Origin of the sequence: Tistrella sp. (assembly GCF_002684955.1) — a bacterium.
Classification (GTDB): Bacteria; Pseudomonadota; Alphaproteobacteria; order Tistrellales; family Tistrellaceae; genus Tistrella; species Tistrella mobilis.
In genome coordinates, this window is the sequence record NZ_NYWI01000047.1 from 1 (window position 1) to 54,886 (window position 54,886).

At 67.9% G+C, this 54,886-nt stretch carries 46 protein-coding genes and 1 pseudogene; 33 read left to right on the top strand and 14 right to left on the bottom strand.

Annotated elements, in window-relative coordinates; translation table 11 throughout:
* Positions 1-628: 628 nt before the first annotated feature.
* The 4 genes from CMO28_RS16055 to CMO28_RS16070 all read right to left on the bottom strand — a co-directional run bounded on the left by CMO28_RS16055 (position 629) and on the right by CMO28_RS16070 (position 7,838).
* Positions 629-1,408, bottom strand: coding sequence for a TetR/AcrR family transcriptional regulator (locus tag CMO28_RS16055; protein WP_296715172.1), 780 nt, complete (start codon positions 1,406-1,408; stop codon positions 629-631).
* Between the two features lie 106 nt (positions 1,409-1,514).
* Positions 1,515-2,729, bottom strand: a complete 1,215-nt coding sequence (locus tag CMO28_RS16060) for an ABC transporter substrate-binding protein (protein ID WP_296715174.1) — start codon at positions 2,727-2,729, stop codon at positions 1,515-1,517.
* A gap of 105 nt (positions 2,730-2,834) precedes the next feature.
* Positions 2,835-6,167 (bottom strand): acetyl-CoA carboxylase family protein, encoded by a 3,333-nt coding sequence (locus tag CMO28_RS16065; protein WP_296715175.1) that lies wholly within the window; start codon positions 6,165-6,167, stop codon positions 2,835-2,837.
* Between the two features lie 3 nt (positions 6,168-6,170).
* Positions 6,171-7,838, bottom strand: a complete 1,668-nt coding sequence (locus tag CMO28_RS16070; RefSeq protein ID WP_296715177.1) for an AMP-binding protein — start codon at positions 7,836-7,838, stop codon at positions 6,171-6,173.
* Between the two features lie 304 nt (positions 7,839-8,142).
* Between CMO28_RS16070 and CMO28_RS16075 the strand changes: the two genes are divergently transcribed.
* Both CMO28_RS16075 and CMO28_RS16080 read left to right on the top strand, forming a co-directional pair.
* Positions 8,143-9,744 carry a sensor domain-containing diguanylate cyclase gene (locus CMO28_RS16075; protein ID WP_296715178.1) on the top strand — a complete coding sequence of 534 codons (1,602 nt, stop codon included), beginning with the start codon at positions 8,143-8,145 and terminating at the stop codon, positions 9,742-9,744.
* 134 nt (positions 9,745-9,878) lie between these two features.
* Complete coding sequence (locus CMO28_RS16080; RefSeq protein WP_322111369.1) at positions 9,879-11,015, top strand: CaiB/BaiF CoA-transferase family protein; 1,137 nt, start codon at positions 9,879-9,881, stop codon at positions 11,013-11,015.
* A gap of 33 nt (positions 11,016-11,048) precedes the next feature.
* On the opposite strand, the gene CMO28_RS16085 is transcribed toward CMO28_RS16080, so the two are convergent.
* The gene (locus CMO28_RS16085) at positions 11,049-11,834 is read right to left on the bottom strand and encodes an acetoacetate decarboxylase family protein (protein WP_296715182.1); all 786 of its coding nucleotides are present in this window, start codon (positions 11,832-11,834) and stop codon (positions 11,049-11,051) included.
* A gap of 151 nt (positions 11,835-11,985) precedes the next feature.
* On the opposite strand from CMO28_RS16085, the gene CMO28_RS16090 reads away from it, so the two are divergent.
* The 8 genes from CMO28_RS16090 (at position 11,986) to CMO28_RS16125 (ending at position 16,831) form a co-directional block, all read left to right on the top strand.
* A complete protein-coding gene (locus CMO28_RS16090; RefSeq protein ID WP_062762051.1) occupies positions 11,986-12,465 on the top strand; it encodes an Lrp/AsnC family transcriptional regulator in 480 nt (159 codons plus the stop codon).
* Between the two features lie 274 nt (positions 12,466-12,739).
* Entirely contained in the window at positions 12,740-12,895 is a 156-nt protein-coding gene (locus CMO28_RS16095) for a hypothetical protein (protein ID WP_296715184.1), read from the top strand.
* Between the two features lie 12 nt (positions 12,896-12,907).
* On the top strand, positions 12,908-14,848 hold the full coding sequence (locus tag CMO28_RS16100; RefSeq protein ID WP_296715186.1) for an asparagine synthetase B family protein: 1,941 nt from the start codon (positions 12,908-12,910) through the stop codon (positions 14,846-14,848).
* A complete protein-coding gene (locus CMO28_RS16105; protein WP_296715187.1) occupies positions 14,841-15,875 on the top strand; it encodes an aspartyl/asparaginyl beta-hydroxylase in 1,035 nt (344 codons plus the stop codon). The genes CMO28_RS16100 and CMO28_RS16105 overlap by 8 nt, the downstream gene beginning before the upstream one ends.
* Positions 15,872-16,156, top strand: coding sequence for a PqqD family protein (locus tag CMO28_RS16110; protein ID WP_296715189.1), 285 nt, complete (start codon positions 15,872-15,874; stop codon positions 16,154-16,156). Before CMO28_RS16105 ends, CMO28_RS16110 begins: the two co-directional genes overlap by 4 nt.
* Positions 16,153-16,347: a hypothetical protein gene (locus tag CMO28_RS16115; protein WP_296715191.1), complete on the top strand. Its 195-nt coding sequence runs from the start codon at positions 16,153-16,155 to the stop codon at positions 16,345-16,347. The genes CMO28_RS16110 and CMO28_RS16115 overlap by 4 nt, the downstream gene beginning before the upstream one ends.
* Before the next feature lie 68 nt (positions 16,348-16,415).
* Positions 16,416-16,718, top strand: coding sequence for a hypothetical protein (locus tag CMO28_RS16120; RefSeq protein ID WP_296715193.1), 303 nt, complete (start codon positions 16,416-16,418; stop codon positions 16,716-16,718).
* Positions 16,718-16,831: a hypothetical protein gene (locus CMO28_RS16125; protein WP_296715246.1), complete on the top strand. Its 114-nt coding sequence runs from the start codon at positions 16,718-16,720 to the stop codon at positions 16,829-16,831. Before CMO28_RS16120 ends, CMO28_RS16125 begins: the two co-directional genes overlap by 1 nt.
* A 66-nt stretch (positions 16,832-16,897) precedes the next feature.
* Here the strand turns inward: CMO28_RS16125 and CMO28_RS16130 are convergent, their stop codons facing one another.
* Entirely contained in the window at positions 16,898-17,314 is a 417-nt protein-coding gene (locus tag CMO28_RS16130; protein WP_296715195.1) for a 4-oxalocrotonate tautomerase, read from the bottom strand.
* Positions 17,315-17,458: 144 nt separating this feature from the next.
* Between CMO28_RS16130 and CMO28_RS16135 the strand changes: the two genes are divergently transcribed.
* On the top strand, positions 17,459-18,040 hold the full coding sequence (locus CMO28_RS16135; protein ID WP_296715197.1) for a TetR/AcrR family transcriptional regulator: 582 nt from the start codon (positions 17,459-17,461) through the stop codon (positions 18,038-18,040).
* A 79-nt stretch (positions 18,041-18,119) separates the two neighbouring features.
* Positions 18,120-18,521 carry a VOC family protein gene (locus CMO28_RS16140; protein ID WP_322111370.1) on the top strand — a complete coding sequence of 134 codons (402 nt, stop codon included), beginning with the start codon at positions 18,120-18,122 and terminating at the stop codon, positions 18,519-18,521.
* A gap of 90 nt (positions 18,522-18,611) precedes the next feature.
* Here the strand turns inward: CMO28_RS16140 and CMO28_RS16145 are convergent, their stop codons facing one another.
* Entirely contained in the window at positions 18,612-19,415 is an 804-nt protein-coding gene (locus CMO28_RS16145) for an AraC family transcriptional regulator (protein WP_296715200.1), read from the bottom strand.
* Positions 19,416-19,492: 77 nt separating this feature from the next.
* Between CMO28_RS16145 and CMO28_RS16150 the strand changes: the two genes are divergently transcribed.
* The 5 genes from CMO28_RS16150 to CMO28_RS16170 all read left to right on the top strand — a co-directional run bounded on the left by CMO28_RS16150 (position 19,493) and on the right by CMO28_RS16170 (position 24,892).
* Positions 19,493-21,598, top strand: a complete 2,106-nt coding sequence (locus CMO28_RS16150) for an FUSC family protein (protein WP_296715202.1) — start codon at positions 19,493-19,495, stop codon at positions 21,596-21,598.
* Positions 21,595-21,810 carry a DUF1656 domain-containing protein gene (locus CMO28_RS16155; protein ID WP_014752810.1) on the top strand — a complete coding sequence of 72 codons (216 nt, stop codon included), beginning with the start codon at positions 21,595-21,597 and terminating at the stop codon, positions 21,808-21,810. Before CMO28_RS16150 ends, CMO28_RS16155 begins: the two co-directional genes overlap by 4 nt.
* A complete protein-coding gene (locus tag CMO28_RS16160; RefSeq protein WP_296715204.1) occupies positions 21,807-22,703 on the top strand; it encodes an HlyD family secretion protein in 897 nt (298 codons plus the stop codon). The genes CMO28_RS16155 and CMO28_RS16160 overlap by 4 nt, the downstream gene beginning before the upstream one ends.
* A gap of 84 nt (positions 22,704-22,787) precedes the next feature.
* Entirely contained in the window at positions 22,788-24,242 is a 1,455-nt protein-coding gene (locus tag CMO28_RS16165; protein ID WP_296715206.1) for an amidase, read from the top strand.
* A 14-nt stretch (positions 24,243-24,256) separates the two neighbouring features.
* Entirely contained in the window at positions 24,257-24,892 is a 636-nt protein-coding gene (locus CMO28_RS16170; RefSeq protein WP_296715208.1) for an FMN-binding negative transcriptional regulator, read from the top strand.
* A gap of 87 nt (positions 24,893-24,979) precedes the next feature.
* Here CMO28_RS16170 and CMO28_RS16175 read toward each other — a convergent pair whose 3' ends face one another.
* Positions 24,980-25,930, bottom strand: a complete 951-nt coding sequence (locus tag CMO28_RS16175) for a GntR family transcriptional regulator (RefSeq protein ID WP_296715209.1) — start codon at positions 25,928-25,930, stop codon at positions 24,980-24,982.
* A gap of 203 nt (positions 25,931-26,133) precedes the next feature.
* Between CMO28_RS16175 and CMO28_RS16180 the strand changes: the two genes are divergently transcribed.
* The 6 genes from CMO28_RS16180 (at position 26,134) to CMO28_RS16205 (ending at position 33,624) form a co-directional block, all read left to right on the top strand.
* Positions 26,134-27,312, top strand: a complete 1,179-nt coding sequence (locus CMO28_RS16180) for a C45 family autoproteolytic acyltransferase/hydolase (protein ID WP_296715211.1) — start codon at positions 26,134-26,136, stop codon at positions 27,310-27,312.
* Positions 27,313-27,437: 125 nt separating this feature from the next.
* Positions 27,438-28,379 (top strand): ABC transporter permease, encoded by a 942-nt coding sequence (locus tag CMO28_RS16185; protein ID WP_014752803.1) that lies wholly within the window; start codon positions 27,438-27,440, stop codon positions 28,377-28,379.
* The gene (locus CMO28_RS16190; protein WP_156503158.1) at positions 28,376-29,242 is read left to right on the top strand and encodes an ABC transporter permease; all 867 of its coding nucleotides are present in this window, start codon (positions 28,376-28,378) and stop codon (positions 29,240-29,242) included. Before CMO28_RS16185 ends, CMO28_RS16190 begins: the two co-directional genes overlap by 4 nt.
* Complete coding sequence (locus CMO28_RS16195) at positions 29,239-30,888, top strand: ABC transporter ATP-binding protein (protein WP_296715214.1); 1,650 nt, start codon at positions 29,239-29,241, stop codon at positions 30,886-30,888. Before CMO28_RS16190 ends, CMO28_RS16195 begins: the two co-directional genes overlap by 4 nt.
* A gap of 131 nt (positions 30,889-31,019) precedes the next feature.
* Positions 31,020-31,880 (top strand): hypothetical protein, encoded by an 861-nt coding sequence (locus CMO28_RS16200; protein WP_062763382.1) that lies wholly within the window; start codon positions 31,020-31,022, stop codon positions 31,878-31,880.
* A 166-nt stretch (positions 31,881-32,046) separates the two neighbouring features.
* Positions 32,047-33,624, top strand: a complete 1,578-nt coding sequence (locus tag CMO28_RS16205) for an ABC transporter substrate-binding protein (protein WP_296715217.1) — start codon at positions 32,047-32,049, stop codon at positions 33,622-33,624.
* A gap of 138 nt (positions 33,625-33,762) precedes the next feature.
* Here the strand turns inward: CMO28_RS16205 and CMO28_RS16210 are convergent, their stop codons facing one another.
* The 5 genes from CMO28_RS16210 to CMO28_RS16230 form a co-directional block, all read right to left on the bottom strand.
* Complete coding sequence (locus CMO28_RS16210; protein WP_296715219.1) at positions 33,763-36,513, bottom strand: NAD-binding protein; 2,751 nt, start codon at positions 36,511-36,513, stop codon at positions 33,763-33,765.
* Between the two features lie 37 nt (positions 36,514-36,550).
* Entirely contained in the window at positions 36,551-39,883 is a 3,333-nt protein-coding gene (locus CMO28_RS16215) for a tetratricopeptide repeat protein (RefSeq protein WP_296715221.1), read from the bottom strand.
* A 256-nt stretch (positions 39,884-40,139) separates the two neighbouring features.
* Positions 40,140-40,280 carry a hypothetical protein gene (locus CMO28_RS16220; protein WP_296715223.1) on the bottom strand — a complete coding sequence of 47 codons (141 nt, stop codon included), beginning with the start codon at positions 40,278-40,280 and terminating at the stop codon, positions 40,140-40,142.
* Between the two features lie 98 nt (positions 40,281-40,378).
* On the bottom strand, positions 40,379-41,155 hold the full coding sequence (locus CMO28_RS16225; RefSeq protein WP_296715225.1) for an aldolase: 777 nt from the start codon (positions 41,153-41,155) through the stop codon (positions 40,379-40,381).
* A 119-nt stretch (positions 41,156-41,274) separates the two neighbouring features.
* Entirely contained in the window at positions 41,275-42,159 is an 885-nt protein-coding gene (locus CMO28_RS16230; protein WP_296715226.1) for a LysR family transcriptional regulator, read from the bottom strand.
* 149 nt (positions 42,160-42,308) lie between these two features.
* Between CMO28_RS16230 and CMO28_RS16235 the strand changes: the two genes are divergently transcribed.
* The 10 genes from CMO28_RS16235 to CMO28_RS16280 all read left to right on the top strand — a co-directional run bounded on the left by CMO28_RS16235 (position 42,309) and on the right by CMO28_RS16280 (position 54,087).
* Positions 42,309-43,385, top strand: a complete 1,077-nt coding sequence (locus CMO28_RS16235; protein WP_296715228.1) for an ABC transporter ATP-binding protein — start codon at positions 42,309-42,311, stop codon at positions 43,383-43,385.
* Between the two features lie 3 nt (positions 43,386-43,388).
* A complete protein-coding gene (locus CMO28_RS16240; protein WP_296715229.1) occupies positions 43,389-45,032 on the top strand; it encodes an ABC transporter permease in 1,644 nt (547 codons plus the stop codon).
* Positions 45,033-45,089: 57 nt separating this feature from the next.
* Positions 45,090-46,088, top strand: coding sequence for an extracellular solute-binding protein (locus CMO28_RS16245; protein WP_296715231.1), 999 nt, complete (start codon positions 45,090-45,092; stop codon positions 46,086-46,088).
* 92 nt (positions 46,089-46,180) lie between these two features.
* Positions 46,181-47,383 carry a pyridoxal phosphate-dependent aminotransferase gene (locus CMO28_RS16250; RefSeq protein WP_296715233.1) on the top strand — a complete coding sequence of 401 codons (1,203 nt, stop codon included), beginning with the start codon at positions 46,181-46,183 and terminating at the stop codon, positions 47,381-47,383.
* A 37-nt stretch (positions 47,384-47,420) separates the two neighbouring features.
* Positions 47,421-48,311, top strand: coding sequence for an isocitrate lyase/phosphoenolpyruvate mutase family protein (locus CMO28_RS16255; RefSeq protein WP_296715235.1), 891 nt, complete (start codon positions 47,421-47,423; stop codon positions 48,309-48,311).
* A 394-nt stretch (positions 48,312-48,705) separates the two neighbouring features.
* Positions 48,706-49,710: a phosphate ABC transporter substrate-binding protein PstS gene (gene pstS / locus CMO28_RS16260; RefSeq protein WP_296715238.1), complete on the top strand. Its 1,005-nt coding sequence runs from the start codon at positions 48,706-48,708 to the stop codon at positions 49,708-49,710.
* Positions 49,711-49,797: 87 nt separating this feature from the next.
* Entirely contained in the window at positions 49,798-50,808 is a 1,011-nt protein-coding gene (pstC, locus tag CMO28_RS16265; protein WP_296715240.1) for a phosphate ABC transporter permease subunit PstC, read from the top strand.
* Between the two features lie 14 nt (positions 50,809-50,822).
* A complete protein-coding gene (gene pstA, locus CMO28_RS16270; RefSeq protein WP_296715242.1) occupies positions 50,823-51,686 on the top strand; it encodes a phosphate ABC transporter permease PstA in 864 nt (287 codons plus the stop codon).
* Positions 51,683-52,486 carry a phosphate ABC transporter ATP-binding protein PstB gene (gene pstB / locus CMO28_RS16275; protein ID WP_296715244.1) on the top strand — a complete coding sequence of 268 codons (804 nt, stop codon included), beginning with the start codon at positions 51,683-51,685 and terminating at the stop codon, positions 52,484-52,486. Before pstA ends, pstB begins: the two co-directional genes overlap by 4 nt.
* Positions 52,487-53,070: 584 nt before the next feature.
* A complete protein-coding gene (locus CMO28_RS16280) occupies positions 53,071-54,087 on the top strand; it encodes a hypothetical protein (RefSeq protein WP_296715245.1) in 1,017 nt (338 codons plus the stop codon).
* 218 nt (positions 54,088-54,305) lie between these two features.
* Here CMO28_RS16280 and CMO28_RS16285 read toward each other — a convergent pair.
* Positions 54,306-54,707 (bottom strand): annotated as a pseudogene (locus CMO28_RS16285) (Lrp/AsnC family transcriptional regulator); the annotation flags it as partial.
* Between the last annotated feature and the right edge of the window lie 179 nt (positions 54,708-54,886).

Consider the following 54,886-nt stretch of genomic DNA (forward strand, 5'->3'; position numbering starts at 1 on the left):
CCGGGCCCGGGGGGTGGCCACCCCCCGGGCCCGCTTTCATTATGCACGGCTTCGTCCAACAGGCGGGGATCCAGGTCCGTCCCCCCCACAAAGAACGTCGCACACCCGGGTCCGCGGTCGATGGCCGACATGACCGTCCACACCTCGGGCCGCCCGTCCATTCCCGTGGACGCCAACCTGGATCCCCGCCTTCGCGGGGATGACGGTGGTGGGGGCAGGGCGGAGCTGGGCAGAGGTGGCGCCTGACATGACCGCCCCATCGCACCCGGCACCCCTGTCCGTTCCCCCTTTCGCCCACCTCCACACACCCTCTCTACCGTCATCCCCGCGAAGGCGGGGATGACGGTGCTTCTTTTGTGCGGACATGGTCGATGGTGGAGTCGGACAGGGGCGGTGGCGGTTGGACGGTGCGGGCGTGATCGACGGCGGTGCGGGACAGCAGCGGGCCGGCGGACGACGCCGACCGTTCCCGCAGAACCCGCCGCCCATGTCCGACGCCACCCTCACCCGCCTGCGCACACCCCCTCCACCGTCATCCCCGCGGAGGCGGGGATCCACCTTTGCCACCCTGCGGAGAACGGCGACACAAACGGGCTCAGGCCGGAATGACGGGGCCCGCAGACGGCCGTCAGCCCTGTGCCGGCTGCCCCGGCAGCCTGAAGGGCAGCGGTGCCGCCCCCGGTGCGCCATCCGGTTTCAGCCCGTTGAACACGATGTCGATGAAGCTGTCGGCATAAGAGGTCGCGGCCTCGGGGTCGGTCAGCGGGGTGCCGTACATGCGCTCGATCATGCCCGAGAAGGTGAAGATCAGCGAGGCGCCGAAGACGATGATCAGGGTCACGTCGCGCAGTGGCATCTCGCGGATGGCGCCGGCCGCCATGGCGTCGCGGATTGCGCCTTCGAACTTGTCGAAGGCGGTTTTCATATAGCTTTCCACCAGCCAGTGCATGCGGTCGCCCGGCACCGAGCCTTCATGCACCGTCACCCGGGCGAAATCGGGGTTGTGGGCGTTGGCATAGACCAGGCCCTTGGTCAGCAGTTTCAGCCGGGTCAGCGGGTCCATGCCGCCGGGTTTTTCGGCGAGGTTTTCATAGAAGGCGATGCGTTCGGCCATCAGCCGGTCGATCGCCGCCTCCCAGATCTTCTGCTTCGAGCCGAAATGGTAATGCACGATCGACTGCGTCACCCCCGCCTCGGCCGCGATCGCGCCGGTGGTCACCGGTTCGTAGCCCAGCCGCGCGAACAGTTTCGTGGCGGCATCGAGCAGGGCGTTGCGGGTGGCATCGGGCCCGGCATCGCCCAGCGGCGGCCGGCCCTGGCGGCGGCGGCGCGGGGCGGCGGTGCTCGTCTTGCGGGTGCGCGCAGGTTTTGGCGCCGATGTTCGGTTGTCGTTCTCCTGGCTCGCCATCACCCTCTTACCATGTTTCGAACATCGTTCAGCGCCTGGACCATAGCCCCGTCCGGCGCGCCGGCCCAGCCCGAAATCACCGGGCCGGACCGGGACGCCGGTCCGGTCACGGCTTCAGCAGCGGGCAGTCGCTTTCCGCCGCCGGGCGGTAGGCCTCGGCACCGGGGATGGTGGTCTTCTGGGCCAGATAGTCGAGCGGGTATTTGGACTCCGCCGGGCTCTTGACCTCGAAGTAATACATGTCGCGCATCAGCCGCCCGTCGGCGCGGATGGTGGCGCCGTCGGTCATGAAGTCGTTGACCGGCATCGCCTTCATCTTCGCCAGCACCGCCTGGGTCCGGGTGGTGCCTGCGGCCTCCACCGCCTTCAGATAGTGCAGGACCGAGCTGTAGACGGTCGCCTGCACATCCGTCGGCACCTTGCCGTGGCGGGCCTTGAAGCGTTCGGCGAAGGCGCGGGTGCCGTCGGTCTGGTCCCAATAGAAATCGGCCACCACCGGCATGCCCCGGGTGGCATCCAGACCCAGACCCTGGATGTCGTTGACGGTGAAGAACAAGGGCGCGATCCGCTGGCCGGCCTGGGCGATGCCGAATTCATCCGCCTGTTTGATCATGTTGCGGACATCCGACCCGCCGGCCACCAGCGCGATCACATCTGCGCCCGAGCCCTGCGCCTGAAGCAGGAAAGAGCTGAAATCATTGGTGCCGAGCGGAAAGCGCACCGCACCCTTCACCGTGCCGCCCAGCTTCTCGATCACACTGATCGTGTCGCCTTCAAGCCCATGGCCCGAGGCATAGTCGACGGTCAGGAAGAACCAGGAGCTGCCGGGATTGCTCTTGAAGATGCCCTCGACATTGCCCTTGGCCAGGGCATAGCCGTCATAGCCCCAGATCAGGCCGTTGGTGGTGCATTTGTCGCCGGTCAGGCTCTTGTTGTTGGCGCCCGAGAACACCGCGATTTTGTCGCGCTTCATGATCACGTCCTGAAGCGCCAGCGAGATGCCCGAATTCGACACGTCGAACAGCGCCTGCACGCCCTCGTCGTCGAACCATTTCAGCGCCGCGGTGACGCCGATATCGGCCTTGTTCTGATGATCGGCCGAAACCAGCCCGACCGGCTGGCCCAGCACCTTGCCGCCGGCATCCTCGATCGCGAGTTCGGCCGCGATCACCGATCCCTTGCCGCCGAAATCCGAATAGACCGAGGACATGTCGGTCAGCACGCCGATCTTGACGGCATCCGCCGCCTGGGCACCGGCCATCTGGCACAGCACCGCCAGTGCCGCCGCGAGCCCCGCGGCGGGTTTCACTATCCTGCGCATGTGATTTTTCCTCCCGATCCCGGTCTTTGCGCCGGGGATGGTCGTTGGGGGGGGAGGGCCGGTGTGCCCGTCTTTGCGGGCATCGCCGGCCGGGAGTCTTTCGGCTCAGCGCGTGGCGATGAAGGGCCGTCGCTTGCCGCCTGCCGCCGGTGCCGGCGGCACCGGGAAGCCGTCGAGGCCGCGCCGCACCCAGTCGCGGCTGGCCGCAGGGTCGATCACGCCGTCGATTTCAAGGAAGGCCGCCATGTTCGACGCCTTGCCCTTGGCATAGAGCGCATCGACCAGCCTGCGGTAGAGCGCATCGCGCTCGGCCGGGTCGGCGATGGCTTCAAGATCGCGGCGATAGCCCAGGCGCACGGCCCCTTCCAGGCCCATGCCGCCGAACTCGCCGGTCGGCCACGACACGGTGAAGGCGGGGGACAGCATGTTGCCGCCGGCCATCGCCTGGGCGCCCAGGCCATAGCCCTTGCGCAGTACGATGGTGAACATCGGCACGGTCATGTTGGCGCCGCCCACGAACATCCGCGACACCCGCCGGACCAGCGCGGTCTTCTCGGCATCGGGGCCGACCATGAAGCCCGGCGTGTCGCAGAGCGACAGCACCGGCAGGCCGTGCGCCTCGCAGAGATCCAGGAAGCGTGCGGCCTTCTCGGCCGCCTCGCCATCGATCGCGCCGCCCAGATGGCGAGGATTGTTGGCGAACAGCCCCATCGGCCGGCCCTCGATCCGGATCAGGGCGGTGATGATGCCGATGCCGTAATCGGGCCGGAGTTCGAGCACCGAACCCGTGTCCGCGACCAGCTCGATCACCTTGCGCACGTCATAGGCGCGCAGCCGGTTTTCGGGGATGGCATTGCGCAGCAACCGCTGATCGGCGACCGCCCAGTCGGCCACCGGCCCCTGGAAATAGGACAGGTATTTCTTCGCGGCCGCCACCGCCTCGGCCTCGTCCTCGACCAGGATGTCGACCACGCCGTTCGGCACCTGAACATCCATCGGCCCGACCTCTTCGGGTTTATAGACGCCAAGGCCGCCGCCTTCGATCATGGCCGGGCCGCCCATGCCGAGATTGGCGTTGCGGGTGGCGATGATCACGTCGCAGACGCCCGCGATCGCGGCATTGCCGGCAAAGCAGCGGCCTGAGACCACGGCCACCGTCGGGGCCTTGCCGCTCATCTGCGCCAGCAGCTTGAAGGTCGGCACGTCCAGCCCCGCCACGCCGACATGGTCGGTATCGCCCGGCCGGCCGCCGCCGCCCTCGGCAAACACCACCAGCGGCATGGCCCAGTCATTGGCCAGATGGAACATGCGGTCCATCTTCTTGTGGTTCATGAAGCCCTGGGTGCCGGCCAGCACGGTGTAGTCGTAAGAGAGCAGCATGCAGCGCGCCCGCTCCGCCCCGAACAGCCCGGCATTCACCGAACCCACACCCGCCACCAGCCCGTCGGCGGGGCTCATCTTCTTCAGCGTCTCGTAATCATGTCGGCTGCGCTGGGCGGCGAGCGCCAGCGCGCCGTATTCCATGAAGCTGCCGGGATCGGCCAGATCCTCGATATTCTCGCGCGCGGTGCGCTGGCCGGTCTTGCGCCGCCGTGCCACCGCATCGGGCCGGCGGGCATCGGTCAGCTCGTCATGCAGTTCCAGGATCGCGGCCAGATCGGGGCGGATATGGTCCAGATCGACCTCGACCGTCTCCTCTTCCGCGGCCCCTTCGAAGTCACCCGGTTCGATGAACAGCACCGGCTGGTCGCCATAGACGGTTTCGTCCACCGCCACCGCCAGCGCCCGCACGACGCCCGCCCGGCCCGCGGTGATGGTGTGTTCCATCTTCATCGCCTCGATGATCGCCACCACCGTGCCGGGGCGGACGACATCGCCGGGGGTCACCTCGATCGCGACCACCCGGCCGGTCATCGGGGCGGCCACCGCCTCGGTGCCCTCGGGGGCGACCGGCCCGCTCGCCGCTTTCAGGGCCCCGCCACCGCTGCTTTCCACCCAGAGCTTCGGATGGCTGTCGGCGGTTTCGGCCAGCCGCGCGGCATGGGTGCCGATATAGCCGGTATCGACATGCCCGGCGCGCACCGCCTCGTCGGCGATCAGGCTTTGCAGGAAACCGATATTGGTCGCCACGCCTTCGATGCGGAATTCGGCCAGCGCCCGGCGGGCCCGGTCCAGCGCCAGATCCAGCCGGTTGCCCGGCACATGCACGATCAGCTTGGCCAGCAGCGAGTCGTAATGGGGCGAGGTCGCATAGCCGGCATAGCCGAAGGTCTCGACCCGGACACCGCGTCCGCCCGGCACCTCGAAGGCCGAAATCACCCCGCCCGCGGGCACGGCGACGGCATCGGCGCCGATCTTCTCCATATTGATCCGCAGCTGCACCGCCACGCCCTCGGGCTCGGGCAGGCGGCCGTCGCGCAGGCCCAGCTCGGCCAGGCTCAACCCGGCTGCCAGGCCGATCTGGGTCTGGACCAGATCGACGCCGGTCACCTCTTCGGTGACGGTGTGTTCCACCTGCAGCCGCGGATTGGCCTCCATGAACACGAAGCGCTGCCCGGCCGGGTCGCGGCCGTCGATCAGGAATTCGAAGGTGCACAGCGTGTGGATGCCGCCGGCCCTGGCCAGCGCCACCGCGGTCTCGGCGATCCGCGCCTTCAAGGCCGGGTCGAGCCCCGGCAGCGGCGCGATCTCGACCAGTTTCTGATGCCGGCGCTGCAGGCTGCATTCGCGTTCATGCAGATGGATCACCCGACCGTCCCGATCGCCCAGCACCTGGATTTCCAGATGCCGCGCCGGCTGGATCAGCTCTTCCACATAAAGCGCATCCGAGCCGAAGGCGCCCAGCGCCTCGGCGCCCGCCCGGGTCCAGGCCTCGGCCAGCTCCGATGCCGCACGCACCACCCGCATGCCGCGGCCGCCGCCACCGGCCACGGCTTTGATCATGATCGCGCCGCCGTCGCCCAGGCTCTCCAGGAAGCGCCGGGCTTCGTCTTCGGTGGTGGCATGGGCCGTGCCGCGGGCCAGCGGCGCGCCGGTCTCTGCCGCCAGCCGCCGGGCGGCACCCTTGTCGCCGAACAGGTCCAGCGCTTCGGGCTTCGGGCCGATGAAGGTCAGCCCCGCTTCGGCGCAGGCGCGGGCGAAGCCGGCATTCTCGGCCAGGAAGCCATAGCCCGGATGGATCGCATCGGCGCCGGTTTCCAGCGCCGCGCGGATCACGGCCTGGCCGTCCAGATAGGCGGCGGCACCGACGCCCGGCAGTTCCACCACCTGATCGGCGCGGCGCGTGTGCAGCGACCGGGCATCATCCTTCGGGGCCACGGCCACGGTCGGAATGCCCAGCTCGGCGGCAGCGCGCGCGATCCGGATCGCGATCTCGCCGCGATTGGCGATCAGAATGCGGCGGAAGAGGGGAGAAGAGGGGGAGGAGGGGGAGGTCATCTGTCAGAGCTGCCCGATCTTGTCGCGTTTCACCACGATGCCGGCGGCCTCGCGGTCCCAGGTGTCTGCCGTGACGCCCGCCTTGCGGATCAGGTACTTTTCGACCTTGTTCGTGGGCGTCTTGGGCAGGTCCGCAAGCATACGGACATAACGGGGGATCATGAAGTGCGCCATCCGCGGGCGCAGATGATCGATCAGCGCCGCCGGCTCCAGGCTGGCACCCTCGGCCAGCGACAGCGCGACCAGGATCTCGTCCTCGCTGTCGGCGGCCGGCACGGCGACCACGGCCGCCTCGCGCACGGCGGGATGGGCGCAGATTTCGGCCTCGACCTCGAAAGACGAGACGTTCTCGCCGCGGCGGCGGATCGAATCCTTGAAGCGGTCGACGAAGAACCAGTTGCCCTGATCATCCACCCGGAAGGCATCGCCGGTGTGGAACCAGCCATTGCGCCAGGCGGTGGCCGTCGCCTCAGGATTGCCGGAATAGCCGTGGTTCATCTGCCAGGGCAGGTCGGTGCGGATCACCAGCTCGCCCACCTCGCCCGGTGCCACCGCCCGGTCATGGGCATCGACCAGCCGCACCTCCACCCCGTCGCGCGGTCGGCCGCAGCTCGCCACCACCTCGGGGTTCTCTTCCGCGATCAGCGGGCAGGAGACCTCGCTCATATTGAACAGCGTATGCAGCGTCACGCCGAAGCGCCTGCGGAAGGCGATGGCCTCTTCGGTCAGTGGAATGGCGATGACATGGGCAAGGGGGCTGCCCCGGGCCGCGCCCTCGCCCTGATCCTTCAGCAGGAAGGCAGCCATCACTCCCAGCAGGATGACGCAGGTGGTGCCGCTCTGCCGGATCGCGGGCCAGAAGCCACTGGTGTCGAAGCCCTCGACCAGCGCGATGGAGCCGCCCAGCGCCAGCATGGCATAGACCGGGGCCGTGCCGCCGACATGAAACAGCGGCAGATTGACCATGAACCGGTCGCCGGCGCCCAGGAACGGCACCCGCCGCGGATCCGAGACCAGTGCCGTGCCCATGGCATGCAGATGGGCATAGCTCGACAGTACGCCCTTGGATGGCCCGGTGGTGCCCGAGGTGTAGATGATCGACTGGGTGTCCCAGGGCTCGACCGGTTCGGAGAGCGGGGCAGGGGAGGCCGTGCTCTCCAGCGCGTCGGCCCCCAGCCAGGTGATCCCCCGGGCGGCGGGCAGCCGCGCCGCGGCGGCAGATGCATCGGCGGCATCGGCCACGACCACCCGGTTGACGGCGCTGGTGTCGATCCCGACCAGGCGATCCGCCAGCGCCGCGATGGTGATCACCAGCCGCGCCTCCGACACCCGGATCACATGCTCCAGAATGCCGCCCTTATAGGCGGTGTTGATCGGCACATAGATCGCGCCGGCATAGTTGATCGCGAACCAGGCGGTGAGGCACAGGCCGCCATTGGGCAGCCAGACCACCACCCGGTCGCGGGGCTTCACCCCCAGGGACTGGAGGGCGGCGGCCATGGCGCGGACACGGGCGCGCATCTCCGCATAGCTCCAGCCTTCGCGCTCCGGCCGACCCTGGCCATCGGCAAAGACGACGAAGGCGGCATCGGGCGTGTCCGCGGTGCGGCGATCCAAGAGATCGGGCAGCACACAATCTGCGCGGCCCTGAAGGCGCGTGTGGTCCGGCATGTTTCCTCCCGTGCGGCAGCTCTTGAACGGTGCCGTCGGGATGATGGTGCATAAATCAATAGATCTATTCAATAACTGAATCGACCGCCGTGCCGCTTTGGTGCCCGCGGCCGCCAGTCGGCGGGATCGTCGCGCATAGCGCGTTGAAATCGTTTTCAGACTCAACCGCTTCCCGTGGTGCAATCGGGGCCATGCGAAATTTGCGAAACCGTCGCCGACATGTCTGGGGTAGAGTGCCCCACGGCGGTTCCTCCCCCCTTGGATCACGCCTGACGATGCGTGACGACAACGAGGTCCGGCCGCCATGCCCCAGATCCATCCGCTTCCCCGACGGCGCAGCCTGGCCCGGCTGCTGTTCCGCGTCGATCTGCAGCGGATGATCGTCGCCCTGGCGGTGGCGGCGGCAGGGGTGCTGTTGGCCAACGGCTTCTATTCCAGCTATCTGGTCCAGCGCCAGGTGTTGATCGACACGACGCTGAAGGCCAACCACGCCTATGCCGCCAAGCTGGCCGAAGCCGCGCAGAATTTCATCGAGGAAACCCAGCAGCAGCTGGCCTACAGCGCGGGCATCGTCGCCCGCGATTTCGACAATGAAAACCTGCTGCTCGACGAGGCCGAGCGTCTGCGGCTGCAGACCCACAGCTTCAACTCGGTCGCCATCGTCGATGCCGGGGCGATCGTGCGCGCCACCTCGCCCGAGGCCCTGCAGATCAAGGGGCGCTATCTGCGCTCGCTGGCGGCGCGCGAGGCGCTGGAACAGCGCCGGCCGCTGGTCAGCCAGCCCTATATGGCGATCACCGGCAATATGCTGGTGGTGATCTCGCAGCCGGTCTTCGCGGCCGACGGCCGCTATCTGGGCTATATCGGCGGCACGATCTATCTGCGTGAGCGCAACATCCTGAACGTGCTGCTGGGCACGCATCACTATGACGACGGCTCGTATCTCTATGTCGTCGATCAGGGGGGTACGCTGCTCTATCACCCCGAGGCCGCGCGGATCGGCGAGGCCGTCTCGGGCAATCCGGTGATCGAGGCCGCGATCGCCGGTGCCAGCGGCAGCCGCGAAGTGGTCAACAGCCGCGGCGTCGAGATGCTGGCGGGCTATGCCTCGGTGCCGGCTGCCGGCTGGGGGGTGGTCGCGCAGCGGCCGCTTGCGGTAACGCTGGCGCCGCTCGAAGGGCTGATGTGGCGGGTGGCCGCCAACAGCGCGCCGGCGGCGCTCGTCACCCTGGTCGCGATCTGGTGGTTCGCCCGGGCGATTTCCCGGCCCCTGGGCCAGCTGGCCGACGGCGCCCGCCAGATGGACGCCCCCGGCACCGCCGACCGTATCCAGCGGGTGCGGTCGTGGTATGTGGAGGCGCGGCAGATCAAGCGGGCGATGCTGATCGGCATCGGCCTGCTCCAGGCCCGGATCGGCCGGTTGGATCGCGACGTCCGCACCGATCCGCTCACCGGGCTGATCAACCGCCGCGGCCTGGACGAGGTTCTGGAGCTGTGGCGGGCCGAGGCCCGGCCCTTCGCGGCGATCGCGGTCGATATCGACCATTTCAAGCACGTCAACGACAGCTGGGGGCACGAGGTGGGGGATGCCGTGCTGCGCCGGTTGGGGCTGATTCTGCGGCAGGCCGCGCGCGACACCGATGTCGTCTGCCGCACCGGCGGCGAGGAATTTCTGCTGCTGCTGCCGGGTCTGTCATCCACAGCGGCGGTCGCCGTGGCTGAACGCCTGCGCAAGGCGGTGGCGCGGGAGCGGATCGAACCGGCGGGCCATGTGACGGTCTCGGCCGGTGTGGCCGTGCTGCCCGAAGACGCGACCGATATCGGCACCGCCCTGCGCCTTGCCGACGAGATGCTCTACGAGGCCAAGCGCGCCGGCCGCAACCGGGTGGTGGCGGCCCGAGCCTGACCCGTGGGATCCGAGCCTGACCCGTGGGACAGGAAGAAACCCGTGGGTCGATAAAAGGGGTTGCGGATCCGGGCCGATCGCCTCAATCATACGCCGCAAACATCCAGGGCGACGCGCCGCAACCGACAGGGAGGCTGGGAATGGGTCCGCTTCAGGGGATCAGGGTCATCGAGATCGCGGGCCTGGGCCCGGGACCCTTCTGCGCCATGCTGCTGGCCGATCTGGGCGCCGATGTGCTGCGGATCGAGCGGGCGACCGGCAGCGGGTTGTTCGATCCGAAATTCGATCTCTCCAACCGCGGCAAGCGCTCGGTGGTGCTGGACCTGAAGAAGCCCGAAGGCGTCGCTGCGGTGCTGAAGCTGGTGGAAAGCGCCGACATCCTGACCGAGGGCTTCCGTCCCGGCGTGATGGAACGGCTCGGCCTCGGCCCCGATATCTGCCTGGCGCGCAACCCGAAGCTCGTCTATGGCCGCATGACCGGTTTCGGCCAGACCGGGCCGCTGGCGAAGGTGGCCGGCCACGACATCAACTACATCGCCATGTCGGGTGCGCTGCATGCGATCGGCGGGCCCGACAAGCCGGTGCCGCCGCTCAACCTGGTCGGCGATTTCGGCGGCGGGGCGCTCTATCTGGCCTTCGGGCTGATGGCGGCGCTGATCGATGCCGGGCGCAGCGGCAAGGGCCAGGTGGTCGACGCCACCATGATCGACGGTGCCGCCAGCCTGATGACCATGATGTACGGCATGGCCGCCGCCGGCAGCTGGGATGATCGCCGCTACACCAATCTGGTCGATGGCGGCGCCCATTTCTACGACACCTATGAAACCGCCGACGGCAGGCATGTCTCGATCGGCTCGATCGAGCCGCAGTTTTATGCCGAGCTGATCCGCCTGGCCGGGCTCGACCCGGCCGAATTCGCCGCCCAGAACGACAAGGCGGAATGGCCGCGGATGAAGGCCCGGCTGGTCGAGGTGTTCAAGACGAAGACCCGCGACGAGTGGTGCAGCCTGATGGAAGGCAGCGATGTCTGCTTCGCCCCGGTGCTGTCGATGTTCGAGGCGCCGGAGCACCCGCATAATCGCGAACGCGGCACCTTCATCGAGGTGGACGGCGTGGTTCAGCCGGGCCCGGCGCCGCGCTTCAGCCGCACGGCACCCGGCCGGCCGACCCCGCCGCCGGCCCCCGGCGCCCATACCGATCAGGGCCTGGCCGATTGGGGCTTTTCGGCCGACGAGATCGCGACGCTGAAGGCCTCCGGTGCGGCCGCCTGAGGATGATCCGGTGCCGGGGGATCGTGTGGCGGCTCAGCCCGCCACCACGCCCACCCCGGTCGCCCCGGTCACGGTGATCGCGACATTGCCGATCGCCGCCACCGCCGGCCCGGTGGGGCGGAGGGCGGCCAGTTCGTCGCGCGGCGCGTCGAAGAAGCGCAGCTCCGCCGTGCCCGATGCCATCGGCCCGGCGACGCGGCCGGTGATGCCCGGCAACACCAGGCGGAGCGTGCCGGCTGTCGGTTCGCCGATGATCGACGGCGCCCCCACCAGCCCGTAGGTCGGCCCGGCCAGAAAGCCCAGCGCCTGGCCCTCGCCGCCATCCAGCGTTACCGCCGCCTCGGCCAGCCGCCGGTCCTTGACCGCCAGGCTCGCCCCCATCCGGGTACCGGCGCGGAGCGGGGCGGCGGCCGGATGGTCCAGCCCGTATGAGCGGGTCATCCACACCTGGCCCAGTTTCTTGGGCCAGCCCTGCAGCCAGCCGCGGATCAGCGAGATGTCCTGATCGACCCAGATCATCGGGCAGAAATTGACCGCAGCACCATCGCGCTCCGCCTCGACCAGCAGGATGAATTCCCGGTACTGGGCATTGACCGGGTCGAGCAGTTCCCAGCCGTCGGTGGTCGCCTGCCATTCGCAGACATGGGCGATGATCCGCCCGGTCGCGCGGCCGAACCCCTGGGGCAGGAAGCGCGCGGCGGCCGCCGGATCGGTCGGGCAGGCCATGGACAGCACCGTGCCGGCATAATGCCAGGGCGGCGCCGGCACCAGAGAGGAACGGCCGTCGGGAGTATACGGGGGCGTGAAGCCACGGAGCATGGCAGGCAACTTTCAGGCAATGATCCCCGGCAACAATCACCGGATGCGCACAGTGTAGCGCGTTTTGCCGGAAAGCTGTGTGCCAGGCTTGCCCCTGAAGTCGTCAATCCCGCAAGATCCTGCCGCCATCTCCTTATTCTGTGGACGGATCATGCCCGAGATCAGCTTCGATGCCGCCGACATCCGGATCATGCGCACCCTTCAGGGCGATGGCCGGATGAGCAATCAGGATCTGGCCCAGGCGGTCGGCCTCTCGCCCTCGCCCTGCTGGCGCCGGGTGCGGCGGCTGGAGGAGCTGGGCGTGATCCGCGGCTATGGCGTGCAGCTCGATCGCCGAAGGCTGGGCCTCGGCGTGCAGGCCTTCGTCCGCGCCCGCATCGGCGTGCATTCCGAAGCCGAGGCCCGGCTGTTCGAGGCCGAAGTGATGCGCCTGGACGAGGTGACGGCCTGCTGGGCAATCACGGGCGAAGCCGATTTCCTGCTCCAGGTCGTCGCCGCCGATCTGGATGCCTTCGGCAGCTTCGCCATGACCGTGGTCCGCCGCCTGCCCGGCATCCGCGAAATGCATTCCAGCCTGGTCCTGCGCGAAATCAAGGCACCCGGCACCCTGCCGCTGCCGCGGGCGGGGTGACCGGCCCCGGACCGTTGGCGCCGGTTCCGTGCCGGCGGCACGCATAATCTTTACGCGAAAGTAAACAACGTTGGAACGACTTTGCCAGGCGACGCCTGAAGCCACCGCCCCAAGAGTTCGTTCAGAAAATACGTTTGAAAGTCCCCACGTTTTCCTGCAGAGTGCTCCGATCGCAAGGTTGACCGGGTGCCGGAGCCGCCCTGTGCAAATTGAACCGCCCTGGGTCACTTGAATCGTCCTGGGCAACTTGAACCCGTTATATGCTGGTGTGGATATGAACGAGCCTGAAACGACTGCCTCTCCCGCCCCGGCGCGGAATGTGAACCTGCTGCCCTGGGCTGCGCCGGTGCTGGGCGTCTACAACGCCGCGCCCCTGACCCAGGGGATCAGCGATCAGTCGTCAGACGGCTTTATCAATACCCATTCCTGACCCGCCGTCAGTATGGTTCAGAGCAGCGCCGGGTTTCTGGCCGGTACCGGTGGCTTGGTTCGTGATCTGGCCCGCCGCTGCCCTTCGGAATTCCGCATCGACCGGATTCACCAGGGTGACGGCGGTATCATCGTCGGCCTGGGCCGCGACAACCCGATCCGCCGGCTACGGCGCTCCGCGCCCCGATCGATCGGGCCGGGTCCGTCAGGCGCGGTGACGCTGGTCAACGGCGAGATCTACAATCTCACCGATCTGGCCCGAGAGCTGGGGCTGGACCGGACGATGCCGCTGACGCCGGTGCGGCTGGTCGACGCCCTTCTCGACCGGCAGGGCGTCGACGGGCTTGCCCGGCTGGATGGCGACTACACCCTGGTGCGCTGGTCGCCCGCCGATCGCTCGCTGCTGCTCGCCGCCTGCCCGATGGGGCGGGACAGCCTGTGCCATGCCGCCACGCCCGACGGCATCGTTGCGGCCAGCCGGCCCAGCTGGCTGCTGGCCGTTCCGGAGGTCGATCCGGAACCGGATCCCGAGGTGCTTGCCTACCGGCTGGTCAAGATGGAAAGCCGGATCGGCGACCGCACCCCCTGGCGCCATATCCGGCGCCTGCAACCGGGCTGGTATCTGAAATGGCAGGACGGATCCACGCGGACGGCCCCCTTCTGGTCGCCGGTGCCCCGGCGCACATTGCGTCTGCGCCGGGATGGCGAGTATGTGGAGGCCGCGCGCGAACATCTGGACCGTGCGGTCGCCGCGCGCTGCCCTGCCGGCAAACCCGTCCTGTGCCTGCTGTCGGCAGGGCTGGATTCGCCCGGCGTCGCCGCGACGGCCTCTCGCAGCCATGACGCGCCCGTCCATACCCTCACCATCCGCGCCGATCCCGATGTTCCCCAGCTGCCCCCGGATGCCGGGCATTTCGCCGACGAGTGGGAGCGGCTGCAGCCTTTCCTGGCCCGCTATCCCGGGTTGACGCCACATCTGGTCGATGCCTGGCAACCCGATCTCTCGATGGAATATGCCGGCGGGCCGCTGCGGAGCCGCGACTGGCCGGAGAAGAGCCCCTATCAGATATCCTGGATGCTGCTGCCCGTGGAGCGCACTGTGCGGGAACAGGACATCGGCGTGGTCCTGAGCGGCGATGCGGGCAATGTCACGCTCAGCTATACCGGCGGCCGGGTGGTCGCCGATCAGTTCCGGCGTGGGCGGGCGCTGGCGGCCTGGCGCAACCTCGTTCCCTATCGCCCGGAATTGCGGGGCCGGCCAAGGCTGTTCTGGGGGCCCCGGGCGCTTTGGGGCCAGGCGGTGGCGCCCCTGGCCGGCCCCGGCATTCGCCGCCTGACGCGGCGGTTGCGCGGCGGCCGGGACTATTGGTGGCAGGAATGGAGCAGCATCCGGCCAGAAGTTGCGGAACGGTTGCGGCTGGCGGAACACGATCAGCCGACCGTGCGCACGGGCTCGCCCGATCTCGACAATCATATCCAGCTGCTGGAATATTTCCGCCAGAACAACGCCCAGTATGCTCATCTCTTTCAGGGCATGGCCTGGTCCTGGCGCGATCCGTATTGCGATCTGGGCCTGGTGGAGTTCTGCCTGTCGCTGCCGCGCGACCAGTTCCGCCGCAACGGGGTGCCGCGCCTGCTGGCCCGCCGCACCCTGGCAGACCGCGTGCCGCAGCCCATTCTGGATGAGCGTCGGATCGGCCTGCAGCATGCCGACTGGTTCGGCTGGATGGGGCGGCGGCGCGACTGGATGGCGGCAGAGATCGACCGGATCGAACAATCACCCCTGGCCTGCTCCATTCTGGATACGCAGCATATGCGCGCGATCCTGGACGCCTGGCCGGCCACCCCCGAAGAGGCCGGGCGCTTCCCCACCTCTCACCGTCTGCGCAAGGGGCTGGGCGAGGCGCTGCGGGTGGGGCAGTTCATCCTGATGCAGGAAGGCCGCAATGGCTGAAGGTCTCGCCGGAACCGGCCCGATCTGGATGCCCGTCCGCGCCGTGCCCTCGGCCGCCGGCGGCAGCTTCCTGCTGCGGCCGATGGCGGCCGATGCCCCGGTCGAGGAGGTGCTGTTCGGCCTGCATGGCCGCCCGCCCGCCGATCATCCGGCCGCGGCGGGGCTGCGCTCTGCGTTGATCCGCGACCACGCGCCGACGGCGCCGGTGTTGCCGCCGCTGCTTGCGATCTGGCATCTGACGCGCTGCGGTTCCACGCTCACCGCCCGCATGCTGTCCTGCATCGACGCCCTGCAGGTGATGGACGAGCCGGGGGCCGTGGTCGATATCTGCGGCGCCTTCTGGGCGCTGGTGCCCATCGCCGACCGGCTGGCGGCGCTGGATGCGGCGCTGCGGTCGCTGGGCCAGCGGGTCAGGCCCGGGGCACGGCATCTGGTTGTAAAGCAGTCGCTGCGCAGCTGGCGGGATCAGGATCTGTTCGCGCAGATCCACCCCGACATGCACCGGGTGCTGATCATCCGCGATCCGCTGGAAATCCTGGTATCGAACCTGACCGGGCCGCCGGGCTGGTTGAAGCTGCGTGATGCGGTCTGGTCGCCGCTGCTCTCGGGGGTGGCGCTCGCCCGGCAGCGGGAGTTGAACGACGCCGAATTCATCGCCCGCTGCCTGGGCCGCGCCTTCACCGCCATGGCGGCGATGGTGGAGGCGGATCCGGCGGGCTGGCTGATCCTGGACTATGCCGAACTGCCCGGGGCGGTGACGACCCGGCTTCTGCCGCGCCTGGGCATTACGCCCACACCGGACGAGGCGGCGGCAATGGCCGATGCGACCCGGCTTCAGGCCTGGAGCCGCCGGGGTCGCCGGCCCTTCAGCGACGACCGGGCGCAGAAGCAGGCGGCCGCCACCCCGGAGATGCACGATCTCTGCGACCGCTTCCTGCGCGCACCCTGGCAGCGGATGGCGGCCGTCGCCCATGGCGGTTCCGGCATACTCAACCTCGATCAGGCAGCAAGGCAGTCCGCGTCATGATCTTCCCCCCTGAGACCGTCTTCACCCGTTCTCCCGACCCGCTCACCACCGAGATCGACGGCGAGGTGGTGATGATGGACCTCACGAGCAGCGCCTATTTCAACCTGGACAGCATCGGCGCCGCCATCTGGGGACAGCTGGAGACCCCGACGCGGTTCGAGGATCTGTGCGGTGCGCTGCATGCCCGTTATGACGCGCCGCTCGACATCATCCGGCGCGATGTCGCGGCGCTGCTCGCAGACATGCTGACCCACGGGCTGGTGCGGAAGGAGGCAGCGTGAGCGACGCCCCGGACGTCGCCGCCGCGCCGGATCTGGCCTCCATGGCCCGTCAGGCGGCCTTCCTGCTTCTGCAGGGCCGGGCCGATGCTGCCGCGGCGCTCTGCGGCTGCATCCAGGCGATCGACCCCAATCTGGACGGCTTCGGGGCCTTCACCGACCTGCTGATCTGGGCCCGCCTGCCCGGGAGCTGACCAGCCCCGAGCGGTTTCTGTCGATCACCCGCCTGCACGGGCCCGACGATCCCGATCTGGCGCCGCTGGTGGCCGAGCTGGCGAGCGGGCTGGAGCATTATGACCGGCCCGGCGACCGCTCCATCCGTATGGGATCGCGCCGCAATCATCTGGAACAATCGGACAGCCCGGTGCTGCGCCGCCTGCTCGACCGGCTGTGGCGGGTGGCCTGCGACTGCCTGCCGGCGGATCCGGCCAATCCCTTCCTGCGCGCCCGGGCTGGCTGCGCGTCGGCCCTGCGACCGACCGCGGCTTCACGGCAGCCGCCGGCGGCGGGGAGGGAGGCTGGGACGAGCGCTGGATCCGCCCCGAGCCCGGCCTCGTGGTGCTGATGCCCAGCCATTTCACCCATGAAACCGTGCCGCTCGGCTGCGATCAGCGGCGGATCTGTGTTGCCTTCGAACTTCATCCGGCTGCGGCCGATCAGGCCGGCCACCGGCCCTGAGACCGCCGCGGTGGCCGGATGGTCCAGCCCGTCACGGGTGCGCAAGCCCCCGCCGTTGCATCTTGCTTATCCGGCGGCGGCGGCTTCGCCGAGTTCCGCGTTGCTGCGCGCCGTGCCGCACAGATTCCAGGTGCCATCGACGGCATGGAGTCCTTCCGACCAGATGCGGTCCTTGGGCAGCATTCCCCCCGAAAGCTCATGCAATATCTCGGTCGCTTCGCCGAAGAAGGCGATCTGGACCGCACGTTCGGCCAGCGCGAAGGACGGCGTCCTGGTCTCGATCCAGGCGCCCTCGACAGGCGTCCCGCCCGCATAGGTTTTGCCTTTTGGCAGGACGTTCACATGCGAGGTGACGTTGGGCGTCATGACGCTGTTTCCGGTGAGGCCGTGATGACGCAGGAACGACCGGACGATGCGTTCGATGGCGATGGCCTCCTTGTCTTCAGGGAGCACGCCTTCGGTAAGGGTGAGGACGATGGGCATGGGCTGTCTCCAGGTCATGGTGGGGTCGCATCTGGCGATTGCCAGCGGGAACGAGGTATTGTATATAGATCGTTATCCAATGATTATGTGACCCGGCTGGTCCCGTCAATCATAAAATAACGATCGTGATATAAAAGGACTTAGATGCGCTACCCTCCCGAACACAAGCAGCAGGCGCGCGCTCGCATCGTTGAGGCGTCCGGCAAGGCGTTCCGGCGGCACGGCTATGGCGGCGTCGGGATCGATGGCCTCTCGAAGGAAGCGGGGGTCACCTCCGGGGCCTTCTATGGCCACTTCAAGTCCAAAGACCTCGCCTTCCGTGAGATCGCCATCCGGGGGATGGAGGAGTTGCGCGATGGGATCGCCGCCCTGCAGGCCGCATATGGGGAGGACTGGGGCGCGGCGTTCGTCGATTTCTACCTCGGCGAACGGCGGACCTGCGAACTCGGCGAAAGCTGCGCGTTGCAGAGTCTGACGCCGGACGTCATGCGCGCCGACGCCGAAACCCGTGCGGCCTATGAGGTGGTGTTCGGGCAGATCGTCGAACAGATCGCGAAGGGCCTGCCTCACCTGCCGCCGGAGATCGCGCGCCATCGCGCCATCGTGCTGCTGTCATTGCTCTCGGGCGGCGTCACCGTGGCGCGGAGCATGGCATCAACCGAGCAATCCGCTGCGATTGGCAACGCCTTGCGTTCAACAGCGATCGCGCTCGTCAGCGGGAAATAGCGCGTCGTCACCCGCGCCCAAGAACCCGCGCCCAAGAACCCGCGCCCAAGAACCCGCGCCCAGGAAGCGGAGAGAGATGATGCGTCTCGCCAATTTTCTGTTCTTCACCACGCGCTGCGAGGAGGCGCTCGCCTTTTACAGCCGATGTGGCCTGGGCCGGATCATCGAGCTCAAACGCTATGGCGCGGATGGCGTACCGGTGGGCGACGAGGCGTTCCGGGGGAAGATCGCCTATGCGCGCTTCGCTGGACCGGATATCGAATTCTACGCGTCCGACAATCATGACGCCGAGCCGATGCGCGGATCGGCGCATTATCTGACGACTGACGATCGCGAGGAAACCGACCGGATCTTCGGCTGCCTCAGCGAAGGCGGCACAGTGACAACGCAGCTCGCTGTCCAGCCCTGGGGCGGATATTACGGCAAGCTCACCGACCGCTTCGGTGTGCAATGGATGATCGAATGCCGGTCTGTTGGTTGAAATCTGACGCTTGTCCTGAAATATCGAAGACAATCGACTGGAACTCAGGCTTCAGCCTCAATCACACTCAGAAGGCGATGATGGCCGCCCTCACCCCCGCCGTCGCTGGGCGAAATACTGTGCCGGCGTGCTGCCCAGGGCCTTTTTGAACATGGCGATGAAGGCATTGACCGACTCATAACCCAGTTCCGCCGCGACGTTCTGAACCGCGGTGCCGGCGGCCAGTGTGCGCAGGGCGACGATCAGGTGCAGCTGCTGTCGCCAGCGGCCGAAGGTCAGGCCGGTTTCCCGGATCATCAGGCGGGCGAGGGAGCGTTCGCTCATCGCCACCCGCTTTGCCCAGTCGCCGAGCGTGCTGCGGTCGGCCGGGTCGAGGGTCAGGGCGTCGGCGATCATGCGGATCTTGGGATGGCCCGAGATCGGCAGGTTGAAGCGCTCCCGCGGCATCCCCGCCAGTTCGTCGAGCGTGACGCGCGCCAGCCGCGCGGCATGGCTGTCGGCCGGGTAGTCGGCCGGCTCCTGCGCCAGCCGGTCGACCATTTCCCGCACCAGCGGCGAGAGCGACAGGGTGCAGCAGCTGTCGGGCAGCAGGGCGGCCGCCGGTTCCACGAACAGATAACTCAGCCGGGCATTCGTCGTCGCCCGGGCGCTGTGCGGCATGCCGCCCGGAATCCAGACCCCGCAATTGGGCGGCACGATCCAGATGTCGTTATCCGCCGTGCAGGTCACCGCCCCGCGCCGCGCCAGGATCAGCTGCCCCTTGCGATGCCGGTGGACCGGCACCTCTTCGGCATGGTCTGCGAAATCCAGCTGGCTGGCGACTGCCGGCCGGTCGGTGAGGTCCGGATCGAAGACCGAGACGGCGGAAACGGCAGATCTTGGGGAGGGGCGCATCGCTTTGGCAGTTTTCAGTGATTTTATGACTGGATATCGAATTTAACCGGTTTGGCGCCGCGGCGATACTCCGCAGCATGAGCACCGATCATCGCCCCGAGCGCCCCTTTGCCGCAGCCGGCCGTCACCTCCGGCGCCTGTTCCTTTCGCCCCTGCTGCGGGCGGATGCAGATGCGCTGCTGTTCTCGGCAAAAAGCTTCATGGCCGCGATGCTGGCCTGTTATCTCGCGCTGCGGATCGGGCTGCCGCGGCCCTATTGGGCGGTTCTGACGGTCTATATCGTCTCGCAAGGCTCGGCGGGCGCCTCGCTCGGCCGCGGCGTCTATCGCTTCGCCGGCACCCTGGTCGGTGCGGCGGCGACGGTGGTGATCATTCCGGCCTTCGTGAACGACCCGATCCTGTGCAGCATCGTGCTCGCCTGCTGGATCGGCCTGTGCCTCGGCCTGTCCCTGCTCGATCGCACGCCCCGCGCCTATGCCTTCGTTCTGGCCGGCTACACCGCCAGCCTGATCGGCTTTCCGGGCGTGCTCGATCCGGGCCAGATCTTCACCACCGCCCTGGTGCGGGTTCAGGAAATCTCGGTCGGCATCCTCTGCGCGGTTCTGGTTCATCGCATCGTTCTGCCCAAACATGCAACCGACCAGTTCATCGGCCGGCTGGCCGCCACACTCCGCGATGCCCGGCGCCTGGCGGATGATGCCCTGGGCGGGGCGGCGGCGCGGCAGACGCGCGACGATCGCCGCCAGCTTGCCGCCGATCTTCTGGGCCTCCAGGGGCTGGGCACGCAGCTGCCCTATGATCCGGCGCCGCTGGTGCCGCATCTCGGGCTGCGCCGGATGATCCATGACCGGCTGTCCCACCTGCTGCCGCTGACGATGGAGGTGGAAGAAAAGATCGCCGCCCTGAACCTTGAGACAGGCGATCCGGCAGACGAAACCGCGCGGCTGGTGGCGGATCTCCGCCGCTGGATCGCCATGGACGATGCGGCCGCGCGGGCAGCTGCGGCGGGCGGCCTGATCGACCGGGCGGACGCCCTCGGGGCCCGGCTTGCCGCCGGGGCGGCGATGCCGCGCGACCGGCTCGCAGCCAATCTCGCCGGCCGTCTCGCCTTGATGGTCGGCCTGCTTCGGGACGCTGACCGGCTCTGGCAACAGGCCCTGAGGGCCGGCCCCGTCCGATCGGCCCCCCGGCCGGCCAGGGGCTATGTCTATCACCGCGACCCGTGGATGGCGGTCAGGGCGGGGGCCGGTGCCGCCATCGGCATCACCATGGGCTGCCTGTTCTGGATCTGGTCGGGCTGGCCGGATGGCGGGATGGCGGTCTCGATCCTGGGTGTGTGCTGTGCCCTGTTCGGAACCGTCGATGCGCCGGCGCCGCATCTGCGGACCTATATGCTGGGCTCGGTCTACGGGGTGGCGATCAGCCTGGTCTATGGCTTCGCGATCCTGCCGCGGGTGCCCGATTTCGCCGGTCTCGTCGTGGTCCTGGCCCCCGTCTTCCTGTTCGCCGGATCCCTGCAGGCGCGCCCGCCCACGACCTTCATGGCGCTCGGCATCACGCTGACGGTGCCGATCCTGGGCGGGCTGGACAGCGTCTATCACGGCGATTTCGCCACTGCCCTCAACAACGTGGTCGCGCTGTTCGCGGCCGTCGGCTTTGCGATGGTGAGCATGACGATTTTTCAGACCGTCCCGCCCCATGCGGCGATCAGACGCCTGCTGCGGCTGAGCCGCAGGGATGTCCGACGGCGCATTCTCGGCACCGCCCCCGACGAGGCCTGGTGGACGAACCTCATGGTCGACCGCACGGCGCTGCTGCTGCCCAGGCTGCGGCTCTCGGGCCGCCTGCAGGGCCATCTGCTTGACGATACCATGCATCATCTGCGCATCGGCCATGCCGCCGGGCAGCTCCGCCACGAGATCGGCCGGGTGGAAGGCCATATCGGCCGCGATGCCCGCGGGTTGCTGGCGGCGATCGCGGCCGGCTTCGCGGCCCGGCAGCCTGATCCCGGCCGGATCGCCGGCCAGATCGCCGGGCTGGAGCCGCGCATCCGGGCGCTGGCCGGGCTGATCGCCGGCAGTTCGCTTCACAACCGTGCCCGCCTGCTCGACCTGATCATCGATCTGCGCTTCGCGCTGGGGCTGGGCAATAGCGGCACGCCCGACGGGGAGCCACGCCCATGATCACCGATCTCGCCCTCGGCGGCGTTTTCATCCCCGGCCTGCTGGTGCTGGCGGTCCTGGCGCTCGTCGCCACCCTGCTGGTGATCCGGGTTCTGGTCGTCACGGGGCTCAGCCGCCTCTTCGCCGGTCGGCCGCTCGTCGAGCTTGCCGTCTTCGCCATCATTTACGGGCTGCTGCTCCAGCACCTGCCATCCACCGGGCTCTTCCAATGACCAGGATCCTCTCCCGCCTCGGCCGCTATGTCCTCACCCTCTGCATCGTCGTGCCCGCCGCCGTGATCGCCCTGCAGTACTGGGAGCGGTATCAACAGGTGCCCTGGACCCGCGACGGCCGGGTCAGCGCCGATGTCGTCCGGCTGGCGCCCGAGGTGTCGGGCACCGTCGCCACGGTCGAGGTCGGCGACAACGGCCATGTTCATCGGGGCGATGTGCTGTATGCCATCGACCCCGAGCGCTATCGCCTTGCCGTCCGGTCCGCCGAGGCCGATGTCGAGGCCAGGCGTCAGGAGATGATCGTCCGCCGGGCGGCGGCAGAGCGGCGCAGGCGGCTGCGCGAGGCGATCTCGCGCGAAGATCTTCAGCAGGTGGAGGCCGCGGCGGCGGTGGCCGATGCCGACTGGCGGGCGGCGCAGGCGCGGCTGGATCTCGCCCGGCTCGATCTGGCGCGCACGACCGTGCGTTCTCCGGTCGACGGCTATGTCAGCAGCCTGCGCCTCCGGCCCGGCGATTATGCGATCGCGGGCGAAAGCCGCATCTCGATCGTCGATGCCGGCAGCTTCCGGATCACCGGCTATTTCGAAGAGACCAAAATCCGGCATGTCCGGCCGGGGCGCCCGGCGCAGATCCGGCTGATGGGGTTCGACCGGCCGTTGTCGGGCCATGTCGACAGCATCGGCCGCGGTATCGAGAACGACAACGACACGCCCGGCGCGCAGGGCCTGCCCGATGTGCCCGAGACATTCGCCTGGGTGCGCCTGGCCCGGCGCATCCCCGTCCGCATCCGGATCGATGCGGTGCCGCCCGGGGTGGAGCTGGTCGCGGGCATGACCGCGGCGGTCGAGATCACCCCCGATGGAGAGGCGCCGATGCGGCTTCGCATTTTTTAAACTGTCTTATTTACGTTCAGAACGCAATTTGTTACGGTCCTCCTCATCAGCCACATGCACCCCGCTCCAACAGAGGGCAGATTGATGAGCTTCGTCGAGACCTATGCGACGGATGATGCCGTCGCGCTGGCCGCGCGTATCCGTGCGAAGGAAGTGAGCCCGCGCGAGGCCGTCGCGGCCGCCTTTGCCGCGATCGACCGGGTCGATCCTGCCCTGAATGCTGTGATCATGCGGATGGAGGCCCAGGCCGAAGAGCAGCTGGCGGCGCTCGACCGGCTCGATCCCGCGGCCACCCCGCTCTATGGCGTGCCGGTGCTGCTGAAGGACGACTGCCAGTCCTATGCCGGCGTGCCCAGCGCCAATGCCAGCCGTCTGGCCGCCGGGTTCACCCGCGATTACGACACCGAGATCATGGCGCGCTATCGCAAGGCCGGCGTGATCGTGGTCGGCAAGACCAATCTGCCGGAATACGGCTCCAACGCCACAACCGAACCGGTTGCGAACGGTCCGACGCACAATCCTTGGAAGCATGGTTTCAGCGTCGGCGGCTCCAGTGGCGGTTCGTCGGCGGCGGTGGCGGCGGGCATGGTGCCGGTCGCCTATGCCAATGACGGCGCGGGCTCGATCCGCTGCCCGGCCTCGTCGACCGGCACCTTCGGGCTGAAGCCCTCGCGCGCCCGTACCCCGGCCGGGCCGGTGTCGTGGGATCTGTGGGGCGGGCTGGTCTCGGAACACGTCATCACCCGCAGCGTGCGCGACAGTGCGCTGATGCTGGATCTGACCGACGGCCCCGATGTCGGCGCACCCTATTTCGCACCGCCCAAGGCCCGGCCGTGGATCGAGGAACTGGCCGCCGCCCCCGGCCGGCTGAAGATCGCCCTCAGCCTGACCCCGCCGGTCCGGGTGGAGGTGACCGAGGATGTCCGTGCCGTCACGCTGCGCATGGCAAAGCTACTGGAAGAGATGGGCCACGAGGTGGTCGAGGCCGTGCCGGTCTATGATGGCGAGGCGGTGGCCGAGGCGCTGAAGCTGATGCTCTGCGCCTATGATGCGGCACAGATCGACGACCTCTCGAAGGTCATGGGCCGGCCGGTCGACCGCAGCACGGTCGAAGGCGGGCTTCTGGCCGCGGCCGCCCGCGGCCGGGCGACGCCGGCGCCGGCCCTGCTGGATGCCCGCGGCCGGATGGGGGCAGAGGCCCGGCGTTTCTGCCGCTTCTTCGGCGATTACGACCTGCTGATGACCCCGACCCTGCCGCAGGCGCCGATGGCCCATGGCTATCTGGACAGCGACGGGCTGGACCTCGACACCTATCTGAACCGGGTGATGGGCCATCTGGGCTTCACCCATATCGCCAATGTTACCGGCCAGCCGGCGATGTCGGTGCCGGGTGGTTTCAGCGACGGCGGTCTGCCGGTCGGCGTGCAGTTCATCGCCCGCCCGGGCGACGAGGCGACGCTGTTCCGTCTGGCGGCCCGGATCGAAGAGGCGGCGCCCTGGGCGCGGCATCTGCCCCCGGTCCACGCCTCGCGCGGCTGAGGACGACCGTCCCCATGTATGCACCTGCACGCTATCGTATCGAGGAGGCCGCGCGCCGCGCGGCCTTCGTCGATGCCCACGGCTTTGCCATGCTGGTGGATGTGCCGCCCCAGGGCGGCGCGCCGCTCGCCAGCCATCTGCCGCTGCTCAGGCTGGATGACGGCCTGGCGCCCGGCGACCGGCTGCTCGGCCATATCGCCTGCGTCAACCCGCAGGCGGCGCGGCTTTGCGACGGCGTGCCGGTGCTGGCGGTCTTCACGGGGCCCGACGGCTATGTCTCCCCCGCCTGGTATGTCACCGGGGTCGATGCGCCGACCTGGAACTATTCGGCGCTGCACGTCACCGGCCATATCCGCCTGCTGACCGGTCTTGACGCCAACCGCGCGGCGCTGGCCCGCACGGTTGCACATTTCGAGGCGCAGCAACCCGGCCCCTGGCCGCTGGACCAGCTGAACGAGGCCGATATCCAGGCCATGCTGCCGCGCATCCAGGCCTTCGAGATCGTCATCCAGACGGTGGAGGCGCTGGCCAAGTTCAGCCAGGAACGCCCCGAGGCCGACCGCGCCGCGGTGATCCGCGCGCTGGCGGAAAGCCCCCGCGACGAAGACCGTGCCCTCGCGGCCGAAATGGCCGCGCACTACCGCCAGTGAGCCTTCTCTCCCAGCGTGGGATCGAACGGCTCCCAGCCGCCATTGAGGCGGCGGCCAAGGGCGCGGGAGCGCCCGCCCGGCGAGGGGCTAAAAAAGACTCTCTCCCTCGTCTTCGGGGAATTCCGCCGCCTGGGACAGATGATGGCGAAGCAGGGCGGCTGCCAGCCGGCGGTTGCCGGCCTCGATCGCCTGGAGGATCGCCAGATGTTCGCAACAGGACTGCACCACCCGATCAGGCGTCAGCCGGCGGAACTCGTCGCGTTCCTGGATGCGGCGCAGATTGTTCTGCTGGGCGATGGCCTGGTCGAAGAAGCGGTTGCCGGCGCCGGCCACGATCGTCTCGTGGAAGGCGGCGTTGACCCGGAACCATTCGCGCTCGTCCAGCGTCTCGCGATCGGCGGCCAGCACCTTCAGATGGGCGGCGCGCAGTTCGGCGAAGCGGGCGGTGTCGACCCGGTAGCGGGGCTGGGCCAGGGCCTGGCATTCGATGGCGATGCGGAAGGCATAGCTTTCGGTCACCGCGTCGTCGTCGTCCAGGCTGTCGACGAAGCGCCAGCCATGGCCGGGCTGGCGGGTCACCAGCCCCTCGGTCGACAGCCGGATCAGCACCCGGCGCAGCGTGCCGTGAGAGACGCCATAGCGGGGCAGCAGCTCGGCTTCGGACACGTCCTGGGCGATGCGGCCCTGGGCCTTGTCGGCGATGATCATCTGATAGACCCGCTCGGTATCCGAGGCGGGCAGGCGGGCCTCGACGCGCGCGGCGGCGGCGGTGATGGCGGCGGGGTCCTCGACCAGCCGGAAGCTGCGGCCGGGCGACTGGGCGATCAGCCCTTCGCGTTCCAGCAGCTCCAGCGCCCGGCGCACCGGCGTGCGCGACACGTCCAGCGCCTTGGCCAGCGCCAGTTCCGGAAAGCGTTCGCCCGGCGCCCAGCGGCCGTCGCGGATGCGCTCCAGAATCCGGCGCGCGACCTCGATCTGCAGGGCGGACAGCCCGGCCTGCGGTGCGGCGTCGTCCTCGGCCTCGGGCATCGTCACCATCGAAAAGACAGCCTGATCTGTGGGGTGCGCGACCGGCCCCGGCTGCGGCCTGCGCATCTGCATCCCTTGTTAACCACGGCTTTGACTGCCGATCAAGCACGGGTTGCATCCGCCCGTACCCGCGGCCGACCGGCCCGGAAAAATTGTCTTCTTCGCACCTTCAGTGCAACATGGGTCAGCCCTATCCCGAGGAACCTCCCCCGATGATCCCACCCGTGGCCCCGGCATCCGCCGCCGATGTCGTCGATTTCCCCATGGTCGAGCTGCGCGGCACGCCTGTCGAGCGGGGCCGGACCTATGGTGCGGCGCTGAAATCCCAGGTGCTGGGCAGTGTCGCGCTCTATACCGCCCAGCTTCGGGCCATGAACCACGACTGGTCGGCGATCGCCGCCATCGCGCGGGAATTCCTGCCGCTGGTGGAAGGCTACGACCCGGCCTATGTGGAAGAGATGCGCGGCATCGCCGAAGGGGCGGGCTGCGATCTGGAACACATCCTGTTGATCAATGCCCGCACCGAAATCCTGCAGATCGGCCGCCAGCGCGCCGGCATCCCGGACGAGGAGCCGGATGGCTGCACGGGCGCCGTGATCCTGGGCAGCCACACCGCCCATGGCCGGCTGATCCATGGCCAGAACTGGGACTGGCGGCCGGAATGCGCCCACACCACCGTCGTGCTCAAGATCCGGCGCGACGACGGCCCCGACCTGCTGACCATGACCGAGGCCGGCGGCCTGGCGCGCTGCGGCCTGAATTCGGCCGGCATCGCCATCACCGCCAATTATCTGGAATGCGACCGCGACTATGCCCAGGTCGGCGTACCGCTGGCGCTGATCCGGCGCAAGGCGCTGGAACAGCAGCATATGGCGCTGGCGATGAAGGCGGTGTCCTGCACGCCCAAATCGGCCTCGAACAACATGATGCTCAGCTGGTCGGAAGGCTTCGCGATCGATTTCGAATGCGCCCCCGACGAGGCCTTCCCGATCTGGCCCGACGAGAACGGCATGATCGTGCACGCCAATCACTGGACCGGCGAGATCGCCCGCACCAAGATCCGCGACACCGGCATTCCCTTCGTGCCCGAAAGCTTCTATCGCGACTGGCGGGTCCGCCGCGCGCTGGCGGCCAAGGCAGGGCAGATCGACCGCGACGCGCTGAAGGCCGCCTTCTTCGACGATTTCGGCGTCCCCTACTCGGTCTGCCGCCCGCCACGCCCGGGGGCTGGTGGCTCCATCTCCTCCACCGTCGCCATGGTGGTGATGGAACCGGCGCTGGGCCTGATGGAGGTCTGCCCGATGCCGGCCCTGTCGACCCGCTTCACCACCTACACGCTTGAAATGGACGGCGCGGCCTGCCACGCGGCTGGCCACACCCCCGGCCTCTGACAGCCAGCCTGGACCGGCCATCGCAAGCCGAAGCTTGCGATGGCCGGTCCAGGCCGCCATTGAGGCGGCGGCCAAGGGCGCGGCAGCGCCCGCCCGGCGAGGGACCAACAAAAAAGGAGCCCGCCATGTTGCGCTTCATCCTCTACCGCCTGGCGTCGGCGATCCCGACACTCGTGGTGGTGGCGCTTGCGGTCTTCGTGCTGATCCGCGCGATTCCAGGCGATCCGGTCACCACCATGCTCGGCGATCAGGCCGATCCGGCCACGGTTCAGGCGCTGCGCCAGGCCTATGGGCTGGACGGCCCCTGGCCCTGGCAGTTCGTGCTCTGGGTCGAGCGGCTGGCCTCGGGCGATCTCGGCCAGTCCATCACCAACGGTCTGCCGGTGGCCGAGCTGGTGGCCGACCGGTTTTCGGTCACGGCCGGCGTGGTCTTCCCGGCGGTCCTGATCGCGACGCTGGTTGCGGTGCCGCTGGGCATGATCGCGGCCTGGCGGCGCGGGGCCGGAACCGATCTCGCCATCACCGCCTGTGCCACCCTGCTGATGTCGATTCCCACTTTCTGGCTGGGCCTGCTGATCCTGATGTGGCTGGGGCTCAATCTGGGCTGGCTGCCGATCGTGGGTTATGTGGGCTTCGCCGAGGATGCCGGCCGGGCGCTCGCCTATCTGGTCATGCCGGTGCTGACGCTCACCATCGTCGAGATCGGCATTCTGACCCGCATGGCGCGTGCCAATACGGTCGAGGTGCTGCGGCTGGAATACGTCACCCATGCCCGGGCCAAGGGTCTGCCGGAACACACCGTGATGGCGCGCCATGTCTTCCCCAACGCCTTCGCGCCCACCCTGACCCTGGTCGGGCTGATCCTGGGCAATCTTCTGGGCGGGATTGCGGTCACCGAGACCATCTTCTCGCTGCCGGGGCTGGGCCGGCTGCTGGTCGATGCGATCTATGCCCGCGACTATCCGGTCGTCCAGGGCGGGCTTCTGTTCATCGCCGGGCTTTACGTGGTGATCAACCTGATCGTCGATCTGCTCCACCCGCTGTTCGATCCGAGGGTTGCGGCATGACTTCTGCACCTGCTTCCGCCGCCGATACCCGCGGCCTGAAACCGCTTCGCCGCCGGCTTCAGCCGGGGCTGTGGCTGGGGGTGATCCTGGTCGGCATCGTGCTGCTGCTCGCGGTCACCGGCGCCGTCTGGACGCCCTATAACCCGATGGCGCTCAGCATCCCCCATCGCCTGCAACCGCCCTCGGATCTGCACTGGCTGGGCACCGATGAATTCGGCCGCGACGTGCTCTCCAGGCTGATGAGCGGTGCCACCACCAGCGTCTCGATCGGCCTGGCCACGGTTGCGGTGGCAACCGTTCTGGGGGCGCCGATCGGCGTGCTGGCGGGCTTTCTGGGCGGCGCGGTCGACCGGCTGCTGGCCGTGGTCATCGATGCGCTGCTCGCCTTCCCGGGCATTCTGATGGCGCTGGGGCTGATGGCGGTGATGGGCCCGGGCGAGACCAGCATCGTGATCGCGCTCGGCATCGCCTATACGCCGTCGATGGCGCGGGTGGTGCGCAGCATCGTGATGTCGCTGCGGGCGCGGGAATTCGTCGAGGCCTCGGCCGTCACCGGCAATTCCACCCTCTACACCATGGCGGTGCATGTGCTGCCCAACGCCGCCTCGCCGATCATCGTGCTTGCCACCTCCATGTTCGGCTGGGCGCTTCTGTCGGAAAGCGCGCTCAGCTTCCTGGGGCTCGGCGTGCCGCCGCCGGCGGCGACCTGGGGCTCGATGCTCTCCGCCGGCCGGCCCTATCTGGCCCAGGCCGACTGGCTCACCATCTTCCCCGGCGCCTGCATCACCATGGCCCTGCTCGGCATCTGTCTGCTGGGCGATGCGCTGCGCGACCGGCTCGATCCCAGGATGCGCAACGCATGACCAGCCCGCTTCTCCTCGACATCCAAAACTTGTCTGTTGGTCTTGAGCACGGACCAACGGTTGTGGAAGACGCCAGCCTGTCGATCGCGCGCGGCCGCATCCTGGCGGTGGTGGGCGAAAGCGGCTCGGGCAAGACCGTGGTTTCGCGGGCCGTGCTCGATCTGCTGCCGTCGCCGCTGATCCGCCGGTCGGGCCGGATCCTGTTCGACGGCCGCGACATCACCACGCTTGAAGGGGCCGCGCGCCGCAAGGTCCGCGGCGGCCAGATCGGCATGGTGTTCCAGGAGCCGATGGTCTCGCTCAACCCCGCCCTGTCGGTGGGTGCGCAGCTGGTCGAAGGGCTGATGCTGCACGAGAAGATCGGCCGCGCCGAGGCGCGCGAGCGGGCGCTCGCCATGCTCGCCCGGATCCGGATCGACGATCCGGCGCGCTGTTTCGGCGCCTGGCCGCATGAATTCTCGGGCGGCATGCGCCAGCGGATCATGCTCGCCTCGGTGATGCTGCTGAAACCCCGGCTGCTGATCGCCGACGAGCCGACCACCGCGCTCGACACCCTGGTCCAGCGCGAGGTGCTGGAGCTGATGGTAGAGCTGGCGCGCGAGAACGACACCGCCATTCTGCTGGTCAGCCATGATCTGGGGCTGGTGGCGCGCTATGCCGACGACGTGGTGGTGATGCGCGGCGGCCGGGTGATCGAGCGCGGCCCCACCGCGCGGATCCTGCTCGACCCGCAGCATGATTACACCCGCAACCTGCTGGAGGCGATGCCCCGGCCGCGCCGGCTGGCGCCGCCGGCCCGGGCCGGGGTGCCGGTGGTCGAGGCGCGCGATCTGGTGGTGATCCACAAGGGCCGGCGGCGGATGCTGAAGCGCCAGCCCGACAAGCGCGCGGTCGACGGCGTCAGCTTCCAGGTGGCGCCGGGCGAGACCCTGGCGCTGGTGGGCGAAAGCGGTTCGGGCAAGACCACCATCGGCCGCTGTCTGGTCGGGCTCACCCGGCCGAGCGGCGGGCAGCTCACCTTCCGCGGCACCGATCTCGCCCGCGCGAGCGGTGCCGAGGCCCGCGCCCGGCGGCTGGATTGCCAGATGGTGTTCCAGGACCCGTTTTCCTCGCTGGACCCGCGCCATGGCGTGGGCCGGATCGTGGCGGAACCGCTGCGTCATGTTCCGGGCCTTGCGGCCGACGAGGCCCGCCGCCGGGTCGACGAGGTGCTGGAAGAGGTCGGGCTGGGCTCGGCCTATGCGAAGCGTCTGCCGCACGAGCTTTCGGGCGGCCAGCGCCAGCGCGTCGCCATCGCCCGCGCCATCGTCCGCCGCCCGGCCTTCGTGGTCGCCGACGAGGCGGTCTCGGCGCTGGACATGACGGTTCAGGCCCAGGTGCTGGACCTGTTCGGCGATCTGCAGCAGCGCCACGGCTTTTCCTGCCTGTTCATCACCCACGCGCTGTCGGTGGTGCGCCGCATCGCCCATCGGGTGGCGGTGATGAAGGATGGCCGGATCGTCGAGACGGCAGAGACCGAAGAGCTGTTTGCCCGGCCGCGCCACGACTATACCCGCGCGCTGCTCGCCGCCGCCCCGGTGCTGGAACCGGCCGCCGGGGGCGGCTGGCGGCTGGCCGGTCCGGCCAATGATCGTTCTGCACTATAACGATTAGAAAAGCAGTTTTTGCCCTTGGCCTCCGCGATCTGCGGTCCTATGCTCGAAGACGAGCCAGGACCGCAGGCGGATCGCCCCCATTAATCTTCCGCCTGCCATGCCCCCTGCCGGAGCCCGCGCCCATGATCCCCGACGGCATCACCCTCGCCCAGCCGCATCTGAACTTCTACGATTTCGGGCCGACGCCCTTCTTCGCCCTGCCGAACGAACAGCGCGTCTCCTATTGCCTCTACGTGCCCAAAAGCTTCGCCACGGCCGATGCGGAGGCCCGCCGGCGCTGGCGGCTGATCGTCGCCATGCATGGCACCGGCCGCACGGCGGCGGCCTATCGCGACCATTTCGCGGCCTTCGCCGACGCCCATGACTGCATCGTGCTGGCGCCGCTCTTCCCCGTCGGGCTGATCGAGCCGGGGGAGATGTCGAACTACAAGCGCATCAAATTCCACGACATGCGCTTCGACCGGCTGGTGCTCGACATGGTCGATCTGGTCGGCAAGCGCTACGACATCGACGTGTCGCGCGTGGCCCTGTTCGGCTTTTCCGGCGGCGGCCATTTCACCCACCGCTTCCTCTATCTGCATGCCGACCGGCTGTTCGCGGTGTCGATCGGCGCGCCGGGCGGCGTGACCCTGCTGGACGAGGATCGCGACTGGTGGGTCGGCATCCGCAATCTGCGCGAGGTGTTCGGCACCGATCCCGATGTCGACGCCATGCGCCGTGTGGCGGTGCAGATGGTCGTGGGCGATGCCGATCTCGACACCTGGGAAATCACGCTGAAGCCGGGCATGCCCGGCTGGATGCCCGATGCCAACATCGCCGGCGCCACCCGGGTCGATAAGATCCGGAGCCTGAAGGCCTCGTTCGAGGCGAAGGGCATTCCCGTGCGGCTCGACCTGCTGCCGGGCGTGCGCCATGAAGGGCTGAAGGTGGTCGGCGCCGTCCAGGACTTCCTGGCCGAGGCCGTGGCCGCCACCAGGGCCTGACGCAGACACGACATCGGGCCGGGCCGCATGGGGAGCATGCGCCCGGCCCTGAAATACCCCCGGACCGGACGATCCGATAACAATGTCCGGCCGGCTCGTGACGGGGACCGGCAGTGTGCTGCCGGCGTCGCTTCACCATCACCCAGCGAAGGGAAGGGGAAGACCCATGACCTGCGTGACCACGCGGCAGCTCGGCGCCGCGGCCGTCGTCACCGCGGCGCTGATCCTGCCGCAGACTGCCTTTTCTGCCGATGAAGCGCAGCGCACCGAGCGGATCACCATCGCGATCCCAACCGATCTGCGCAGCACCAATCCCGGCGTGCAGCGCGACGGCACGGCTGATCTGATCATGAACCACGTGGTCGAAGGGCTGGTCGGCCATCGTCAGGATCTGTCGGTCGGCCCGGTTCTGGCGGAAAGCTTCGAGCCCTCGGCCGACGGCCTGTCCTGGCGCTTTCAGCTGCGCAAGGGCGTCCACTTCCAGAACGGCGCCGAGATGACCTCGGCCGATGTCGCCTGGAGCTGGAACCGCTATCTGAAGGCCGAGACCGCCTGGCAGTGCAAGCGCTTCTTCGACGGCAAGCAGGGCGCTGCGATCACAGCGATCGAAACGCCCGAGCCCTATGCGGTGGTGTTCCGGCTGGAAAAGCCGAACCCGATGCTGCCGCTGTTCATGTCGAACCTGCAGTGCAACGCCGCCATCCTGCACCCGTCCTCGGTGAATGAAGACGGCAGCTGGAAGGCGCCGGTCGGCACCGGCCCCTATGTGATCGGCGACTGGAAGCCCGGCCGCTATGTGGAGCTGGACCGGTTCGACGGCTATACCGGCCGCGAGGGCCCCTCTGACGGCATGACCGGGGCCAAGCCGGCGCTGGCCGATCATCTGCGCTTCCTGATCGCGCCCGACGGCACGGTGATGAAGAACGCGCTTTATGCCGGCGAGCTGGATTTCGTGCCCGAACTCGGCGCCGCCGAGATCCCGGAAGCCGAAAGCCGCGGGGTGTCGATCTACAAACAGCCGATCCTGTCCTGGCACCTGCTGCTGATGCAGACCCAGGATCCGGTGCTGAAGGACCCCCGCATCCGCAAGGCGATCGCACACGCAATCGACGTACCTTCGATTGTGGCCGTCGCCAGCGAAGGCGTCGCCACCGCCAACCCCTCGGGTGTTGCCACCGCCAGCCCCTATCACAACGCCACCCACGACCAGTGGCCGGCCTATGATCCGGCGCTGGCGCAGAAGCTGCTGAAAGAAGCCGGCTACAAGGGCGAGCCGATCCGCATCCAGACCAATATGCGCCCCGGCGGCTATCACGAAACCGCGGTCACCGCCCAGGCGATGATGCAGGCGGCGGGCATCAACGCCCAGATCGAGGTGCTGGACTGGGCGACCCAGCTGCAGAACTATCTGCAGGGCAAGTATCAGATGCAGTCCTTCGTCTATTCCTCCAGGCTGGATCCGGCGCTCGCCTATTCCTCGATCATCGGCGACAAGACCGAGCAGCCCAGCGCCAGCTGGGACGATCCGGATGCCATCAAGCTGCTGGAGGCCGCCAAGCAGACCATGGATCCGGCGGTCCGCGGCAAGATCTTCGATCGCATCCACAGCCGCATGGCCGAGGCGGTGCCGGTGATCGGCCTTTACAACGACGTCCGCGTCATCGCCACGGCGCCCGATCTGAAGGGCTACACCCCCTGGTCGGCCGGTTTCGACCGCTTCTGGGGCGTGACGAAGACGAAGTGAGCCCTGTCGGAAACACGGGTCCCTCCGACAGGGCCGGGCGGGGGCGGGTGCACGGCATCCGCCCCCGCTTTCCATTGGCCCCCGCTTTCCGTCAGGCCGGGCCTTCACTGCTCCGGTCTGCGGCGTGGCGGCCGCGGATCATGGCGCCGGTGGAACGACGATCACGGTCTTTCCGGCGGCACGCGCGCGTCTGACCGTGTCGACGGTGCCGCCGGGCAGGGCGGCGCGTCCCTCGTCGACCACCGCCACCAGACAGTCGGCCCGCGTCAGCAGGGTATCCGCCTGGGCCCGGTGGCCGGGCCCGTGCGCCGGCAGGGCGGGTGTGCCGATCGCGCCGAGGGCGGCGGCCTCGAATCGGGTCCCGGCGGTGGCGGCCGACGGCTCGTCGGTGTGGAACAGACGCGTGCCGTCGGCCCGGGTCTCGGCGAAGGGAAAGATCAGCCGGGGCGGCGGCAGGCCGAGCGAGGTCCAGGCCTCGACCGCGACCTGATCGGCACCGGGGGCGTAGCCGCAGATCAGGCTTTCCACAGGGTGGCGGGCCACCAGGGACATGAAGATCTGCCGCAGCCGATCGGTCAGCGCCGCGCGGTCGCCGAAGCCGCCAAGATCGCGATGGCCGACCACGGCAACGGTGCGGCCATCCGCCCGCCAGGACCAGAGCGGTTCGATCGCCAGCCCCGGCCCGTGGCGTTCGCGCAGCGCCATGGCCAGCCGGTTGGCCAGCGCGAAGCTCGCCTCCCCCGGGGGCCGGGTGAAATCGATGCGCAGCCGGCGCGGCGGGATCTGCCGGCCGCGGTCGAACTGGTCGTCCAGCGCGCTCAGCAGCTGCGGCAGGCAGGCATCGGGATCGGCGGGCTCCCTCGCCAGGCACAGATGCAGCTGCAGCTCGGTCACATCCGTGCCGTCCGGCGCGCCCAGATCAGAGACATGGCGCCGCGCCGCGCCGCCATCGGCCGCCGGGGCCAGAAACAGAATGCGGGCGCGGTGCCGTCGTGCCGTCGCCCCGCCGCCATCGCCCGGTCGGGACATCAGCCCGCGCAGCAGGACGACGTCGTACCGGCGGATCGTCGCCTCTTCCAGCGCGTACCAGTCATGCATGTTGTTGTGCAGGCGGCGGGCATCGTCGCGCAGGGCGCGTTCGGGCCGTTCCGTGGGCAGGAATTGTTCAAACGCGCGTTCGATCGTCCAACGGTTGTGCTCGCAGATCGCCGCATCGCGCAGGCGGATGGCGGTTTCGCGGTCCTCTGGCGACAGGGTCCTGCCGGGCCGAAGCCAGGTCTGCGGATCGCCGCCGCGGTCGATCCACGCATAGTCGAGCGCGGCATCCACCCGTTCCAGCCCCTGCAGAAGGGCGGCATGGGTCCCGGGCGGCGCGGCGGATGCCGGCTGCGCCTCGGCGCCGAAATCTTCCAGCTTCATCGCCGCATGGCGGAACAGGGCCCGGTTGGCCTTGCGCCTGGCCTCGGGCAGGCTGTCCCAGCTCTCGGGCCGGTCGGCAAGGCCCATGGCGACGCTCGCCTCGGCATAGGCGGCGTGGAGCGCCTTGGGCACGGCATCCGGGTCGGGCGCCAGCAGCGGTGATCGGGCGATCACCCCGTCGATCGCGCCGAAGGTGCGGGCCATGGCCAGCGGCTGGCCCACCAGCTCGGGCGCGTCCTCGGCATGGCCGCCGGGGATGCGCACATGGATGGGGGCCGGGTCGATCCGGCGCATGGTGATCGCCCGATGCAGCGACAGGGCGGCGCGCAGGTTCAGGGCGTCGTTGCCGGTGGCGAAGACCCAGGCCGTCACCCCCGTGCGCAGCCCGTCGAGGCAGTCGTCGCCGGCGAAATCCAGCCGGTCGGCATCGCAGCTGCGGAAATCGAGCATCGGCCGCGCGCCCTCGGGCAGGGCTCCGCCATCGGGCAAGGCTCCGCCATCGGGCTTCAGGAACCAGGCCGGCATGCGGCGGCGCATCCGCGCCTCGATCGCCGCGACATCGCAATCCAGAAAGGTGATGCGCGGCGGCCCCAGCGCCGTGCGCCAGCCGGTCAGCAGGGTTTCCACGGCGATCGCCTCGCCCTGGCTGCCGCAGCCCAGGATCACCAGATGCAGCCGCGCCGCCCCGGTTTCCACCGCCACCCGGTCGAAGCGCGCTTCGGCCATCAGCCGCCGCGCGGTTTCGTCGGCCAGCGAGAACCACGACAGCCCGGGCGCGCCCAGAAACCCGGCGCCCGCCGCTTCGGCCATCTGCCCGGCCACGGCGCTGTCGTTCAGCACCACCCGGATGTCGCGGCCCGGCCGGGCGACATGCGCCTGCACCGCCACTGCGGTGTCGATGGCGCGCAGATCGTCGCGGTCGCTTACATAGATCCGCTCGGCCCTTCGGGCATAGGCCCGGTCCAACAGCCGCGGATCCGACGGGTCGGCTTCCAGCAGCAGCACGCCATCCGCCGCCGCCCGCGCCGCCAGTTCGGGCGTCACCAGCGGCTCGACCGCGGTGATGCGGCGGATGCCGTTCCCCGGCTGGCGCAGGCCGGCGGCGATCGCCTGCCCGATCGGCCCATAGCCCAGAATCAGCGCACAGTGCCTGCCCCGACGGCGACACCAGCGGCGGGCGGTCTGCCAGGCCTGCGGAAAGAAGGCCTGCAGAATCACCCAGACGGTGGTGACGAAGGCCCCGAACCGGGCCGCCTGCAACGCCGGCCCCACCGGCCCGCCGGCCTCGCGCGGGTCTTCGAAATTCATGAAAAACATCTGCAACGCCCGATAGGCGGCATCGGGCAGCGTCTCCAACAGGCTGCGCGGCGGCGGCAGCATCTCCCAGAACCCATAGGTGCCCAGGGCAAAACTGCCAAAGGCCACCACCGCCGGCACCACCCCCCACCACGCCCGCCGCCGCCGGCTCATCGGCCGGCTCCGGCGGCATGCGATACCAGCCCGCGGATCACTCGCTTCCCTCCGCCTCTGCCAGCGCCCGGCGCAGGATATCGGGCCAGTCGGCCTGATCCACGCTCAGCTGCCCGGCCGCTTCCAGCTGTTGGGCGATGTCGAGGGCCTGTTGCAGGGATGCGATGCGTCTGGCACCGGTGGTGACGGTCGAGATCTTGTAGTGGCTGGCAAGCAGATCGGTTCTTGCCTCGATGCTGTCACTCTGCTGCGCCAGCCGCGTGGCGATCTCCAGGCTCTGTTCATAGAGCGCCAACGCCGCCGCCGGGTCTTGCCGTTGCCTGATATCGGCGATCCTGCTCAGGCTGACGCTGAGATCGCGCTGGAACTGCATGTTCTCGGGCTCCCGCTCGGCCAGTCGTCGTGTGATCTCCAGGCTTTGTTTGTAGAGCAACAGTGCTGCTGCTGGGCGTACCTGTTGCTTGATGTCGGCAATCCTGTTCAGGCTGAGGCTGAGATCGCTCTGGATTTCCACGTTCTCCGGCTCCCGCTCGGCCAGCCGCCTTGTGATCTCCAGGCTCTGTTCGTAGAGCGCCAGCGCTACCGCCGGATCCTGCCGGCGCCTGATGTTGGCCATCCTGTCCATGCTGGTGCCGAGATCGCGCTGGATCTCCGTGTTTTCCGGCTCTCGCTCGGCCAGCCGTCGTCTGATCTCGAGGCTCTGTTCATAAAGAACGAGCGCTGCCGTCGGGTCTTGCCGTTGCCTAAGATCGGCGATCTTCTCCAGGCTAATGCTGAGATCTCGCTGGAACGCAGTGTCCTCCGGCTCCCGCGCGGCCAAGCGCTTGGCTATCTCCAGGCTCTGTTCATAGAGCGTAAGCGCTGCCGCCGGGTCTTGCCGTTGCCTGACATCTGCGATCCTGTTCTGGATGACGCCGAGATCGCGCTGGACCTCTGTGCTCTCCGGCTCCCGCTCGGCCAGGAGCTTGGCTATCTCCAGGCTCTGTTCATAGAGCGTCAGCGCTGCCGCCGGGTCTTGCCGTTGCCTGATCTCGGCGATGTTGTTCAGGCTGAGGCTGAGATCGCGCTGGGCTTGCGTATTCTCCGGCTCCCGCTCGGCCAGCCGTCGTGTGATCGCCAGGCTCTGTTCATAAAGCGCCAGCGCTGCTGCCGGGTCTTGCCGTTGCCTGATACCGGCGATGTTGTTCAGGCTGAGGCTGAGATCGCGGTGGGCTTCCGTGTTCTCCGGCTCTCGCTCGGCCAACCGTTTGAAGATTTCCAGGCTTTCCTCATAGAGCTGCCTTGCCTCATCCGGCGCCCCGAATTCAGCCAGTGACTGTCCAAGCTCGACCAATGCTGCGGCCCGGCTCCTCTCCAGCGCAGCATTCTGATTGTCTCCCGTGTCCAGCCTGTCCTGCAGCTTGCGTGCTTCTTCAAGAATTTCGCGGACTGTCGCGTTGGGCAGGCCGGACTGGCGGAATTTCTGAGCCAGATTGAAAATCAGAGCATTGGCGGTTTCCGTCGCCGCAGCAAGCGCATCCGTGGCCCGCTGCGCCTCGCGGAGCAGTTTTTGCTGGTCTTCCACCTCTGCCCGATCCGACTCTTCGATGAACGCCCGTTCCGCGTCGCTGAACCGGTGCGGATACGCGGCCATCCAGCCGCGGGCCCGGTCCAGCATGATGCCGGAGAGGAGGCCCTTGCGGCGCGTCGCCGTCTCCAGCTTCTGCCAGTCCTGAAACATCTGGTCGAGCCGGGCCTTGCCGATCAGGAAGTCGCGGGCCTCGTCCAGCCAGCCGGCCAGCCTGGGCCAGACCCGGAACAGAGCTTCATGGGCGACTTCGATCACGGTTTCGGAGGGGCCGCTGCCGTCCGCACCGGCGCGGATATCGGTCACCAGCAGCCGTGCCTCGACCAGCCGCTGCAGCAGCGGCCATGCCTCGTGAGGGATGTCCGCCAGCCGGGCCGCTTTGCGGACGAAGCCGCCTTCGGTATTGACCCGCATCAGCGCCGATATGAAGGCCTTGCGCAGCGCGGCGGCCTGGCTGTCGGTCAGGTCCGGCAGGGCCTCGTCGGCCGCCCGGCGCACGGCATCCTGCAGCGGGGTCCGGTCGGCCCGGCGGTCGCCCATCGCCTGGTAATGGGCCAGCGTCCAGGCCGTGTCGGTGCCGATGGTGTCGTACATCCGGCGCAGCAGAAAGGCGATCAGGGGCAGGGCATCATCTCTTGCGGCATCGGCCGTCAGCGCTGCGATCATCTCCTCGTCGACCTTCAGGTGAACGAGCTTTGCCGGATCGCGCACCAGGCTGCCGATACGTGTCAGCGGCATCCGTGCCAGCGGGTGGAGCACGGCGGGCGCCGACAGCCCGTCCACCGTCTGCCAGTCTCCCAGATGGTCCGAGCGGAGCGCCGCGATCGCGACGAAGGGCAGGTCGTCGGCCAGTGCCGCATCCAGCAGGGCGAAGAAAGCCCGCCGGTCCGATGGTTCGGCCCTGGTGAACAGCTCTTCCGCCTGATCGATCGGGATCAGGATCTGCGCATCCAGGGCGCCGGCACGCCGCCTCAGCGCCCGGCCGATCTCCCGCAGGGCCTCGCCGGGTGTGGCCGAGGCCAGGGCTTCGCGCCAGCGCCGGTCCGCCTCGCCATCGCCCGGGCTCTCCCCCGGCCCCGCCTCGCGCAGCGTCAGCAGCAGCGTGTCGATCAGCCGATCGACGGGCTCGGCCTCGGGGCGAAAGGGTTTGCAGACGATCCAGTTGTCCCGGTCATATCGCAGGCGCGCCACCAGCCCGGCCCGCAGCAGCGAGGACTTGCCGCTGCCCGAGGCGCCGAGCAGCGTGATCAGCCTGGCGCCGCCGCTGGTGCGGATCTGCCGCAACCGCTCCATCAGGTCGAGGATTTCGGCATCGCGCCCGAAAAACACCGCCGCCTGGGTTTCTTCGAACGCGGCCAGGCCCGGAAACGGCACCGTGCCCCGGGGCAGATCCCGACGTGCGCCTGATTGCAGGGTAATCTCGGTCAGCCGCCTGGCGAGCCACGCCAGCCCGGCGTCGCGGCCGGCGGTCAGGTCGATGTGTTGCAGATCCTTGCCGACGATCTTCTCTTTGGTCGCGGTGAGGATCAGGATGAAGATCGCCTTGCCCAGCGCCCGCGCCTGGGTGAATTCGACAAAGCACCATTTCGAGTCGAGCCAGTTGTCGGTGACTATAAGCACGACGGCCTGGGCTCGCTCTACCTCGTGGTATAATCTTCGCTCCCAATCGTCTCCGGGTTGAATGCCCCCATGCTTGTCGATATCCAGAAACCTGTTGTCGAAGCCCGCGCTCTTAAGCCGGGCGTCGATCTCGGTCGCGTCGTCGTTATCGCGGCTGGAATGCGAAATGAAGATCCGGGCCATCGATCACGTCCTTGTCGAAAAGGGCGCTGCAGGGTGGTGGCGTATCGAAGGCACATGGCCCGGGAAGAGAGCAGCCAGGGCAGGGGGCCGCGCAGAGAACGGCCCCCAACCCTGGTGTGAAGTATCATGAACATTTTCGCTTTGGTGCGCGGCTTTGGGAAGTCTTTTCTGGTGCGCCGGGCTTTCCAACCGGGGCCTTATCCGGCGGCGATCCGCTCTTCCGGCATCTCCAGCCGGTCGTGGCCCAGGCCAGCGATCAGGTGACGATGGTGTAGAACCATGTGGTTTCCGCCGGCCTGGCGCCCACCAGCAGCAGGGCTTCCGGCGGCATGGCGGCAAGGCCGGCGGTGACGTAATGGTGGCGCGATCGCGCGCTGCCCCGGGCAGGCGTCGTCATCCTGGCATTCCCTGGGAGATCTGGCCTTACGAGAACTGGCCTTACGAGATCTGGCCTTACGAGATCTGGCTTAAGCAGATCGGGTGAGAATGCAGGCGTCAGCGCGCCTGCCGGGCCCAGTAATCGAAGGTCGCGTTGACGATGGCGGGTTTCAGCAGATAGTCGTGCGCCTCGGCGGCAAGCGTCGGGTCGACCGGGGTCAGCGGCCCGAAGGCCGCCTGGGCGCGCAGCTGCATCCGCGCCGCCCGTTCCAGATAGACCGCCAGATAGGTCGCTTCCTCGCCGCTGCCGCCGGTGGTCAGATAGCCGTGATGGGCCAGGATGATCGCCCGTTTCGTCCCCAGCGCCCCGGATATGATCACGCCTTCCTGATCGGCGATCGGCACGCCCGGCCAGTCGGCCAGAAAGGCGCAGTCGTCGTGCAGCGGCGTCATGTCCATCTGCGCGATCACCAGCGGCTGGCGCGCCGCGGCAAGGGCTGCGGCCCAGGGCGAATGGGTGTGGATGATCGCCCTCACATCCGGACGGGCGTCATAGACCCAGAGATGAAAGCGGGTGGCGGGGTTGGCCATGCCGCGGCCCGAAAGCGTGTTCAGGTCGCGGTCGACCTCGATGAAATCGGCGGGCGTCGCCTCGTCGAAGCCCAGGCCGAAACGCAGCGTCCAATAGGCGCCGGGGCGGTCGGATCGCACGCTGATCTGTCCGGCCAGCCCGGCCTCCTGGCCGGTCATCGCCAGAATCCGGCAGGACGTGGCCATGGTCTCGTGCAGGCTGCGGCCGGCGGGGGCCAGGTGTCGGGCCATCTCGTCGGTGGCGCGGCGGTCGAAATACGCCTTGTCGCGCAGCGTCTGCTGCGGGGCGGTCGGGTTGGTCATGGCGGTTTCCTCCTGCGGTCTGCCGCCGGTCGTGGTTGCCGGCGGTCATCGGCCGGCCCAGTCTGCCAGCCATGCGCGGCCCTGCCTATGTTCCGCGGCCGGTATCGGCCATAGCAGCGTCAGCCGCGGCAGAGCCGGACGACCCAGCGGCAGAAGGCGGCGCTCAGCTGCGGGTCCATGCCGCGATCCGACGCATAGGCCTTGTAGACCATGCCGGTCGAAAAGCGGGTCTCGGGCACTGCCGCCAGCAGGCCCTTCTGCAGATAATCCGCCACCACCGTCTCGGGCGCCAGCACCAGCCCCTGGCCGGCCATGGCGGCCGGCAGGGCCATGTAGTGATGATCGTAGCGCGATCCCATGCGGATATCGCCCTCGCCCAGCCCCCGGGCCGCCAGCCAGGCCGGCAGGATGTCGGGGCGGGAATTGACGATGAACAGCGGCACCGCCGCCAGGGTCGCCAGGGTGATCCGCCGGGCGATCTGGGGGGCCGCGACGCAGACCACCTTTTCCTCGGCGATGGTCCATTCCTGCACCGGGCCGGGCAGGACCAGATCGCGGGTGATCAGCACGTCGAAATCGCCATGCAGTTCCTGAGAGGTGACCGAGGTCAGCACGTCGATCGGCACATCGCCGTGTTCGCGGCTGAATTCGGCGATCCGCGGGATCAGCGTGGTGAAGGCGAAGGTGGGCAGAGAGGTGCGCACCACCAGATTGCGCCGGCCGCTGCGCCGGCGCCGCATCAGCCGCACCGAAAAGGCGATCTCTTCCAGTGGTGCTGTCACCGCTTCGGCCAGCTGGCGGCCCAGTTCGGTCAGCACCACGTTGCGGCCCTGCCGTTCCAGCAGGGGCGCGCCCATATGGGCTTCCAGCAGGGCCAGATGCCGGCTGACGGCGCTTTGCGACACGCCGATCCGGGCGGCGGCCCGCGAGACGTGAACATCCCGCGCCACCTCGCAAAAGGCGCGCAGGGCGTTCAGCGGGATGTCGTCGTGATCTGTCCCCATGCGTTCTTCTCCCCCCTGCTTCGCCCGCATGCTGGCGCATCCATGCGCCGGATCATAGACCAATCTCATTTCCTGATGAATGTCACGAGATCTTCATCCGTCGCCGCTATTGGGGAGGGCAGGGCACACCTGCAGACGAAAGCTGAGACATGGCCAGAATCGATATCGACGACGTCGTCGTCACCTATGGCGGCCGGCCGGTCATCGATGGCCAAAGCATGACAATTCCGGATGGGTGCTTCTTTACCATCCTGGGGCCCAGCGGCTGCGGCAAGACCACCTTTCTGCGCCTGATCGCCGGCTTTCTGGCACCGGCCCGCGGCCGGGTGGCTTTTGCCGGGCGCGACGTCACCCGGCTGCCGGCCCATCGGCGCGATTGCGGCATGGTCTTTCAGGACTATGCCCTGTTCCCCGACCGCAGCGTGTTCGAAAACGTCGCCTACGGGCTGCGCGCCCGCCATGTGCCCGAAACCGAGATCCGCCGCCGGGTCGGCGCCTGTCTGGAGCGGGTGGAGCTGGCCGGTTTCGCCGATCGCCAGCCGGCGGCGTTGAGCGGCGGCCAGCGCCAGCGGGTGGCGCTGGCGCGGGCGCTGGTGATCGAGCCGCTGGTCCTGCTGCTCGACGAGCCGCTCTCGGCGCTGGATGCCCGGCTTGCCGCCGGCATGCAGAGCTTCGTGCGCGACATCCAGCGCGATTATGGCGTCACCACGGTTTTCGTGACCCATGATCAGCGCATGGCGCTGACCATGTCGGATCGGGTGGCGCTGCTGCGCGCGGGCGGGGTGGAACAGATCGCCAGCCCGCGGGAGATCTATCATCGGCCCCGATCCACCTATGCCGCCGATTTCCTGGGCGCCGCCAATCTGCTGGCGGTCGATCTGGACGGGATCCGGGGCGAGGTTGCGCAGTGCCGGCTGGGCGGTGCGCGTATTGCCGCCCATGCCAATGGCTGCCGCCCGGGCGATGCCGTGCGGCTGTGCATCCGCGAGGAAGAGGCCCGCATTCTTGCCCCCGGCGCCGCCGATCAGGGCGGCGACAACCGGCTGGGCGCCACCGTCACCCGCCTGACCTTCATGGGCGAGGCCACGCGGGTGGAGCTTCGGCTTCAGGGCGGTGCCGCGCTGCGGCTGATCCAGCCCAACGGGTTCGGCGCCACGGCGCCCGAGCCGGGCAGTGCGGTGACGGTGGAGCTGTCCCCCGGCTGCTGCCTGGTGCGGGAGGTTTAGGCGATGCGCGGGTTTCCGGTCTGGACCGTCGCCAAATTCGCCTGCCTGGCGGTGCTGGCGGCTTTCGTCGCCGTGCCGCTGTTCCGGCTGTTCGCCCTCAGCCTGCAGGGGCCCGAGGGCTGGAGCCTGGACGGCTACCGCCGCTTCTTCGCCACCCCGGCCCTGGTCGATGCGCTGGTCAACACCGTGACGCTCGGGATTGCGACCGCGCTGGGTGCCCTGCTGCTGGGCCTGCCGCTCGCCTTCGCCGTCGCCCGGCTGCGCCTGCCCTGCCGCGGGCTGCTGGCCCTGGCGCCGCTCGCCACCTTCGTGCTGCCCGACATCATCGTCACCCAGTCCTGGCTGATGGTCTTCGGCAATAACGGGCTGGTGACCAATCTGCTCCACGACCGCTTCGGCATCACTTTGCCGGGTTTCTATGGCTGGACCGGGCTGGTCTTCGTGATGGTCCTGCAGCATTACGGCTATGTCTATCTGCTGGTGCTGGCGGCCTTTCGCGGCATCGACCGGTCTCTGGAAGAGGCGGCGACGGTGCTGGGGTCGGGCCCCGGCCGGGTCTGGCGCACGGTGACCGCGCGGCTGCTGCTGCCGCCCGTCGCCACCGCGGCGCTGATCGTCTTCACGCTCGCGGTCGACAATTTCGGCGTGCCGGTGATCGTGGCCCCGCGGGTGCCGGTGCTGTCGGTGGCCGCCTATAATGCCTTCGTCAGCGAATTCGGCGGCGGCGGCACCATGCAGGCCACCATGTCGGTGGTGCTGGTGGCCCTGGTGGCGCTGGCCCTGATCCTGCAGAAGGGCCTGGCCCGGGGGTGCGGTTATCAGATGGAAGCGGGGCGCGCGCCCGTGCGGATCGACCTGCCGGCGCCGCTTGCCCGGCTGGTCGGCGGCGGGCTTGCCGCCATGGTGCTGCTGTCGCTGCTGCCGGTGGCGGTGGTGGCGATCGGCGCCTTCACCCACAGCATCGGCCCGGTGCTGCATTGGGGGCGGTTCTCGCTCGGCAATTTCGCCAGCCTGGCCTCGTTCGGGGCCGAGGCGATGCGCAACTCCTTCGGCCTTGCGACCCTGGCCTCGATCGCGGGCGTGCTGTTCGGCACCGTGCTCGCCTGGCTGTCGATCAAGAAGCGCTCTGGCCTCACCCATCTGCTCGACTATCTGGGCCTGCTGCCGCTCGCCGTCTCGGGCACGGTGCTGGGCATCGCGCTGATCAACACCTGGAATGGCGGCTGGTTCGCGCTCACCGGCGGCTGGGTGATCATGGCGATCGCCTATTTCATCCGGCGCATGCCCTATGCCGTCAACACCACCGCCGCGGCGGTCTACCAGATCCGCGATTCGATCGAGGAAGCCTCCATCAGCCTGGGCGTGCCGCCGGGGCGGAGCTTCCTGAAGGTCGTGCTGCCGCTGCTCCGGCCGGCCATGGCCGGCGGGGCGGTCTTCATCTGGGTCACCACCCTGTCGGAGTTGAGCGCGACCATCGTGCTCTACTCGCCCGGGCTCACCACCATGCCGATCCAGATCTATCAGCAGATCGACAGCGGCTATATGGGCCCGGCCTCGGCCTACAGCCTGATCCTGCTCCTCTCCATCTTCCTGCCGCTCTGGCTCGCGACCCGCATCTTCGGGATCCGTGTCTTCGCCACGGACTGATGGTCCCTGGCGTCCTGCGGCCTGCCCCATCCGCCACCCCATCGACGGAAATCCGACATGTCACGCGCCTCCCTGCTCAAGACCCTCATCCTGGCCGGCACCGGCCTGATCGGCAGCCTGGCTTTCGCCAGCCTTCCGGCCGCGGCCGAGACCGCGGTGCTCTATGCCTCCAACAATTCCGCGGCGGTCGATGCGCTGCTGAAGGTGGTGGGGGATGCCGCCCCCGATCTGGAGGTGGAGGTGGTGCGCGGCGCCACCGGCGCCCTGCTGAAGCGCATCGAAGCCGAGGCCGCCGCGCCCAAGGCCGATCTGTTCTGGAGCGCCGGCTTCCCGACACTCGCCGCCTATGGCGCGGTGCTGGCGCCCTATCACACCAAGGTGGAACTGCCCGCCGACATGGTCGGCCCCGACGGGCTCTGGACCGGCGCCAATGTCCACGTGATGGTGCTGATGGTCAATGACCGCCGCCTCGACGGCCGGCCGATGCCCGCGGGCTGGGCGGATCTGTTCGATCCGGCCTGGAAGGGCCAGGTGGTGATCGGCGACCCGGCCAATTCCTCCTCGGCCTATGCCCAGATCTACGGCCTGTATCAGCTCTTCGGCCGCGAGGGGCTGGAGAAGCTCGCCCGCAATGTCGTGGTCACCGGCAGCTCGTCCAATGTCTACAAAAGCGTGGCGGCCGGCGAGTTCGCCGCCGGCATCACCATGGAATATTCCGCCGAGGCCTATGTCGCCGGCGGCCAGAGCGAGATCCGCCTGGTCTATCCGGCCGAGGGCACCTTCCTGTCGCCGGAAGGCATGGCGGTGGTGAAGGGCGCGCCGCATCCGCAGGCGGCGCAGCGTCTGCTCGACATCATGGCCTCCGATGCCGCCCAGGCGGCGATCTTCGCCGCCACCTGGCGCCGGCCGGCCAATGACCGGGTCGATGTCACCGCCATCGCCGGCCTGCCGCGGCTGGCGGATCTGAAGGTGATCGCGGTCGACCAGGATGCGGCCGCCCGCCACCGCGACCGGGTGCTGGCGATCTGGCAGGAGGTCACGGCGGCCGCCCGCTGACCCGACACCGCTGCCCCGCCGCGGCGTTCTCCGCCGCGGCGGCCACTCCCATCCATTCCCCCTCTGCTCCACGCCGGGATGTTTCCGACACAATGATCACGCTTTCCGCCCGCATGAGACAGGTGGCGCCGTCCGCCACCAAGGCGATGACCCAGATGGCCGCGGATCTGCGCGCCCGTGGCCGCGACGTCGTGGCGCTCAGCCAGGGCGAGCCCGATTTTCCCACCCCCGCGGCGGTGTGCGAGGCGGCGGTGCGTGCGATCGCCGAGGGCCGGACCACCTATACCGCGGTCGCCGGCATCCTGCCGCTGCGCGAGGCGATCGCCGCCAAATTCGCCCGCGAGAACGGCCTTGATTTCACCCCCGATCAGGTGACCGTCGGTTGCGGCGCCAAGCAGGTGCTGTTCAACGCGCTGATGGCGACGCTCGATCCGGGCGACGAGGTGGTCTTCGCCACGCCCTGCTGGGTGTCTTACCCCGAAATGATCAAGCTGGCCGGCGGCGTGCCGGTGCCGGTCGCGACCGCCGCCGCCGACGGCTACCGGCTGCGGCCCGAGGCGCTGCGCGCGGCGTTGACCCCGCGTACCCGCTGGCTGATGCTCAATTCGCCCGCCAACCCGACCGGGGCGGTGGCGGGGGTTGAGGATCTGGCGGCCCTGGCGGGGGTGCTGCGCGAGGCCCCGCAGGTCATGGTGCTCTCCGACGACATCTACGAGCATCTGGTTTATGGCGAGACCGCCTTTGCGACCATGGCCGCCGTCGCCCCGGATCTGGCGGACCGCACGCTCACCGTCAACGGCGTGTCGAAATCCCATGCCATGACCGGCTGGCGGGTCGGCTATGGTGCCGGCCCGGTTGAGCTGATCCGCGCGATGAACACCATCCAGGGCCAGTCGACGTCGCACACCTGTTCGATCGCGCAATATGCCGCCATCGCCGCGCTGAACGGCGATCCGGCGGTGGTCGAGGGGTTCCGCAGCGCCTTCCGCCGCCGCCGTGACCTGCTCTGCCGCGAGATCGCCGCGATCCCGGGCCTGTCCTTCCACCTGCCGCAGGGCGCCTTTTATCTGTTCGTCGACTGCACCGCCCTGATCGGCCGGACGACGCCGGTGGGCCAGGTGATCGCCACCGACGGCGATCTGGCGCTGTATCTGCTGGACGAGGCAGGCGTGGCGCTGGTGCCCGGCAGCGGTTTTCTGGCACCCGGCCATCTGCGCATCAGCTATGCCGCCGCCGACGAGACCCTTCTCCGCGCTGCGCGGGCCATGGCGGCGACGATCGCGCGGCTGTCCTGACCCGCTGCAATCCTTTCCCTCTCAAGGAAGAAGATCGATGACATCGACCCGACGAGCCTTCCGCGACCGCGTCTCCGGCACGCGTCGCGCCCACGCGACACCCGCCCGCATCATGGCCGCCCATAACCCGCTTTCGGCGCGGCTGGTGGAAGAGGCGGGTTTCGACGGCGTCTGGGCCAGCGGTTTCGAAATCTCGGCGGCGCTCGGCCTGCCCGATATCAGCCTGGTTTCGATGGCCGAGCATCTGGAGGTCGTGCGGGCGATGGCGGCCCGCACCCGCCTGCCGGTGGTGGCCGATATCGACACCGGTTTCGGCAATGCCCTCAACGTCCTGCACGCCGTGCGCAGCTACGAGGCGGCGGGGGCCGCCGCGGTGGTGATCGAGGACAAGGTCTTTCCCAAGGTCACCTCGCTGGTCGAGGGCGGGCGCCAGGACCTGCTCAGGATCGCCGAGTTTCAGGGCAAGATCGAGGCCGCCCGCCACGCCCGGAACGACCCGGATTTCCTGATCATCGCCCGTACCGAGGCGTTGATTGCCGGCGCCGGGCCGGATGCGGCGCTGGAACGCGGCCGGGCCTATGCCGCCGCCGGGGCGGATCTGCTGCTGGTCCATTCGAAATCGACCACCCCCGACGAAATCGAGGACTTCATCGCCGCCTGGGATGGCGGCATCCCCATCGTCATCGTGCCCACCGCCTATCCGCAGATGACCATGGCGCGCGCCGCGGCAAGTGGCCGGGTCGGCCTGGTGATCTATGGCAACCATGCGATCCGGGCCGCGGTCGCCGCGATGCAACAGAGCTTCGCCCGGATCATGGCCGATGGCGACACGCTGGGCGTCGAGGGCGGCATCGCCCCGGTCGGCGAAATCTTCCGCCTGCAGGGCATGGATCAGGTGGCGCGCGACGAGGCGGCATTTCTGCGCTGACCGGCCGCGCCGCTGAAATGTCGGGACCCTCGGCCAGTCCAACGGCATGGCGGCCAAGCGAAACCATCCGGGTGATCTGCCGCCCCACGGCCATTTCCGTTTCGGAAGCGGCCGTTTTTTCATGACGGCCGCCGTCTCGTTACAAGAGCAGCGGCCATAAGAACCAGACAAAAATGAGTATGTCTGAAGACTGCCCAAAATGGGCAATCGTAGACGCCAAGTCGATATGTGTCAGTTTGATGAATTATGGCCGGTCGACTTGGAATCGGGATGCAGAGGCGGAAGACGCGGGCCTATAGTGCCCTCGCCGCGGCGCTTCCGATCCATATCCCGCTGGAGATGTTGGCATATGTCCGTCCTTCGTCGCCTTCCGGCTGTTGCCGGAGGACTGTTGATGCTCGGCCTGAGCATCGGCACCGCCCAGGCCGCCGACGAGATCACCGGTGCCGGTGCGACCTTCCCGTACCCGGTCTATGCGAAATGGGCCGAGGCCTATAAGGCCGAAACCGGCGTTTCGCTGAACTACCAGTCCATCGGCTCCGGTGGCGGCATCAAGCAGATCAAGGCGCATACCGTCGATTTCGGCGCCTCGGACATGCCGCTCGAAGCCGCCGATCTGAAGGCGGCCGGCCTTGTTCAGTGGCCGATGGTCATGGGCGGCGTGGTGCCGGTGGTCAACATCCCGGGCATCGCCGCCGGTGCGCTGGAGATCGACGGGCCGACGCTCGCCGCGATCTATATGGGCAAGATCACCAGGTGGAACGATCCGGCGCTGGTGGCCCTGAACCCGGGCGTCAAACTGCCCGATCAGGCGATCGCCGTGGTCCATCGCTCCGACGGATCGGGCACCACTTTCCTGTTCACCACCTATCTTTCCTCGGTCAGCGCCGACTGGAAAAAGGATATCGGCGCCAGCACCGCGGTCGAATGGCCGACCGGTCTGGGCGGCAAGGGCAATGAGGGCGTGGCCAACTTCACCGGCCAGACCCCGGGTTCGATCGGCTATGTCGAATACGCCTATGCGCTTCAGAACAAGCTGGCCTGGCTGAAGATGAAGAACCACGACGGCGCCGTGGTCGCCCCGGAAAGCAAGACCTTCCAGAGTGCTGCCGCCAATGCCGACTGGGCCCATGCCGAAGGCTATCACCTGGTTCTGACCGATCAGCCGGGCCGGGACAGCTGGCCGATCACCGGTGCCAGCTTCATCCTGATGCACAGCCAGGCCGACCAGCCGGCCCGCGCGGCCGCCGCGCTCAAATTCTTCGCCTGGAGCTATGCCCATGGCGGCGAAGCGGCGGAGAAGCTCGACTATGTGCCGATGCCGCAGGCGGTGGTGCAGATGGTCGAAAAGACCTGGGCCGACAGCATCAAGGGCAAGGACGGCAAACCCGTCTACTGATCCTGGCGTCGTCTGTGCATTGCGTCTGTCGTCCGGCCGCCGGCGGCGGGGGGCATCCCCTGGCCGGCGGCGGCCCTGCGAGGTTTCATGAGCGTCGAAGAGGCCGGCCTTGCGCCGGAGCCGGACATCGTTTCTGCCCATCCGGTGGCCCGACCGCTGCGGCTCAGCGCCCTGCCGGCGGGGCTTCGCTGGGACGGGCCGTTCCGGCGGCTGACCGGGGTTGCGGCCCTGATGGTGGTGGCCGCACTTGCCGCCATGCTGGTGGTGCTGGTGATCGGCGCCCTGCCGGTGGCCGATCGGATGGGGGCGGGGTTTCTGGTCACCCAGGCCTGGAACCCGGTGACCGATGTCTATGGCGCGGTGGCGCCGGTGGCGGGCACGCTGATCACGGCGGCCATCGCCATGATCCTGGCGGTGCCGGCGGCGCTCGGCATCGCCATCTTCCTGAATGAACTCTGCCCCCACCGGCTGCGCGCGCCGCTGGCGGTGGCGGTGGAATTGCTGGCCGCCATTCCCAGCATCATTTACGGCATGTGGGGGCTTTTCGTGCTGGCGCCGGTGCTGGCCTCCACGGTCTATCCGGCGTTGATCGATACGCTGGGGCCGCTGCCGCTTCTGGGCGCGCTGTTCCAGGGGCCGCCTTTCGGCATCGGCGTGCTCACCGCCGGGCTGATCCTGGGGGTGATGGTGCTGCCCTTCATCACCTCGGTCGCCCGCCAGGTGCTGGCAGAGGTGCCGCCGGTGCTGCGCGAGGCCGCCTATGGCGTCGGCGCCACCACCTGGGAGGTATCGCGCCGCGTGCTGATCCCCCATGCCCGGCGCGGGCTGATCGGCGGCGTGATGCTCGGCCTCGGCCGCGCGCTGGGCGAGACCATGGCCGTCACCTTCGTCATCGGCAATGCCCATCGCATCCATGCCTCTCTGCTTCAGCCCGGCACCACCATCTCGGCGACGCTTGCCAATGAATTCACCGAGGCCTCGGGCGATGTCTATGTATCGGCGTTGACGGCGCTGGGGCTGATCCTGTTCGTGGTCACCTTCGTGGTGCTGCTCGGCGCCCGCACGCTGCTGAACCGCACGGGGAGGGCGGGCCGATGAGGGAGGAGGGGTCGATGAGAGGGGGCGCCATCCCGGTTTCGCCCGCACGGCTGCGTCGGCGTCGGCTGGTCAATCTGGTGATGACGGGGCTGTGCACTGCCGCGGCGCTGGCCGCCCTTCTGGTGCTGGCGTTGATCCTGTGGGAGCTGGTGATCCGTGGTGCGGGCGCCCTCTCGCTCGATGTCTTCACCCGCGCGACCCCGCCGCCGGGCAGCAGGGGCGGGCTGCTCAACGCCATTCTGGGCAGCCTGTCGATGACCGCGGCGGCGATTGCGGTCGCGACCCCGGTGGGGGTGCTGACGGGCACATGGCTTGCCGAATACGGCCGCGACAGCCGGGCCGCCGGCCTGGTGCGCCTGTTCGCCGACACGCTGTTGAGCGCGCCCTCGATCATCGTCGGGCTGACGGTCTATGTGCTGCTGGTGGTGCCGCTCGGCCATTTCTCGGGCTGGGCGGGGGCGGTGGCCCTGGCGTTGATCGCGGTGCCGGTGATCGTGCGCACCACCGAAGACATGCTGGCGCTGGTGCCCGATCAGCTGCGCGAGGCGGCGGTCGCCCTCGGCATGCCGCGCTGGCGGATGATTGCCGGCGTCACCTGGCGCGCGGCGGCCGGCGGCATCCTGACCGGCGTTCTGCTCGCCATCGCCCGCATTGCGGGCGAGACCGCGCCGCTGCTGTTCACCGCGCTCAACAACCAGTTCTACGCCTGGGACCTCACCGGTCCCACCCCCAGCCTGCCGGTGGTGATCTTCCAGTTCGCGATGAGCCCTTATCGCGACTGGCAGGATCTCGCCTGGGCGGGCGCGCTGCTCATTGCAGCCGGCGTGCTGCTGCTCTCCATCACCGCCCGCCTGATCTCTGCCCGAGGCCGCAAATGACCGCATCCACCCCCGTCGACGCCGCCGGGCTCGTCCCGAAAATCGTCACCCGCAAGCTCAATTTCCATTACGGCGACAATCATGCGCTGAAGGATGTCGACATCACCTTCGGCGACCGGCTGATCACCGCGCTGATCGGCCCGTCGGGCTGCGGCAAATCCACCCTGCTGCGCACGCTGAACCGGATCTGCGACCTTTACCCGGGCCATCGGATCGACGGCGAAATCCTGCTCGACGGCGAAAACATCCTCACCCGCCGCGGCCTCGCCCATCACGGCGACATCGCCGGGCTGCGCGCCCGGGTGGGCATGGTGTTCCAGAAACCGACGCCGTTTCCGATGTCGATCTACGAAAACATCGCCTTCCCCTTGCGCATGTATACCCGCCTCAGCCGCGCCGAAATGGACGACGCCGTCGAATCCGCCCTTCGCGACGCCGCCCTCTGGACCGAGGTGAAAGACAAGCTCCACGCCTCGGGCCTCAGCCTCTCGGGCGGCCAGCAGCAGCGCCTGTGCATCGCCCGCGCCATCGCCATCCGCCCCGACGTCCTCCTCCTCGACGAACCGGCCTCGGCCCTCGACCCCATCTCCACCGCGCTCATCAACGAACTGCTCTGGGACCTGCGGAAGCGCTACTGCGTGGTGATCGTCACCCACAACATGCAACAGGCCGCCCGCGTCAGCGACAAGGTCGGCTTCATGTATCTGGGCGAACTGGTCGAATTCGGGGATACCGAGACGGTGTTCTCGACCCCGCGGGAGCGGCGGACGCAGGATTATATTACGGGGAGGTTTGGGTGAGGGGGATATGTCTTGCCGGGGTCTCGAAACTGGAGCGGCGCCTATCCGATCTTAAAAGCCTCATGCGGTCGAGTTATCGGTTCCTTGCAGGCCTGAACCAGCCGTACCAGGGGCGTGGTATGAAGGGACGCACGCCCTTCCAGGCCGGGATCCCCAAACCACAGAACAAAGTGCCCGAAGGCCCCTCACATGATCGGGGTCGGAGACGATATACGGATGCTTCGCAGGATTATTTTGATCAGACCATAAACTGCTGCGCTGTGGGTGCACGATTTTACTCCGCTCCGAAAACATAGTGATGGCAGATTGCCTTATCAGTAAACCCGAGCGTGATGGGGCCGGCTATGTATCGCGGGCAAGGAGGCAAAGAGGCCGCTACACGTGCTGGTAACACTGTTAGCGTTATATATATTTATAGTAGTTTTATTTAGGAATAATACGCCCGAGCGGATAAAATGGATGGATCTGCCGTCCCGGTATGCGTAGTCTCCTTATGTGCGAACAGACGACCGCCCGGAAATCCACCAGAAATTGAACGATATTCCGATTGGTGGGTAGTTTTCCGCTAATCCTAAGAGGTCTGCATGCTCAACGGTGATGATTTGCTTGCATCGGGAACAGCCCGTTTGGGTGTGAAGTTGCCGGCGCTGGTGGCAAGCTGCGGCCTTTGGGCCCATCCGAGAGTATTCCAGGAGTGCCGGAAGCTTGATCCGAACGGCGCCTGGTTTCCGAATACGCGCCGTGCCAGAAAGGACGAGAAACGAGGGGAGGTCGTAAACGGCATTACTCTTGATGATAATTCGAAGGCCAATCAAGCCATCAAGAAGGCCGTGTTCGGATCCGGTGTGATGCCCAAGCGCTATGGCGCCTGCCATATCTGGCCGAAATCCTGTTACGACCCTCGCTACCATACATGTATTGCCAACCTGGTTCTTCTTCCGGTGGCTCTTGCAAGCCTCACGGACCATGATCCAGAGGTTATCGCCTGTTTGAAGTGCCGCTCTTTTGAACTCTATGGCTGGCATCCGGATGATATGCCGCCACCCGAGAGGCCTCCCGGGTATCCGGATGGGTGGCTCGACCCATCTTTCGTTTCGTCAAAAATGTGGAAAGATGTTCCAGTCGCCAAATGGCCGCTGGTTGGCATGTCGTGCGCCCATGGAGAACAAAGCATCGACGATCATTTCATTACCGGTGTCCTGAGATCAATCATAGAGAATTTCGATAGTCATTATGAGAGGGTCAGTCGGCGAAAGTTTCGCGAAATTAACGGAGATCACAAAATAGTTGCTCTCGGTGCAAGAAAAAATGAAACTGGTTCTTATATTTTTGATGTTTATGAAAGTCAAATAGATTTTTGTGGACATTCGCCGAGTTTGTTTATATTTTGTTTCTATGAAAGTAAATATTTATGGATTCTGCGAAATCCCTCCGACTGCATGCTATTAAAAAATTTGAGATCCTATCGGAACTCCAGAAATGGTAATATTTATCGGCGTTTAACCTTTAGAGAAAATTTGAACGGCTCCCTTAGCACGGGCAATGTTTCTCTGGATGCGATATTCTATCGGGGGACGCAGGGCGTACCTTACTCCTTTTGAGGGTGGCATGATAATTACCCGGTGCTCATTGTTCGTCCATTTTCAGCAGCTCACTGGGGACTGAGCAAACGGAAAGAAGGGTAACGCTTCAGACCGGAGACATAGGTAGTAGCTCGCCCCGGTTCCGGCATTGGCTTGGTGCGGGATCGCGATCCCGCACCAGACTTTCCAACGCCGGCCTTACCCCTGATCGCACTCAGCGCCACAACACCCACCCCTCACCCCACCGGCAAAACCCGCGAATACTTCACCTGCCCCAACGCAAAGCTCGATTCGATCGAGCCCACCCCGTCCAGCTGGGTCAGGCGGTCCCTCAGAAACGCCTCGTAAGCCGAGAGGTCGGCGCAGACCACGCGCAGCAGGAAGTCGCGGGCGCCGGTCATCAGGTAGCATTCCATCACCTCGGGCCAGGCGGTGATGGCGCGGGCGAAGGCGTCGAGTTCGGGGGCGCGCTGGCGTTCCAGTTTGATCGAGACGAAGACCGAGACCGGCAGGCCGACCGCGTTCTGGTTGACCAGCGCCGCATAGCCGGTGATCACGCCGGCCTCTTCCATCATCCGGATCCGGCGCAGGCAGGGGGAGGGGGAAAGGCCCACCTTCTCGGCCAGCGCCTGCTGGGTCTGCTCTAATTAATTTGGAATGGACAGAATTATTTTGGAATGACGGCGGGATCAAATCGGACGAAGCTGGATTTGGCTGGACGGCGCCGGACAATCCCGTAGGCTGAAGTTGATGCGTAGCTGGGGTGCCGACGCGCCATCTGCAAGGTTACGCACAGGCGGGTGTCGTCGGCGACACC

Bases quoted from the DNA above. Each gene is read 5' to 3' on its own strand.
- CMO28_RS16110 (WP_296715189.1), top strand. From the start codon at position 15,872: ATGATCTTCCCCCCTGAGACCGTCTTCACCCGTTCTCCCGACCCGCTC.
- CMO28_RS16100 (WP_296715186.1), top strand. From the start codon at position 12,908: ATGGTTCAGAGCAGCGCCGGGTTTCTGGCCGGTACCGGTGGCTTGGTT.
- CMO28_RS16220 (WP_296715223.1), bottom strand. From the start codon at position 40,280: ATGACGACGCCTGCCCGGGGCAGCGCGCGATCGCGCCACCATTACGTC.
- CMO28_RS16195 (WP_296715214.1), top strand. From the start codon at position 29,239: ATGACCAGCCCGCTTCTCCTCGACATCCAAAACTTGTCTGTTGGTCTT.
- CMO28_RS16170 (WP_296715208.1), top strand. From the start codon at position 24,257: ATGTATGCACCTGCACGCTATCGTATCGAGGAGGCCGCGCGCCGCGCG.
- CMO28_RS16075 (WP_296715178.1), top strand. From the start codon at position 8,143: ATGCCCCAGATCCATCCGCTTCCCCGACGGCGCAGCCTGGCCCGGCTG.
- CMO28_RS16105 (WP_296715187.1), top strand. From the start codon at position 14,841: ATGGCTGAAGGTCTCGCCGGAACCGGCCCGATCTGGATGCCCGTCCGC.
- CMO28_RS16095 (WP_296715184.1), top strand. From the start codon at position 12,740: ATGAACGAGCCTGAAACGACTGCCTCTCCCGCCCCGGCGCGGAATGTG.
- CMO28_RS16155 (WP_014752810.1), top strand. From the start codon at position 21,595: ATGATCACCGATCTCGCCCTCGGCGGCGTTTTCATCCCCGGCCTGCTG.
- CMO28_RS16145 (WP_296715200.1), bottom strand. From the start codon at position 19,415: ATGCGCCCCTCCCCAAGATCTGCCGTTTCCGCCGTCTCGGTCTTCGAT.
- CMO28_RS16175 (WP_296715209.1), bottom strand. From the start codon at position 25,930: ATGGTGACGATGCCCGAGGCCGAGGACGACGCCGCACCGCAGGCCGGG.
- CMO28_RS16140 (WP_322111370.1), top strand. From the start codon at position 18,120: ATGCGTCTCGCCAATTTTCTGTTCTTCACCACGCGCTGCGAGGAGGCG.
- CMO28_RS16225 (WP_296715225.1), bottom strand. From the start codon at position 41,155: ATGACCAACCCGACCGCCCCGCAGCAGACGCTGCGCGACAAGGCGTAT.
- CMO28_RS16250 (WP_296715233.1), top strand. From the start codon at position 46,181: ATGATCACGCTTTCCGCCCGCATGAGACAGGTGGCGCCGTCCGCCACC.
- CMO28_RS16190 (WP_156503158.1), top strand. From the start codon at position 28,376: ATGACTTCTGCACCTGCTTCCGCCGCCGATACCCGCGGCCTGAAACCG.
- CMO28_RS16125 (WP_296715246.1), top strand. From the start codon at position 16,718: ATGCCCAGCCATTTCACCCATGAAACCGTGCCGCTCGGCTGCGATCAG.
- CMO28_RS16235 (WP_296715228.1), top strand. From the start codon at position 42,309: ATGGCCAGAATCGATATCGACGACGTCGTCGTCACCTATGGCGGCCGG.
- pstC (WP_296715240.1), top strand. From the start codon at position 49,798: ATGAGCGTCGAAGAGGCCGGCCTTGCGCCGGAGCCGGACATCGTTTCT.
- CMO28_RS16070 (WP_296715177.1), bottom strand. From the start codon at position 7,838: ATGCCGGACCACACGCGCCTTCAGGGCCGCGCAGATTGTGTGCTGCCC.
- CMO28_RS16215 (WP_296715221.1), bottom strand. From the start codon at position 39,883: ATGGCCCGGATCTTCATTTCGCATTCCAGCCGCGATAACGACGACGCG.
- CMO28_RS16160 (WP_296715204.1), top strand. From the start codon at position 21,807: ATGACCAGGATCCTCTCCCGCCTCGGCCGCTATGTCCTCACCCTCTGC.
- CMO28_RS16230 (WP_296715226.1), bottom strand. From the start codon at position 42,159: ATGGGGACAGATCACGACGACATCCCGCTGAACGCCCTGCGCGCCTTT.
- CMO28_RS16085 (WP_296715182.1), bottom strand. From the start codon at position 11,834: ATGCTCCGTGGCTTCACGCCCCCGTATACTCCCGACGGCCGTTCCTCT.
- CMO28_RS16210 (WP_296715219.1), bottom strand. From the start codon at position 36,513: ATGAGCCGGCGGCGGCGGGCGTGGTGGGGGGTGGTGCCGGCGGTGGTG.
- CMO28_RS16130 (WP_296715195.1), bottom strand. From the start codon at position 17,314: ATGCCCATCGTCCTCACCCTTACCGAAGGCGTGCTCCCTGAAGACAAG.
- CMO28_RS16135 (WP_296715197.1), top strand. From the start codon at position 17,459: ATGCGCTACCCTCCCGAACACAAGCAGCAGGCGCGCGCTCGCATCGTT.
- pstB (WP_296715244.1), top strand. From the start codon at position 51,683: ATGACCGCATCCACCCCCGTCGACGCCGCCGGGCTCGTCCCGAAAATC.
- pstS (WP_296715238.1), top strand. From the start codon at position 48,706: ATGCTCGGCCTGAGCATCGGCACCGCCCAGGCCGCCGACGAGATCACC.
- CMO28_RS16255 (WP_296715235.1), top strand. From the start codon at position 47,421: ATGACATCGACCCGACGAGCCTTCCGCGACCGCGTCTCCGGCACGCGT.
- CMO28_RS16060 (WP_296715174.1), bottom strand. From the start codon at position 2,729: ATGCGCAGGATAGTGAAACCCGCCGCGGGGCTCGCGGCGGCACTGGCG.
- CMO28_RS16065 (WP_296715175.1), bottom strand. From the start codon at position 6,167: ATGACCTCCCCCTCCTCCCCCTCTTCTCCCCTCTTCCGCCGCATTCTG.
- CMO28_RS16185 (WP_014752803.1), top strand. From the start codon at position 27,438: ATGTTGCGCTTCATCCTCTACCGCCTGGCGTCGGCGATCCCGACACTC.
- CMO28_RS16180 (WP_296715211.1), top strand. From the start codon at position 26,134: ATGATCCCACCCGTGGCCCCGGCATCCGCCGCCGATGTCGTCGATTTC.
- CMO28_RS16280 (WP_296715245.1), top strand. From the start codon at position 53,071: ATGCTCAACGGTGATGATTTGCTTGCATCGGGAACAGCCCGTTTGGGT.
- pstA (WP_296715242.1), top strand. From the start codon at position 50,823: ATGAGAGGGGGCGCCATCCCGGTTTCGCCCGCACGGCTGCGTCGGCGT.
- CMO28_RS16090 (WP_062762051.1), top strand. From the start codon at position 11,986: ATGCCCGAGATCAGCTTCGATGCCGCCGACATCCGGATCATGCGCACC.
- CMO28_RS16245 (WP_296715231.1), top strand. From the start codon at position 45,090: ATGTCACGCGCCTCCCTGCTCAAGACCCTCATCCTGGCCGGCACCGGC.
- CMO28_RS16200 (WP_062763382.1), top strand. From the start codon at position 31,020: ATGATCCCCGACGGCATCACCCTCGCCCAGCCGCATCTGAACTTCTAC.
- CMO28_RS16055 (WP_296715172.1), bottom strand. From the start codon at position 1,408: ATGGCGAGCCAGGAGAACGACAACCGAACATCGGCGCCAAAACCTGCG.
- CMO28_RS16165 (WP_296715206.1), top strand. From the start codon at position 22,788: ATGAGCTTCGTCGAGACCTATGCGACGGATGATGCCGTCGCGCTGGCC.
- CMO28_RS16150 (WP_296715202.1), top strand. From the start codon at position 19,493: ATGAGCACCGATCATCGCCCCGAGCGCCCCTTTGCCGCAGCCGGCCGT.
- CMO28_RS16205 (WP_296715217.1), top strand. From the start codon at position 32,047: ATGACCTGCGTGACCACGCGGCAGCTCGGCGCCGCGGCCGTCGTCACC.
- CMO28_RS16240 (WP_296715229.1), top strand. From the start codon at position 43,389: ATGCGCGGGTTTCCGGTCTGGACCGTCGCCAAATTCGCCTGCCTGGCG.